The sequence below is a fragment of the Chryseobacterium sp. CFS15 genome, assembly GCF_031118795.1.
Lineage (GTDB): Bacteria > Bacteroidota > Bacteroidia > Flavobacteriales > Weeksellaceae > Chryseobacterium > Chryseobacterium indoltheticum.
This window is the reverse complement of the sequence record NZ_JAVHYL010000002.1, coordinates 1-57671: the sequence shown is the minus strand read 5'-3', so window position 1 is coordinate 57671 and position 57671 is coordinate 1. Positions and strand designations below refer to the sequence as shown.

General features: G+C 33.5%; 48 protein-coding genes and 1 pseudogene (1 of these 49 running past the window's edge). 13 read left to right on the top strand and 36 right to left on the bottom strand.

Going from position 1 to position 57671, the window contains the following annotated elements:
* Positions 1-333, bottom strand: the start of a protein-coding gene (locus OH814_RS03050) for a hypothetical protein (protein WP_308827041.1). 339 nt of this gene lie to the left of the window's left edge; the window shows 333 of its 672 coding nt (coding positions 1-333); it begins with the start codon at positions 331-333; its stop codon lies off the left edge, out of view.
* Positions 334-708: 375 nt separating this feature from the next.
* On the opposite strand from OH814_RS03050, the gene OH814_RS03045 reads away from it, so the two are divergent.
* The 11 genes and pseudogenes from OH814_RS03045 to OH814_RS03005 form a co-directional block, all read left to right on the top strand.
* Entirely contained in the window at positions 709-2349 is a 1641-nt protein-coding gene (locus OH814_RS03045) for a T9SS type A sorting domain-containing protein (protein WP_308827040.1), read from the top strand.
* Between the two features lie 6 nt (positions 2350-2355).
* Positions 2356-5175 (top strand): RHS repeat domain-containing protein, encoded by a 2820-nt coding sequence (locus OH814_RS03040; RefSeq protein WP_308827039.1) that lies wholly within the window; start codon positions 2356-2358, stop codon positions 5173-5175.
* 132 nt (positions 5176-5307) lie between these two features.
* A complete protein-coding gene (locus OH814_RS03035) occupies positions 5308-9027 on the top strand; it encodes a DUF6443 domain-containing protein (RefSeq protein WP_308827038.1) in 3720 nt (1239 codons plus the stop codon).
* 14 nt (positions 9028-9041) lie between these two features.
* Entirely contained in the window at positions 9042-9392 is a 351-nt protein-coding gene (locus OH814_RS03030) for an enoyl-CoA hydratase (protein ID WP_308827037.1), read from the top strand.
* 557 nt (positions 9393-9949) lie between these two features.
* Positions 9950-10081, top strand: coding sequence for a hypothetical protein (locus OH814_RS20600; RefSeq protein WP_374990547.1), 132 nt, complete (start codon positions 9950-9952; stop codon positions 10079-10081).
* A gap of 17 nt (positions 10082-10098) precedes the next feature.
* On the top strand, positions 10099-10986 hold the full coding sequence (locus OH814_RS20595) for a hypothetical protein (RefSeq protein ID WP_374990546.1): 888 nt from the start codon (positions 10099-10101) through the stop codon (positions 10984-10986).
* A gap of 31 nt (positions 10987-11017) precedes the next feature.
* On the top strand, positions 11018-11407 hold the full coding sequence (locus tag OH814_RS03020) for a hypothetical protein (RefSeq protein WP_308827036.1): 390 nt from the start codon (positions 11018-11020) through the stop codon (positions 11405-11407).
* 177 nt (positions 11408-11584) lie between these two features.
* On the top strand, positions 11585-11716 hold the full coding sequence (locus tag OH814_RS20590; RefSeq protein ID WP_374990545.1) for a hypothetical protein: 132 nt from the start codon (positions 11585-11587) through the stop codon (positions 11714-11716).
* Positions 11686-12606, top strand: coding sequence for a hypothetical protein (locus OH814_RS20585; protein ID WP_374990544.1), 921 nt, complete (start codon positions 11686-11688; stop codon positions 12604-12606). Before OH814_RS20590 ends, OH814_RS20585 begins: the two co-directional genes overlap by 31 nt.
* Positions 12607-12622: 16 nt before the next feature.
* On the top strand, positions 12623-13123 hold the full coding sequence (locus tag OH814_RS03010; RefSeq protein WP_308827035.1) for a hypothetical protein: 501 nt from the start codon (positions 12623-12625) through the stop codon (positions 13121-13123).
* Between the two features lie 315 nt (positions 13124-13438).
* Positions 13439-13900: pseudogene (locus OH814_RS03005) on the top strand (RHS repeat-associated core domain-containing protein); the annotation flags it as partial.
* Between the two features lie 350 nt (positions 13901-14250).
* Here OH814_RS03005 and OH814_RS03000 read toward each other — a convergent pair.
* The 7 genes from OH814_RS03000 to OH814_RS02970 all read right to left on the bottom strand — a co-directional run bounded on the left by OH814_RS03000 (position 14251) and on the right by OH814_RS02970 (position 21202).
* Positions 14251-15153 carry an LpxD N-terminal domain-containing protein gene (locus OH814_RS03000; RefSeq protein WP_308827033.1) on the bottom strand — a complete coding sequence of 301 codons (903 nt, stop codon included), beginning with the start codon at positions 15151-15153 and terminating at the stop codon, positions 14251-14253.
* A 290-nt stretch (positions 15154-15443) separates the two neighbouring features.
* Positions 15444-16007, bottom strand: coding sequence for an elongation factor P (gene efp / locus OH814_RS02995; RefSeq protein ID WP_066678330.1), 564 nt, complete (start codon positions 16005-16007; stop codon positions 15444-15446).
* Between the two features lie 15 nt (positions 16008-16022).
* Positions 16023-16691: a hypothetical protein gene (locus tag OH814_RS02990; protein ID WP_308827032.1), complete on the bottom strand. Its 669-nt coding sequence runs from the start codon at positions 16689-16691 to the stop codon at positions 16023-16025.
* A gap of 6 nt (positions 16692-16697) precedes the next feature.
* The gene (lpxA, locus tag OH814_RS02985) at positions 16698-17486 is read right to left on the bottom strand and encodes an acyl-ACP--UDP-N-acetylglucosamine O-acyltransferase (protein WP_076562082.1); all 789 of its coding nucleotides are present in this window, start codon (positions 17484-17486) and stop codon (positions 16698-16700) included.
* A complete protein-coding gene (locus OH814_RS02980; protein ID WP_076562083.1) occupies positions 17487-18884 on the bottom strand; it encodes a bifunctional UDP-3-O-[3-hydroxymyristoyl] N-acetylglucosamine deacetylase/3-hydroxyacyl-ACP dehydratase in 1398 nt (465 codons plus the stop codon). It abuts the gene before it with no gap.
* On the bottom strand, positions 18877-19908 hold the full coding sequence (lpxD, locus tag OH814_RS02975) for a UDP-3-O-(3-hydroxymyristoyl)glucosamine N-acyltransferase (protein WP_076562084.1): 1032 nt from the start codon (positions 19906-19908) through the stop codon (positions 18877-18879). The genes OH814_RS02980 and lpxD overlap by 8 nt, the downstream gene beginning before the upstream one ends.
* A gap of 88 nt (positions 19909-19996) precedes the next feature.
* Entirely contained in the window at positions 19997-21202 is a 1206-nt protein-coding gene (locus OH814_RS02970) for an HD domain-containing protein (RefSeq protein ID WP_123887151.1), read from the bottom strand.
* A gap of 245 nt (positions 21203-21447) precedes the next feature.
* On the opposite strand from OH814_RS02970, the gene OH814_RS02965 reads away from it, so the two are divergent.
* Complete coding sequence (locus OH814_RS02965; protein ID WP_076562086.1) at positions 21448-22992, top strand: bifunctional response regulator/alkaline phosphatase family protein; 1545 nt, start codon at positions 21448-21450, stop codon at positions 22990-22992.
* 93 nt (positions 22993-23085) lie between these two features.
* Here the strand turns inward: OH814_RS02965 and OH814_RS02960 are convergent, their stop codons facing one another.
* Together OH814_RS02960 and OH814_RS02955 are read right to left on the bottom strand one after the other, a co-directional pair.
* Positions 23086-24333 carry a LamG-like jellyroll fold domain-containing protein gene (locus tag OH814_RS02960; RefSeq protein WP_308827031.1) on the bottom strand — a complete coding sequence of 416 codons (1248 nt, stop codon included), beginning with the start codon at positions 24331-24333 and terminating at the stop codon, positions 23086-23088.
* 96 nt (positions 24334-24429) lie between these two features.
* Positions 24430-28308 (bottom strand): ATP-binding protein, encoded by a 3879-nt coding sequence (locus tag OH814_RS02955; protein WP_308827030.1) that lies wholly within the window; start codon positions 28306-28308, stop codon positions 24430-24432.
* Between the two features lie 154 nt (positions 28309-28462).
* Between OH814_RS02955 and OH814_RS02950 the strand changes: the two genes are divergently transcribed.
* Positions 28463-29227 (top strand): exodeoxyribonuclease III, encoded by a 765-nt coding sequence (locus OH814_RS02950; RefSeq protein WP_308827029.1) that lies wholly within the window; start codon positions 28463-28465, stop codon positions 29225-29227.
* A gap of 52 nt (positions 29228-29279) precedes the next feature.
* Here the strand turns inward: OH814_RS02950 and OH814_RS02945 are convergent, their stop codons facing one another.
* The 26 genes from OH814_RS02945 to OH814_RS02820 form a co-directional block, all read right to left on the bottom strand.
* Complete coding sequence (locus OH814_RS02945; protein WP_076562090.1) at positions 29280-29651, bottom strand: septal ring lytic transglycosylase RlpA family protein; 372 nt, start codon at positions 29649-29651, stop codon at positions 29280-29282.
* A gap of 514 nt (positions 29652-30165) precedes the next feature.
* Complete coding sequence (gene rimO / locus OH814_RS02940; RefSeq protein WP_076562091.1) at positions 30166-31467, bottom strand: 30S ribosomal protein S12 methylthiotransferase RimO; 1302 nt, start codon at positions 31465-31467, stop codon at positions 30166-30168.
* Positions 31468-31536: 69 nt separating this feature from the next.
* Positions 31537-32745 (bottom strand): sodium:proton antiporter, encoded by a 1209-nt coding sequence (locus tag OH814_RS02935; RefSeq protein WP_308827028.1) that lies wholly within the window; start codon positions 32743-32745, stop codon positions 31537-31539.
* A gap of 39 nt (positions 32746-32784) precedes the next feature.
* Positions 32785-33339, bottom strand: a complete 555-nt coding sequence (gene rfbC, locus OH814_RS02930; RefSeq protein ID WP_308827027.1) for a dTDP-4-dehydrorhamnose 3,5-epimerase — start codon at positions 33337-33339, stop codon at positions 32785-32787.
* 20 nt (positions 33340-33359) lie between these two features.
* A complete protein-coding gene (locus OH814_RS02925) occupies positions 33360-34349 on the bottom strand; it encodes a sugar transferase (protein ID WP_308827026.1) in 990 nt (329 codons plus the stop codon).
* A gap of 597 nt (positions 34350-34946) precedes the next feature.
* On the bottom strand, positions 34947-36002 hold the full coding sequence (locus OH814_RS02920) for a glycosyltransferase (RefSeq protein WP_308827025.1): 1056 nt from the start codon (positions 36000-36002) through the stop codon (positions 34947-34949).
* Between the two features lie 33 nt (positions 36003-36035).
* Positions 36036-36848, bottom strand: a complete 813-nt coding sequence (locus tag OH814_RS02915) for a glycosyltransferase family 2 protein (RefSeq protein ID WP_308827024.1) — start codon at positions 36846-36848, stop codon at positions 36036-36038.
* Positions 36849-36899: 51 nt separating this feature from the next.
* Entirely contained in the window at positions 36900-38042 is a 1143-nt protein-coding gene (locus OH814_RS02910) for a glycosyltransferase family 4 protein (protein ID WP_308827023.1), read from the bottom strand.
* Between the two features lie 17 nt (positions 38043-38059).
* Positions 38060-39280 (bottom strand): EpsG family protein, encoded by a 1221-nt coding sequence (locus OH814_RS02905; protein WP_308827022.1) that lies wholly within the window; start codon positions 39278-39280, stop codon positions 38060-38062.
* Between the two features lie 68 nt (positions 39281-39348).
* Positions 39349-40248 (bottom strand): glycosyltransferase family 2 protein, encoded by a 900-nt coding sequence (locus tag OH814_RS02900; protein WP_308827021.1) that lies wholly within the window; start codon positions 40246-40248, stop codon positions 39349-39351.
* A complete protein-coding gene (locus OH814_RS02895; RefSeq protein ID WP_308827020.1) occupies positions 40245-41381 on the bottom strand; it encodes an NAD-dependent epimerase/dehydratase family protein in 1137 nt (378 codons plus the stop codon). The genes OH814_RS02900 and OH814_RS02895 overlap by 4 nt, the downstream gene beginning before the upstream one ends.
* Positions 41378-41974: an acyltransferase gene (locus OH814_RS02890; protein ID WP_308827019.1), complete on the bottom strand. Its 597-nt coding sequence runs from the start codon at positions 41972-41974 to the stop codon at positions 41378-41380. The genes OH814_RS02895 and OH814_RS02890 overlap by 4 nt, the downstream gene beginning before the upstream one ends.
* A complete protein-coding gene (locus tag OH814_RS02885) occupies positions 41971-42651 on the bottom strand; it encodes a CatB-related O-acetyltransferase (protein ID WP_308827018.1) in 681 nt (226 codons plus the stop codon). Before OH814_RS02885 ends, OH814_RS02890 begins: the two co-directional genes overlap by 4 nt.
* 3 nt (positions 42652-42654) lie before the next feature.
* Positions 42655-44142 (bottom strand): oligosaccharide flippase family protein, encoded by a 1488-nt coding sequence (locus tag OH814_RS02880; RefSeq protein ID WP_308827017.1) that lies wholly within the window; start codon positions 44140-44142, stop codon positions 42655-42657.
* Between the two features lie 44 nt (positions 44143-44186).
* The gene (locus OH814_RS02875) at positions 44187-46535 is read right to left on the bottom strand and encodes a polysaccharide biosynthesis tyrosine autokinase (RefSeq protein ID WP_308827016.1); all 2349 of its coding nucleotides are present in this window, start codon (positions 46533-46535) and stop codon (positions 44187-44189) included.
* Positions 46536-46742: 207 nt separating this feature from the next.
* Positions 46743-47381: a DUF3575 domain-containing protein gene (locus OH814_RS02870; RefSeq protein WP_308827015.1), complete on the bottom strand. Its 639-nt coding sequence runs from the start codon at positions 47379-47381 to the stop codon at positions 46743-46745.
* Between the two features lie 17 nt (positions 47382-47398).
* Complete coding sequence (locus OH814_RS02865) at positions 47399-47968, bottom strand: sugar transferase (RefSeq protein WP_374990543.1); 570 nt, start codon at positions 47966-47968, stop codon at positions 47399-47401.
* A gap of 221 nt (positions 47969-48189) precedes the next feature.
* Positions 48190-49323 (bottom strand): aminotransferase class I/II-fold pyridoxal phosphate-dependent enzyme, encoded by a 1134-nt coding sequence (locus tag OH814_RS02860; protein ID WP_308827014.1) that lies wholly within the window; start codon positions 49321-49323, stop codon positions 48190-48192.
* A gap of 706 nt (positions 49324-50029) precedes the next feature.
* Positions 50030-50707: a hypothetical protein gene (locus tag OH814_RS02855; protein ID WP_308827013.1), complete on the bottom strand. Its 678-nt coding sequence runs from the start codon at positions 50705-50707 to the stop codon at positions 50030-50032.
* A 359-nt stretch (positions 50708-51066) separates the two neighbouring features.
* A complete protein-coding gene (locus tag OH814_RS02850; RefSeq protein WP_308827012.1) occupies positions 51067-51708 on the bottom strand; it encodes an acetyltransferase in 642 nt (213 codons plus the stop codon).
* 9 nt (positions 51709-51717) lie between these two features.
* Positions 51718-52323 carry a sugar transferase gene (locus OH814_RS02845; protein ID WP_308827011.1) on the bottom strand — a complete coding sequence of 202 codons (606 nt, stop codon included), beginning with the start codon at positions 52321-52323 and terminating at the stop codon, positions 51718-51720.
* Positions 52316-53407: a glycosyltransferase family 4 protein gene (locus OH814_RS02840; protein ID WP_308827375.1), complete on the bottom strand. Its 1092-nt coding sequence runs from the start codon at positions 53405-53407 to the stop codon at positions 52316-52318. Before OH814_RS02840 ends, OH814_RS02845 begins: the two co-directional genes overlap by 8 nt.
* Before the next feature lie 263 nt (positions 53408-53670).
* The gene (locus tag OH814_RS02835; protein WP_308827010.1) at positions 53671-54816 is read right to left on the bottom strand and encodes a glycosyltransferase; all 1146 of its coding nucleotides are present in this window, start codon (positions 54814-54816) and stop codon (positions 53671-53673) included.
* A gap of 6 nt (positions 54817-54822) precedes the next feature.
* Entirely contained in the window at positions 54823-55995 is a 1173-nt protein-coding gene (gene wecB, locus OH814_RS02830) for a non-hydrolyzing UDP-N-acetylglucosamine 2-epimerase (protein ID WP_308827009.1), read from the bottom strand.
* 41 nt (positions 55996-56036) lie between these two features.
* Entirely contained in the window at positions 56037-56900 is an 864-nt protein-coding gene (gene rfbA / locus OH814_RS02825) for a glucose-1-phosphate thymidylyltransferase RfbA (RefSeq protein ID WP_308827008.1), read from the bottom strand.
* 10 nt (positions 56901-56910) lie between these two features.
* On the bottom strand, positions 56911-57671 hold a 761-nt coding region (locus OH814_RS02820), incomplete at its 5' end, for a GDP-mannose 4,6-dehydratase (protein WP_308827007.1).

Here is a 57671-nt window from a genome sequence, read left to right as displayed (position 1 = left end):
TTCTACACCAGTCAATCCGTTAATTTTAGATTTACTCGTGGTAAGCTGTTTGCTCAACGGGCTGTCTTTATCATCAAAATAATCAGCAGCTGTATTGGCATACGCCACCGTAAGATTAATCATTAATGATCTTGCATCTGCTTTTAAACCTGTATTTGCTGTAGTATCGATCGTTTGAATTGCCACTAAACTGTCGAGATGATCAACAATAGTATTCAGTTCTGAAATTCTTACTGTCACAGGATTATTACCTGCGTATTTTGCCTGTTCAGCAGAAAAGAATTGTCGTAGAGTTTTGGCCATGTTCAGCCTGTTGGATTGTTTTGTCGTCATTGTGTTTTTATTTAAGAATAAGAACAAATTTAGAAAATATTTCGACATATTCAATATTAAACAATAATAATTAATAAATACACAAACATTCTACTTGATTGTTATTAAATTTATTAGAAACAGAAATTAATTATTAAGCTTCGAAAGTCTCATCTTTTCTGTATTGTCCAATTGTGGAATGGAGATCAATACATAAATAAACCTAAATTTTTCAGTGCTTCATGATATAAAATAACACGTCATTTTTTGTCGCAACAATGATTTTCTTTTGCAGCATAAAATCATATACTTACAAGACTTGTATCAAACAGTTGTAACATGTGTTAAAAAAAGTTAAATTCGCAAAAAAATAATAACCATTAAAAAACGCAAATCATGAAAAAACTCTACATGAGTGCATTACTGCTAAGCAGTACCGCTATTCTAAATGCTCAGGAGGTGATATGGCAGAAAGATATTAAATCTTCTACTCAGGATTTTCTTTCTCAGGTTACCACGACAGTTGATCAGCAATATCTAATCACAGGGAGCAGTATTCAGGCAGCAGGTAAAACTGCAGTGTCATCTGTAGCTTCAAAGCAGAATAACGGCTACGATTTTCATCTCGTAAAACTCAATCAACAGGGAGAAGAAGTCTGGGAGAAATATTTCTCAGGACAAAACCACGATTTTTTATCAGCAACAATTGCTACGCAGGAAGGAGGTTTTCTTTTGGCGGGAACTTCGCATTCCGGACTGGGTCTAGACAAAAAAGATGCTTCTAAAGGTGGATCTGATATCTGGCTGATCAGAATTAATGAATTCGGAGATGAATTGTGGCAGAAAACTCTGGGAACTTCTCAGGATGAAGAGGCAAGATCTGTGATTCAGACCGCAGACTTTGGTTTTATGGTGGCAGGAAATGTTCAGAATTCAGCCAACGGATTCGGCTCTAAAGATGTGACCGTAACAAGGCTCGATAAAAATGGAAAAGTTCTTTCCGAATTAATATTAGGTGGAAGAGGTTTGGATGAAGTGGAAAAGATGATCCCGACTCCAGACGGAGGAGCGTTGTTAGGAGTTTATTCGCGGAGTAGTGCTTTTGTAGGAAGCGGGAGGATGGAAGCAGGAAGTTCAACTATCAACTATCAACCAAAAACTACCAACAATTTCGGTGAAGGCGATTACTGGGTAATCAAACTTACCAAAGACAACAAAGTAGAATGGGAAAAGAATTTCGGGGGTAAAGGTGATGATCATTTGAGAACAATGGTTTTTACTTCTTCGGGATATATTATTGGTGGAGAATCAAGGTCGGAAAGATCGGGAAACAAAACTGTGGGAATTGAAGAAGGAACTGATGTTTGGCTGATTTCTTTAAACACAAAAGGAGATGAACAGTGGCAGAAATCTTACAATTTTAAGAATCGAGATATCCTGATGGGAATGAATGTGATTAATAAGAGTCAGGATAAAAGAGAAAAGAACCAAGACCTGACCAAAGGAATATTGTTGGGTGGTTACACGCAGGCAGAAGGAAAAATTGAAGCTGATGATGAAACATTCTGGATGCTTTATATCGACAATAATGGAAACGAGCAGTGGCGAAAACATGTAAAAGGAGAATCAAGGAAGAAAGAGGAAAGGCTTTCTGATCTGAAGATGAATAAGGATGGTTCTATTGTTTTAGCGGGAACAAGCGCTGAAGAACTAGGAAAAGAGAACTGGAAGATTGTAAAGCTGGGAGATTCGCAAATTGATCAGTTAATAGAAAAGCAGAATATTAAGATTTATCCTAATCCGGTATCGGATTATGCTTACGTTGAAATCGGATTTGACTCTTCGACAGGCTCAGATCAAGGCTTTAAGGAAGCGGATATTATTATTTACGATATGGGAGGAAGACAGCTTCAGAGTTTGAAAACCAAGAATAAGGTAACTAAAATTAATACGCAGAATTTGATTCAGGGGGCGTATTTGGTCGTTGTGAAAACGGATACTGAGAAGACTGCTAATGCTAAATTGATTAAAAAATAAACTTACATGAAGAAAAATAAATATATTAAAATAATACTGCTGTTGCTATTTTGCATCTATGGAAAAGAAAGTATTTATGCGCAGTCAAGCGTGGGCGACTATGTAACAACCCCAATTGCTTCGCCTTCTATGGCATCTATGTCAAAATATTCTGATGCTCCCGTTTCTGTACAGACAGGTCAGCCATCTATACAGATTCCTTTGCTCGAACTGCCAGGGAATGCAGGAAATTTCAGCTATCCATTGGGATTGAGTTATAATAGCCTTACCAAAGATAATGATCGCGTATCAGATGTGGGCGCCGGATGGTCTTTTAGTGCAGGCGGAGTGATTTACAAAAAAGTAATGGGTGATCTTGCCGATGAGTCTTATAATAATGCATCAGCTCCAAATTATATCAAAAACGAGTTTGATGATATTTATTATTACAATCTTCCCGGCTATTCCGGAAAATTTACCATTAAAAGGGATATTGTCAACAATACTTTTTCACTGCTGAAAACTACAGCAGATAACATGAAGATCAGCTATGAAAGAGATAACACTATTACCGCAACGCTTAAGATTAAAAATTTCACCCTTACAGACGATCAGGGATATCAATATTTCTTCAACACAGTAAATGTGCATCGGTATAAATTTGCCGATGAGTTTTTCGGTGCAGAATACAATTCAGCGTATATGCTGACAGAAATTAAGAATCCTTCAGGGGTGTCACTAATCAGTTTTACTTATGAGAAAAAGGATAAATACTCAGTAAATATTCGCCTGTATGAAATGTATCGTCTCAAAAGTCTTAAAAGCAGAAAAGGTGAAATAATTTTAAACCATATTTACGATGAAGCACTTGAAAAATCTGTTAATGATCCTTATAATTTACAGAGCCTAACTCTAAAAAATCCTTCAGGGGAAACCATTTCTAGCTATGTCTTCAATTCTGAAATATCTGCTTTACCTGCAGAAGTTCTTAAGAGAAGAAGAATATTAAACTACATCGAAAAAAGAGATAAAAACGGAAATAAAACAGAACGTACAAGCTTTGTGTATAACGGAGTATCACACTTAGAAAAAATAATATCTCCTCAGGGAGCATTTACCCAATATGAATATGAACAAGGGGAACTTTTTTTTGATTTTAATGATCCGGCATATCTTTCCAGTATAGAGGAAAGTACAGAATATAATGATAAAATCCAATATATGGAAAGTATTATTAATAATACTGTAAATACACAACAATCAAATGATTTTAATTTCACTATACCTGGAAATTTCGCCAAGAAAAAAAGATATGTATTATATTTAAATATCCAGAAAAAATCGAGTTGGGTACGTCCTCCTTTTCCCGATGATACTCTGCCGGGTACTCCAAAGCCACCTATACCACCACAAAATCTAAAATTTGTTTTGAAAAAAGGGTCTGAGATTATTCGAGATAATATTACTGATTACACTGGATCATATGTTTTTGCATTGTATCCCGGAAACTATACATTAACTGCTGTTTATGATCCCTATGTCAGTGGTACAGGAACATACTCTGTAAGCGAAACCAAATTCCTTCCGCAGCCCTACAGAAATGCAATAAAAGGTGGAAATTCAAGACTGAAATATATTAAATCTTATGCCGGAATCAACGATACAACACCTCAAAGAACCGTAGAGTATCATTACGATGCTTTTGATAAGGTCAACAGTGCCAGTGGATATGTATTTGAAAACGAAGAAGGAGGAAATGACACCTACATTTTATATAAAAATGTAAAAGTCTCTGAAGCTGGTCTTGGCTCTACACGCTATACCTTCGAAAATCCAGATGATTATCCCAAACAGCAAACGGGAGGAACTTCGTGGGAATCTTCGTATTTCTGGCCTTACTACAATATAACCAAACAGGGGCTGATGAAAAAAAAGGAAATCTATGATGAGCAAAATATACTTTTGAACTCAGAGACATATACCTACGAGCTTGATCATTATTTCAATGAAGAATATGATTTCAGCATATCAAGCAAGATTAAATCTAAAACGGCTTATATCAAAAAAACAGGGTCAGTAAGCAAAGCTTTCTATCCGGGAGGAGGAACTCTGGAAGCAGCTTCAGAAACACTTATCGGAATCTCTAATCTTAAGCCTTATTATGTGAAAAATACGGCAGACGGAGATGTTTCTGAGCGATTTCTTACTTACGTAACCACACAACCTGAGTATGCACACTTAGTAACTGCTAATATTACCGGGATTCCGGTCATTACAGAAGAAAAAAAGAATGGGAAAATCATTTCAAAAACAGTTACAAAATACGACAACCTATCACTTCTGCCGACCTCGGTTTATTCTGCCAATATTGCGGACGGCAGCATGAGGGCAACTGTAAAAATGGATGTTTATGATCACCGTGGCAATCCGGTACAAATATCTTCTGAAGCAGGAAAACCGGTGGCATTTATCTTTGGATACGATAAGACCCAGGTCATTGCCAAAATTGAAGGTGCAACATATAATGATGCAATAAACAACTCTCTGGTGACTGCTGCCGTCAATGCTTCGAACTTTGACAACGTTGACCCTGCCACGGAAAACAATCTTATCAATGCATTGGATAACCTTCGGAAAGATAGCTCAATGGCTAATTATCAGATCACCACATATACCTACAATCCTTTACAAGGACTCACAACCATGACTTCAGCAAACGGACAGCGTGAGATTTATGAGTATGATGATGCAGGAAGGCTGAAAACAATAAAAAAAGCTGAAAAAGATGTCGCCGGAAATACCGTTGTTAAAAAGCTCAAAGAATACCAGTATCACTACAAAAATTAAATCGGATAACAAAAACAGCGGATTGATCAACAGCGAGCAGGATCTCTGTTCACATCCGGCATCAATGCTTAGGTTTCACCAAGAACTAAGCATCCGGCAATTTGTTATCAACCTATGTTAAAACATACCAACATGAAAAAGATTTTAAGCATATTCGGGCTATGGGTTGCAGCGGCAGTTTCTGCACAGGGCAACCTTACCGCCACAGAAAATTATATTTACAGCAAAACATGCCTCAATGGAGACTGTACCAAGGTTTCGGAAAATGTTCAATATTTCGACAGTTTCGGAAGACCTTTTCAGGCAGTCAGCATCAAAGCATCACCTACAGGAAAAGATATGGTGCAGCATATCCCTTATGACAGCCACGGAAGAACCGTAGACAGCTGGTATCCTGTACCGATGAGTACCCTAAACGGCGCCGTTCAGGATACAGCAGCCGTAAAAACCAACGCCGTAACGGTCTATGGAGATAACCGCCCTTTTTCTCATTCGGTGCTCGAAAATTCTCCGCTCTCAAGAGTGCTGGGGAATATAGCACCGGGACAAGACTGGCAAAGCCATCCCTCGACGGTACAGTATAATACCAATACAACAGGAGAAGTTAAAAAATATACAGTGATCAGTTCGTGGCTGGAAGGCAGAACAGAAGCTGTACCTTCTGAGAACGGAACGTATGCAGGAGGCATCCTTATCAAAAATACCGTAACCGATGAAGATCAAAATACCTCGGTGCAATACAAAAACAAGGAAGGGCAGGTTGTGCTGACCAGAAAAGGCGTGGGAACAGCATTGGTTACGGATACCTATTACGTTTACAATGAATACAGCCAGCTCGTCTATGTAATCCCACCGATGGCTGTCAATACGGTACTTTCTGAAACGGTACTCGACAACTTATGTTATCAGTACCGCTACGATGGCTGGAATCGTATGGTAGAAAAAAAGCTACCCGGAAAAGGATGGGAATATATCGTGTACGATAAACAAAACAGACCTGTACTCTCACAGGATGCAGTATTAAGAACCACAAATAACAGCTTTGGAACCCGCGGATGGATGTTTACTAAATATGATCAGTACGGAAGAGCTGTATATACCGGTTTTTTTGCCAATACTGCAACACGCCAGACTATGCAGAATGCACTGGATAATATGAGTGCCAATGCCGGAAATAATGAAAAAAGAAGTACAACTCCTATCATACAGAACGGAACAGAAATCTATTACACCAAAGAAGCTTTCCCTACGGGAAGTATGACTATTCTCAGCGTCAATTATTATGATACCTACCCGCCTCTTCCGGCTGACGTAAACATTCCTGATTACATCATCAATCAGGATCAGAAAGTATTGAACAACGCGGCCGGAGCTGTAGTCACTACACAGGGGATGGCAACTGCTTCTTACGTAAAAAACATCGAAGATAACGGCTGGACAAAAACTTTTCTTTGGTATGACAATCAGGCAAGACCTGTCGGTAGCCACAGTATCAACCATTTGGGAGGGTATAGCAAAACATTATCTGAGATCGATTTTGGTGGTCTTCTAAAACGCAGCATTGTGCAACATAAAAGACTTTCTGCTGATCCCGAAAAATTGATTACGCAAACTTTTGACTACGATAACCAGGGCAGATTACTGGTGCAGAAACATCAGATCGATGCTCAGCCTGAAGAAATTCTGACAAGAAATGAATACAATGAGCTCTCGCAGCTGAAGACCAAAAAAGTAGGCGGAACTGCCATCAATCTGCCACTGCAGACTGTAGACTACAGCTATAACATGCGGGGATGGCTCACTGCAGTGAATGATCCCGATAATCTGGGAACTGACCTTTTTGCCTATAGGGTAAAATACAATACGGTAGAAGGTCTGCAGACCCCCAATACCGATTATCCGGGGCTTATGGTAAAGCCTAAATACAATGGCAGCATTGTAGAGGTAGACTGGAAAACATCCACGCAGGAAAACGAGCCTCTCAAACGATACGGATATTCGTATGATACGCTCAACAGGCTTTCAGCAGGCTTTTATCAGAAAGCAGGAAATGAAACCGGGAAAGAATATTTCGAAATAGCAGATTATGATCTGAATGGAAATATGATGCACCTGAAAAGATCTGAAGGCATGCTTGCAGGAGCTTCAATAGCTACCGTTATCGACAATCTGAAGTATGATTACACAGGAAACAGGCTGATCAAAGTGACTGACGAACAACAAAACCCTTCGGGATACCCGTTCTTAACTGTTCCTAATACCATCACCTATGATGATAACGGTAATATGAAAACCCATATGGATAAAGGGATTTCATCAATTCAGTATAATTATTTAAATTTACCGAAGCAGATTACCGAAAATGCACAGGTGACCAATTATGTTTACCGTGCAGACGGAACAAAAGTAAAGAAGCTCTTTGGAGATATAGAAACCAATTATCTGGATGGTTTTCAGTATAAATCTACTAAGCCATCAGAAGGATCATCCGATGGTGGGCTTGTAGTTATAGATCCTAATGAAGTGGCAGTAATGAAACTAAGGATCATCCCTACTTCGGAAGGATATTTTGATGTGTTAACGAATCAATATATATACAATTATACTGATCATTTAGGAAACGTAAGGTTAAGTTATAGCGATTCCAATAAGGATGGGATTATACAGCCGAGACAATATTTTTCTCAGCAATGTGATGAACCTTGGAATCCCTTTTTTCCGCCTAATTGTATAAGCATTTGGAAACCTGGGGAAATAGTTGAAGTTAATAATTACTATCCTTTTGGGTTAATGCATAATTATACCACAACTACGCAGAATGCCTACCAATACAAGTATAACGGGAAGGAGCTGCAGGAGAACGGAATGTATGATTATGGCGCAAGAATGTATATGCCCGATATTGGTAGATGGGGTATTGTAGATCCATTGGCAGAAGTTATGAGAAGGTATTCACCTTATAATTATGCTTTTGATAATCCTATTAATTTTATAGATCCGGATGGAAATGCACCTTACAACCCGAAGGATTTTTATGGCAGTAATTCTGCTTTTAGTGATGATTTTGACCCCAATACAACCATTTACGGAAATGGCTCTTTTGGTGGATATAAATATTACGAAATGGGTTTTATGTATGATGGAGGTGGCAGCAACGGAACTAGAGATCCCAAATCTAGTTTTTGGCAAAAAGTTGGAAACTTCTTTAGTGGTATTTTTGGTGGTAAGAAGAAAGAATCAGCAGCGGCAGCATTAGGAACAGCCGGGGTAATTAGTACGCCTATCCAGGTAGGACCTCTAATTTCCGATGGTGTAGTAGCAGAAACAGTTGCTGGCTTAGAAGCTACACTTGCAGCAGTAACATCGACTACAGTGTTGACGGTAGGAGCCGTTTTTAGTCCTATTATGGTGGGAGCACCTACTACAAAATGGACAATAGATATACCTAAGGATATACCAATAACAATAACGGGTGAACCTCAAAAAACTATAACTTTATATAGAGGTATTTCATCAAAAGCTAAAGGTTCAATGTACTTTGAAGCAATGCAAGGTATTGCTATACCAAACGGCTTTAGACAAGTTGCGACAACATGGGGTCCACACCGTGATATGGAATTACATTCTGGAGGAGATAATTATTCTATTTGGACTAGTTGGAGTAGTAGTAAAAGTGTTGCAAGAGATTTCGCAACAGGTAATGCATTTTATGAAAATGGAGTCCATGGTATTATATTGTCTAAAACATTTAGAGTTGGACAAGCTGTTCCAAACCCCTTTAGCTTAGGAGAAGCAGAATGGCTTGTTCCTGGAGTTACTTTTGGAGCAAAAGTTCAATATGTTTCACCTTAATAAAAAAATAGATTATGCCAATAACAAAAGATATCTTTAAATTAATCAAAAATGAAAGAAAATTTTTGGACAATATTGAAGATTATGATATTAAGATTAGTGAGAGTAATAATTTTGAAAAAGAAAATTTAATTGGAATATACAAAATTAGAAGATATACCGCAACTAAAAATCAGAATCAAAAATTAGCGCAGAAAATTGATAATTTAATTTTAGGATTAGAAAATTATTCTGAAAATAAATTAAGATTTGTAAGCATTTTAAATGAAAAATATTACGGAGTGTTTTATTTAAGTACACTTTATGATAAAATAATTGGATATTTAGAAAGTGAAGTTGATGATAATGGAAATATTATAATTTAAATTACCGGTAATGTTTCAAATATGTTGATTGCCTCTTAATTATATATTAAAGAAATGAAATAAAAAACAATTCAAAAAACGAGTAATCTAAATGGTTGCTCGTTTTATTTTTATAGGTAAAAAGTATAAATATGAAGGTAGATGATTATTCTTATTCTAAATGTGACGACGCAATAATTTATTTAGTATAATTATTTAAATTTACCGAAGCAAATCACCGAAAATGCGCAGGTGACCAATTATGTTTACCGTGCAGACGGAACAAAAGTAAAGAAGCTTTGGAGATATAGAAACCAATTATCTGAAACTCGGAATCATCCCTACTTCGGAAGGATATTTTGATGTGTTGACGAATCAGTATATACAATTTTACTGATCATTTAGGAAATGTTAGGTTAAGCTACAGTGATACCAATAAAGATGGTTTCATTCAGCCGAGACAATATTTTTCTCAGCAATGTGATGAACCTTGGAATCCCTTTTTTCCGCCTAATTGTATAAGCATTTGGAAACCTGGGGAAATAGTTGAAGTTAATAATTACTATCCTTTTGGGTTAATGCATAATTATACAGCAACTACTCAGAATGCTTACCAATATAAATACAATGGCAAGGAACTTCAGGAAACTGGTCAATATGATTATGGTGCAAGATTCTACATGCCTGATATTGGAAGTGGGGTGTTGTAGATCCATTAGCGGAAGATATGAGAAGACATTCACCTTATAATTATGCTTTTGATAATCCTATCAACTTCATAGATCCAGATGGAAATGCTCCTTACAACCCGAAGGATTTTTATGGCAGCAATTCTGCTTTCAGTAATGATTTTGACCCCAATACAACCATTTACGGAAATGGCTCTTTTGGTGGTTATAAATATTACGAAATGGGGTTTAATTATAATGGTGCTGGAGGTAATGGTGGCGGTTACACTTTTACAGGAAATGCTGCCGGTTCGATGTACAATTATTTTCTAAATGGTGGAAGTGTAAGTGGAATATCATTTAAAAATGGATATGTAAAATGGTGGGAAGGAGACGCTAGCGAAAGCGGTTACAGAATAGGTGATGAAATGTACGGCCAAGGAAATGTAGGAATAATGCGTAGCGTGAAAGTTACAGGGGACGATTATTATCTGGATTATTGGGGGTTGCTAAATAATGCAAGTACGACGCAATCTTACGCAACAAATGGAATCGGACTTACTTTGGGAACCACTGCTAATATTTCTAATAATTTAGTGAGCTCAGGTAAGATGATAAAAACATCCAATATTTTTAAAACTTATAACTTATATAGGAGCAATGGATATTTGAATGGTAACAAATATATTTCTGGCAGAAAGTTTATGAACAATGTCAAAGGAATAAACGCACTAAATAATTCCAAAGTAGTAAAAGGAATTGGACAATTAGGATTATTTATTTCATTTGAACAATTCAGAGAAACTCATCATCCGGGTTATATTTCCAGAGGAATTGTTAGTTTTGGAGCAGGTTTTGTGCCTTATTCGGGACCAGCAGCTTCTTTGTTGATTGATAATAGCAATGTAAATTACTGGAATATCTGGACGTGGGGTGATCCAGAATAAAGAATTGATTTTATTAAATCCTTAAATAATTATGAAAAACAAACTAAAGAATGCTTATTTCTATGCCTATTATGAATGTTATTTACAAACACATTACTATTATAAAGAACATAAAAATAAAAATTTTTATTCAAGTATGACTCTTTCGGGAGTTCTAGCTTTTTTATTGATTTTTCCAGGAGTTATTTTTTTTGGAAATAAATTTGAAATTGGAAAATGGATGTATCTTATATTAATAGGAATTGCATATGGTCATATATATTTTGATTCTTGGTTAATAGGCGATTATGATTTAACAGATAAAATCAATACTTTTTATGATGATAAAAAAGCTGTAAAAGAATCCAGAAGAATTGTCTTGGGATTTGTTTTCTTGTGTATTTTGTTTTGGGTTTTTGTACTAAAATATGATTATGACTAATAATGGAGTTGCTATCTTTTTTTAGGACAGAAACTTTATACTTCTTATACTCCTAAATTGAGGTAATATTTATAGAATTAGGGTATTGAGATTTCAATACCCTAATTCTATAAATAAGTTTCATAAAGAAACAGCGCAGAAGTTCTTGAAGAAAACAATTACTATCCTTTTGGGTTGATGCATAATTATACAGCAACTACTCAGAATGCTAAACAATATAAGTACAATGACAAGGAACTCCAAGAAACAGGAATGTACGATTATGGTGCAAGATCTACGTGCCGATTATTGGAAGATGGGGCGTTGTAGATCCTATGGCAGAAGTTATGAGAAGGTATTCACCATATAATTATGCATTCGATAACCCGGTTAATTTTATAGATCCGGATGGAAACGCTCCTTACAACCCGAAGGATTTTTATGGCAGCAATTCTGCTTTCAATGATGATTTTGACCCCAATACAACCATTTATGGGAATGGATCTTTTGGTGGTTATAAATATTACGAAATGGGTTTTATGTATGATGGAAGTGGTGGAAATGGAGCAGACACATATAAAGGACAGGAAGCTTATGATGTATTGCAGAATTTTTTAAATGGTGGAGAAAACTCATTGAGTCCTTGGATGCAAAATTATTTGAATAGTACTAAACTTATCGGTGAAGATCCTGTAAATTTTTTCGGAAAGTCTGATGAGTATATATTTCATAATCTTTTTAAAGAAGTTAGTAAGAAATTTAATTTTACGAACAATGATGGTGTTTTTAGAGTTTTTGGTCATGGAAATGTTGGCTACATGTTTAATGGGAATAAAACCATTGTAACTGCTGAGCAATTTGATTTACATATGAATAGCAAGAACAGTAATTGGAAAAATGTAGATAAGCTGTCTCATAGTACTTTAATATTATATACCTGCTTATCAGCAAGTGAATTAAATGGGGAAATTTCTATGGCAAGAAAAATTTCTCAAAAACATCCAAATACTACAGTTATAGGTTTTGACGGATATATTAGTGTTGGATGGGATTTAATAACAGGGAAAAATACTATTAAAGGTATAAATAATGCTCTTGATTCCCTAGATGATTTAGGAACAGCTGTATATTATAAAAATGGAAAAGAGATAAATAGAACTTATTATCATCAATTTAAACTATTACAAAATAAAGCATATCCTACTTCAGGAGGATTTTAAATTTAAATAATTATTTATGAAAAAAACGTTATTAATACTATGCTCTACAGCTATTTTACTTTCATGTTTTAAAAAAAATGATGATGAAATAACAACAACAACAACTCCAATGGATACAATTGTAAAAGACTCTAATCCTTATATGGAAAATTATCAAAATAGAAAAAGAATAAAAAAATTATTAGATAATGCAATTATTAATGGGGACACAATATCTTATCAAGAAGCATATAAAGATTTTATTATTTCTGAGCACTCTCAAGAATTTTTATATTATTCAATAAAAATGGCAAAAAGAAATAATTATACTAGAGCTTATTTTGATACTTATACCATTTTAAATATATTAGATAAAAGGAATGGATATCTATCACAATCCGATAAAAATGAAGCACTATTTTATTTATTAAAAGCATATGAAAAAGGAGATATAAATGCAAAGTATAAATTAGATGAGTTATATACAAAAAAGAATAAAAAAATTCCTTTATCAAGCTCTGTTTTAAATAATAAGTAGATTGTGGAATTATTGTTGTTTTTTTAAGGCAAAAACTTTATACTTCTTATAATTTTAAATTGAAGTAATCTTTGAAAAATTAGGATATTGAATCTTCAATATCCTAATTTAAATTTACCGAACCAGATTAACCAGAATGCACAGCTAGCCCAAAATGTTTACCGTGCAGACGGAACAAAAGTAAAGAAGCTCTTTGGAGATATAGAAACCAATTATCTGGATGGTTTTCAGTATAAATCTACTAAGCCATCAGAAGGATCCCCTTGGAGGAGACTTTGTAGTTATCCTAATGAGGTTGCAGTAATGAAACTGAGGATTATTCCTACTTCGGAAGGTTATTTTGATGTGTTGACGAATCAGTATATATACAATTATAAAGATCATTTAGGAAATGTTAGGTTAAGCTACAGTGATACCAATAAAGATGGTTTCGTTCAGCCGAGACAATATTTTTCTCAGCAATGTGATGAACCTTGGAATCCCTTTTTTCCGCCTAATTGTATAAGCATTTGGAAACCTGGGGAAATAGTAGAAGTTAATAATTACTATCCTTTTGGGTTAATGCATAATTATACAGCAACTACGCAGAATGCTTACCAATATAAATACAACGGCAAGGAATTGCAAGAAACGGGAATGTATGATTATGGAGCAAGAATGTATATGCCGGATATTGGTAGATGGGGCGTTGTAGATCCTATGGCAGAGGATATGAGAAGATACTCTCCCAATAATTACGCCTTCGACAACCCTGTTAATTTTATCGATAGGGATGGAAACGCTACTTAAACCCGAAGGATTTTTATGGCAGCAATTCTGCTTTCAATGATGATTTTGACATCAATACAAACATTTATGGAAATGGCTCTTTTGGCGGATATAAATATTACGAAATGGGTTTTATGTATGATGGTGCTGGTGGTAATGGAGCAGACACATATAAAGGACAGGAAGCTTATAATGTATTGCAGAATTTTTTAAATGGTGGAGAAAGCTACCCCGCTACCGATTTTATCGTGTGGCATATAAACAAAACCCTCGCAAAATGCGAGGGTTTTTCTTTATCTAATGTTCTCTTTTGTATACGAAAACAGAACTGAAGCGCAGCAATATTTTTAAATTTACCTTTATTCCATATTTCTCAACTTCACCTCTTTCTTCAGATAGGTTTTAAAATCTTCGGCAAACATTCCGATATAAGTTCCTTTTTTAAGATCTCTGTTGACCCCTGTTTTGCCTAAAATTACAGATCCGCTTTCAATGGTATTTCCGGAAGCAATACCAGCCTGCCCCCACAAAGTGACTTCATCACCAATGATACAGCATCCTGCAATGCCAACCTGAGATGCAATGAGGCATCTTTTACCAATCACGGTATCATGACCAATCTGAATTTGATTATCTAGAACTGAACCTTCACCAATGATCGTAGAATCTGTCACTCCCCTATCGATGGTACAACCGTTGCCTATTTCTACATTGTTTTCGATAATTACATTTCCTACAGAGATTAGGCGGTCGAAATTCCCGTTGAGTTTTCTGTAATAAAATGCATCACCACCCACAACAGTGTTGGATTGAATAACAACATTATCGCCAATCACCGTTCTGTCGCCAATCACAACGTTTGGAAAAATCAAAGTATTTTTTCCGATAGTAATATTGTTTCCTAAAACTGCTGAAGGATGAATTTTTGTACCCTCGCCAATTTCAACATCATGAAGGGTTTCTGTAAAATTGTAAATTCTTGTAAAATGGGTATTGATCTTATTAAAATCCCTGAAGGGATCATCCGAAATCAAAAGCGCCTTGCCTTCCGGGCAGTCTACTTCTTTATCTATTAAGATAATGGTTGCTGCAGAATTTAAAGCTTTATCGTAATATTTGGGGTGGTTCACGAATACAATTTCACCAGATTTTACTCTGTGAATTTCATTTGTTCCCAAAACTTCGAAATCTCCGGAGCCAATAAATTTTGCTCCGATGAGATCTGCAATGGTTTTAAGTTGTTGTGGCTGATGAAACGTCATATTTTTAAATGATGTTTTAATTTTCAACCGTGTCAAGGTTTGAAACCTTGACACGGTTTTTGATCTTTTAATTTCGTCAAAATCTGATGTTCTGACAAATTTTATTTTTCTGTCTACATTGCAGCCCGACCTGAGTGGAGCTCTTTTTGCCGAAGCGAAGCGGAGGCAAAAAAGCGGGAACGGAGGGCGGAAAAAGCTGCCATAAAAGATAAAAAAGGCTCTTGAACATCGCCAAAAAGCTTTTATAATAAGAAAGCTGAAAACTTCACGCTTCCAGCTTTCTGCAATATTTATTTTACTCTTTCTAAGTAAGAACCATCTTCTGTGCTTACTTTGATTTTGTCACCCGGCTCGATAAACAAAGGAACCATTACTCGAGCTCCTGTTTCAACGATTGCGTTTTTCAGGGCATTGGTAGCGGTATTTCCTTTCACTCCCGGATCAGCTTCTATAACTTCCAAATAAACTGATTGTGGAAGCTCGGCAGAAAGCGGAGTTTCGTCAGCTTCTTTCAAGATGATCGTCACTTCTTCACCTGCTTTCATCAAGTTTGAGTTTTCAATCATTTCTTTGTTTAAATATAACTGAGAGAAATCTTCGTTATTCATAAAGTGGAAACCATTCTCGTCATCATAAAGATATTGGAATTTTCTCGTGATTACCTTTACCTCATCAATTTTGTGCCCTGCAGAGAAAGTGTTATCAAGAACTTTTCCGTTGGTTACTGATTTCATTTTTGTTCTTACGAAAGCAGGACCTTTCCCTGGTTTTACGTGAAGAAACTCAATAATTTTGAAAATATCATTGCTGAATTCGATGCAAAGACCTTTTCTGATATCGTTACTTGTTGCCATTAATTTTTATGTATGTTATTTATTATTTTCGTCGTTCACCAAAGCTATAATATCTTCTAAATAGTATTGATCATTCTTCAATTTAGAAATAACTTCAGGATCATTATTTGTAATCTTTAAAATTTTCTTTGTATCAACAATATGTCCAAAGCTTACATCTCTGTCATCACTTGTATTGTTTGATTTATCAATATCTATTAAAAGTACCTTATAGGAATTTCCTTTTTTATCTTTCCAAGAAAATTTTGGCTTCGTATTGAATATAACTTCTGTCAAAACGCCTCCAGAATTCGTATTATTATAGGAGATTGCTTTTTTGTCTTTAATTTCATCTAAATACAACAAAATGAATTTTTTTCCGATAATATCAACTTTACAAAAAGTATCATAGGAGAAAATATAAGCTGCATAGGTCATATTAAAATATAATTTATCATTATATTTCATAAGCCAAGCCCTATTCTCTTTCCTCGCTTTTTTATCTGTATCTGTAAATCTAAAAGATGAAATCTGAACATAGTTTTCATTTTGGCTTTTGATTTCGGCATAAACATCAGACTTTGATAAATTTCTGCTTTTGTAATCCGTAAAACCATAATAGAATTCTACATCTTTTAATTTTTCATTCTGAGCAAAAACAAATGCTGATAAAGCTGTAAAAACCAAAACTAAAGCTTTCATCATCTTAAATTATTCTTTACCGGTTCCGTATCCTTTTACGATACCTCTTGGTGAGTTTTGGATAAACTGAAGAATTTCGTCTCTTTCAGCAGTAGGAAGCATCTCTTTTTCGATGTGTGAAACGGCTTGAGAAACATTCATTTTCATCTGGAAAATAGCTCTGTAAATTTTTTGAATTTCGAAGATTTTCTCATTTGTAAATCCTCTTCTTCGTAACCCTACAGAATTGATCCCCGCATATGACATCGGTTCTCTTGCTACTTTTACATAAGGCGGAATATCTTTTCTCACCAAAGTACCACCCGAAATCATTACATGTTTGCCGATTTTACCAAACTGATGCACGGCAGATAAGCCTCCCATTACCGTGTAATCGCCAATCTCAACATGTCCTGCAATACCGCAACCGTTTACGATGATTACATGATCGCCAATTACACAGTCGTGTGCAATGTGAGATGTTGCCATAATCAGACAGTTGGCTCCAATTTTTGTAAAACCTAAAGCTTTGGTACCTCTGTTAACCGTTACACATTCTCTGATTGTTGTATCATCTCCAATGATGGTCTGTGTATCTTCACCGTCGAATTTTAGATCCTGAGGAATTGCAGAAATTACAGTTCCGGGGAAAATTCTACAGTTTTTACCGATTCTGGCGCCATCCATAATGGTTACGTTTGAGCCAATCCAGGTTCCCTCTCCTATCTCAACATCACCAGCAATGGTAGTGAATGGTTCTACTACAACATTTTTGCTGATTTTTGCACGCTTATCAACGGCCGCTAATTGATGAATCATTTAATCAATTTTATTTTTTGCAACTTGAGCCATCAATTCTGCTTCTACTGCTACAGTATCACCAACATATCCGTATCCCTGCATGTGAACAATACCTCTTCTGATTGGCTCTATTAACTCAATTTTGAAAATCATTGTATCACCGGGAACAACTTTTCTTTTGAATTTTACCTTATCTATTTTGATGAAGTATGTAGAGTAATTTTCAGGATCCGGAACGCTTGCCAAAACCAGGATTCCTCCTGTTTGTGCTAAAGCTTCCACTTGTAAAACTCCAGGCATTACTGGCTCTTTAGGGAAATGCCCAACGAAGAAAGGTTCATTCATTGTTACATTTTTCAATCCCACCACATGAGAATCAGAAAGCTCAAGAATTTTATCGATCAATAAAAATGGAGGTCTGTGAGGCATCAACTTCATGATTCCATTGATGTCGAAGACAGGCTCTTTCGTTAAATCAAATTCAGGAACATTTTTCTTTTTCTGTAATTTCCACTGGCGGTTTAGCTTTTTCGCAAATTGAGTATTTACAAAATGTCCTGGTTTATTGGCAATAACTTTTCCTTTAATCTTCACACCTGTTAAAGCTAAATCACCAATTACATCTAATAATTTGTGTCTTGCTGCTTCGTTTGGATAGTTTAAAGTTAAATTATCTAAAATACCATTAGGTCTAATTGATACGTGATCTTTACCAAACGCTTTCTTCAGCTTTTCAGTAGTTTCAGGAGTCAAATCCTTATCAACATATACAATCGCGTTAGAAATATCTCCACCTTTGATCAAACCATGATCTAAAAGCATTTCTAATTCGTGCAAAAAGCTGAACGTTCTTGCAGAAGAAATTTCTTCTTTAAATTCTGAAATATTTTTAAGGGTAGCATTCTGAGTTCCTAAAACTTTAGTTCCAAAATCTACCATTGTCGTCACCTCATAAGTATCTGAAGGGATAATTGTAATTTCTGAACCGGTTGCAGGGTCGCTGTAGCTCAATACTTCTTTTACAACAAGATATTCTCTTGCCACAGTTTGCTCTACGATACCTACACTTTCGATTGCTTCAACAAAAAACTTTGAAGAGCCGTCTAAAATAGGAGGTTCTGAAGCATCCATTTCTAAAACCGCATTGTCGATATCACAACCAACCAAAGCAGCCAAAAGATGCTCACAAGTATTGATTTTAACGCCCAATTTTTCCAAAGTAGTTCCTCTCTCTGTAGCAACCACGTAATTTACGTCTGCTTCTACATGAGGTCGCCCTTCAAGATCTGTTCGTACGAAAACAAAACCTGTATTTTCTTTTGCAGGTTTAATGGTTAATTTTACTTCTTTACCAGTATGAAGACCTATTCCAGAAAGAGTAACCTCTTCCTGAAGGGTTTTTTGCATATCACTCATTAGTATGATCTTTTGAGTTATTCTCAAGATTATTTATTCTTTTTGCAAGTTCAGGAAGGTTCCTGAAATGCACGTAGCTTCGAAGATAGTCATTATAACTGATCGCAGGGGAACCATAAACGGTATCTTTATCATTAACGCTGGAATTCACTCCACTTTGCGCCTGAATTTTCACCTGGCTTCCTATTTTTATATGACCAACGATGCCCACCTGACCGCCAATCTGGTTCCAGTCTCCAATAGTGGTAGAACCGGCAATTCCCGCTTGTGCAGCAATTACATTGTTTGCACCAATCTTTACGTTGTGTGCAATCTGAATCAGATTATCTATTTTTGTACCTTTTCCGATAGTGGTAGAGCCTATTGTAGCTCTGTCGATACTGCAGTTAGAACCGATTTCCACATTATCTTCAATAATAACATTTCCTAACTGAGGAATTTTTTGGAAACCTTCCGGAGTCGGCTGAAAACCAAATCCGTCACCACCAATTACGGTATTGGAATGTATTACACAGTTATCACCAATAATGCAGTAATCATAGATTCTTGCACCACTATCTATCTTACAGTTTTTACCGACTTTCACCCCTTTACCAATATAGACTTGCGGAAATATCTGTGAACCTTCACCGATTTTTGCCTTTTCTGAAACATAAGTAAAAGCACCGATATACACTTTATCTCCTATTACAGCAGTGTCGTGAATGGAAGAACCGTCTTCTACCCCTTCTTTTTTGCCTTGCATTTCCTGATACAGATTCATTAAAACCTGAAAAGAAAGATAAGCATCTTTTACAGCTATAATTGTAGGATTATATTGATCTTTGTTGATAAGGGTCTCGGTAACAATAAGAACCGAACATTGCGAAGTCTCTAAGTGATGCGCAAAACGATCTTGCGCAACAAAAGAAAGATGGCCGGATTCTCCGCTCTCAATCGGTGAAACTCCGGTAATAAGTGCGTTTTCGTCACCTATAATTTTTCCGTCAATAAAACTTGCAATTTGCGAAGCTGTAAATTCCATATTCTGCAAAGATAAGAAATTCTGTTATTCGCAAACATTTTTTAGTTTATGGAATATCGATTTTAATATTATTTAAGAAAATTTAGTGTCACATTCTCGGAAATGCGAGAATATATCTTTTCGTCTTGTGAACGATGAGGCCAGACAAAAGCTGATCCTCCGACTCATCCAATTTTAAGACTTTTCCGCTTTTTTGAAGAAGGTAAATCGGCTGTTTTTCTGTATCATACGGAAGCAGACTTCTTGTAATTTGATGTACCAATTCGTCACCATTATCAATTCCAAAAAAATCGTTGGTGTTTTGTATCTTTTCGTCAATAAACTTTTCGTCAAAAGGATGAGATGAGATAATTGTTTTCGGAAAATTGCGCTGAATTACGCATTTGCACCAGTAAGAAAGAACAAAATCTTCTGACTTCTGCCATAATTTCATCGCCTGAACAACATCATTATCGTCAAGCTGTGTAAAACGCTCAACATCTTCGTCGGTAGCTGCACTTTTTCCTCTGTGTAAAAAATATTTCAAATTTTCTGTGGCCGGTAAATCGACACCTTCTGAAACCAGATATTTTGCTCTTTCAAGGATTTTTACCAAAATAAATTCTGCCAACGCCGAAGTTTTGTGATAATACACCTGCCAATACATAAACATTCTTGCTGTCAGAAAATTTTCAATAGAATAAACACCTTTCGCATCGATTACCAATTCTTCCTCGCAGACATTCATCATAGAAATAATCCTTTGTGTATTGATATTCCCTTCTGAAACTCCCGTGAAAAAACTGTCTCTGTTTAAATAATCTAAACGATCAACATCCAGTTGTGAGCTGATGAGCTGATTAAAGAATTTTCTGTGGTATTTCCCCTGAAACATTTCTATCGCTGTCGATAATTGTCCGCCAAATTCATCATTCAGTCTATTCATTAATAATAATGAAAGGTTTTCGTGATGCCAGTCATCCATCAACATGCTTTCCAGGGCATGAGAAAACGGACCGTGACCAATATCGTGCATTAAGATCGCCAACATTGCCCCTTTCTCCTCTTCCTCAGATATTTTGATCCCTTTCTGCTTTAAAGTTTCCAAAGCAGTAAACATGAGATGCATCGCACCAATAGCGTGATGAAATCGTGTATGGGTTGCTCCGGGGAAAATTAAATTCAAAAGTCCGGTTTGTGAAATCCTTCTTAATCTTTGAAAATATGGATGTTCGATAACATCAAATAAGATTTCGTGAGGGATTTTTATAAAACCGTGTACAGGGTCGTTGATAATTTTAAGCTTATTCTGCATGGAAAAATTCTGAGACTATTGCAAAATTAGGTTTTTAAAGTCAATTCAAAGAAAACAGGCGATTATTATTTAGAATATAAACATTAAAATCTGTTTATAAATCGTTGTATTTATCTTATCTTCATGAAATAATTTGAGATAAAAATCTTTAACTAAGATTTAACTTTTAAGCCTCTTAATTTGTGAGGTTTTATAAAGTTTTGGTCACAGTTTTGATACATATCCCGCATAAAAAATAAACTTGTATGTCAAACAAAATATTATGGATTGATGATGAAATAGATTTACTAAAACCTCATATCGTTTTTCTGGAAAAGAAGGGTTACATCGTAACTCCTGTGAACAATGTAAATGAAGCTTTAGAACTTATTGATTCTGAAAAATTCGATTTAACCTTAATCGATGAAAATATGCCGGGAATCTCCGGTCTGGAAGCTATCCCAATGATTAAAGATAAAGATAATTCTTTGAAAATCGTGATGGTAACCAAAAGTGAGGAAGAGCACATCATGGAAGAAGCGATCGGCTCGCAGATTGCAGATTATATTTTAAAACCTGTAAACCCAAATCAGATTTTACTTTCGTTGAAAAAGAATCTTCAGGAAGATAATTTGGTAGAGCAGAAAACTATTTTGCAGTATCAGCAGGAATTCAGAAACCTTTCGATGGAACTTTCTTACCTGAGAACATATCAGGATTGGGCAGAATATTATAAAAAAATCGTGAATTGGGAACTTAAATTTGATAAAGTTGCCGATAACGAATTTGCAGACCTTCTGCAGTCGCAGAAAGAGGAAGCCAATATTCAGTTTGCCAAATTTATCGAAAACAATTACGAAGACTGGTTGAATGGTTCGGATAAGCCAATGATGAGTCACACCTTATTTAAAGATAAAATAAAGACTGAGGTTGAGAAAGACAAAGTGCTTCTTTTAATGGTCGATAATCTTAGATATGACCAATGGAAAGTAATTGAGCCTCTTTTCACTAAATATTACAATAAAGTTTCAGAAGATTATTATTACAGTATTCTTCCTACCGCCACACAATATGCGAGAAACTCTTTCTTTGCAGGTCTTTTGCCTTCAGAAATTGAAAAACGTTTCCCGGACAAATGGTTTAATGATAATGAGGAAGGAAATAAAAATGAATTTGAGCGCGACTTCCTGGAAGATCAGATGAAAAGAGTTGGTTTAAGTTCTAAATCAATGAAATATCTTAAAGTTCTGAATGCAGATTTTGAAAGAAAAATCTATGATGACTTTAATCAGCACAAAAACAATGATCTTTTGGTGATCGTTTACAACTTTATCGATATTCTTTCGCATGCAAAAACCGATAATCATATTGTTGATCAGTTGATCAGAGATGATAAAACGTTCAGATCATTAACATCGAATTGGTTTGAGAATTCATCTTTAATTAAAATTATTAAACTAGCTGCAGAAAACGGATTCAAACTGGTGATTACAACCGATCACGGAACTGTTTATGTGAAAAAGCCTAGCCGTGTTGTTGGTGACAGAGAAACCTCAACAAACATCCGATATAAAACAGGAAAAAGCTTAACGTACGACGACAAAGATGTCTGGGCAGTGAGCAATCCTGAAAAACTGTTTTTACCTAAAGGAAACCTAAGCTCTAAATATATTTTTGCCAAAAACAATACATTTTTAGCCTATCCTAAAAACTACAATCACTTTGTAAATTATTATAAAGAGACTTATCAGCACGGTGGAATTTCTTTGGAAGAATGCATCATTCCTATCAGTATTCTGGAACCTAAATAAAGTTTTAAGCATAAAAATAATAAAAGCCTCTTCATAATTTGAAGAGGCTAAAACCATTATATGGATTAGTAATAATGATTTATGAAAAAAAAACTACTTTTTAATTATTTTATAAACTCTCGCTTGTTGCTTTGAGATTACCTTCACCAAATAAACCCCTGCTTTCAACTGTGATATATTGATTTCTGCATTCGCAGAATTTGGCTGAAAATCTAATAATCTCTGACCTGCAAAATTTGTAATTTCTACTTTTTCGATTGCATTTTTGGCATTGATATTTAGAATCCCGTTGGTAGGATTTGGTGATAAAGTCAATTCAGGAATTGCTTCAACATCATGTACTCCTAAAGTTACCGACTGACAAGAAGATGTTTGTGTACAACCTGCAAGCGTAACAATTACCGCATAATTTCCTGCAACAGCAGGTGTGAAAGACTGCGTAGTCACCCCAACCGGTGCATTCCCATTGCTACAATTGATCCACTGATAAGTTGCGCCCGCTTGTGCAGCGGTTAATGTAGACCCGGAAACAGTAACTGTATTATTGATATTTACCGCTCCAAGCGTTGATGATCCTGCAATATAATTTGAAGCAGTTCCGTTTAAAGCAAAACTATTTAAAGTACCGGTATAAGAACCGACAGAACTAGCGATAGAAGTCACAGTACTATTATTTGAGTTAACCGTTCCTTCATTCATTTTAAAATAGGCCTTTAGATTTGCTGGCGGCGTACAAAATTCATAATTTTTATTAGCCTGAATTTCCGCTAGTGTAAGAGCTTTATCCCAAACACGCACTTCATCGATACTTCCATTGAAAAAGCCACCAAGACTTGGGACAATCCTTCTACCAATAATCATATTGGTAAGTGCCACAGTATTTGTTGTTGTACTAATATTTCCTTCGGTGTCTAAATTACCATCTACATACAATTTATATTTATTGGTAGATAAGCTGTTATCATAGGTTACGGCAATGTGATGCCAGTTTCCGTCATTAAGAGTAACTGTACCGTTTACTCCGCCGCCTTTGTTTTCAATCCTTAACTTATACAATCCGCTCACGTTATTAATTCTTACCGTAAATCTTCCTCCGTTTACATTATCGGATCCCCAAGTTGCTACCAGATTTTCTCCAGCAGTAGTTGTGGGTAATTTTATCCACGCTTCTACTGTACGGGGTGCATTTCCTAAAACGCCGGGATAAGTGGTTTGGATAAAATCATCAGTTCCGTCAAAATTAAGAGCATTTTGTTGGGCATTAAGTCCCGAAGCCGATCCTAATAAGACAGTAAATAATGTTGCAAATTTTAATTTGCTCGTAAGTAGATTTTTATGCATACTGAAATAATTTTGTTTTGCTAAAGTACATCTCGTGGAAAAAGCAGAAAAGCACTCTCGTTGCAAAAACTATCAATTTCGTTGCAAACGTCTGTTTCAGTGGTATGTATTGGGTGTTTTACCGAAATACTCTTTAAAACATTTGGTAAAATAAGACGGACTATTAAATCCTGTCATGTAAGCGACTTCAGAAATACTGTAATTTTGCTTTAATAATTCTGCAGCTTTCTTAAGCCTGTAAATTTTAATGATTTCTCCTGTCGGAATATTAAACATCATTTTTACTTTACGGTGAAGGCTCGTTCTGCTCATCGATAATTCGGAAGCTAATTCGTCTACGCTAAAATCACTATTATCTAAATTTTCGGCTATGATTTCATAAATTCTGTTGAGAAATTCTTTGTGCAGATTATTTGTAGAATCAGGTTGCTTTGTTTCGGATTCTGCAATATTTATTTGAGGCTGCAAAAGCTGTTTCTGAAAATATTCATATTGACGATTTTGTAAATTGAGCAGATTTTCTATTCTCAATTTCAACTCTTCTACGCTGAACGGTTTTACAACATAATCGTTGGCTCCGTAAGAAAGACCCTCAAGCCTACTTTCGGCATCAGCTTTTGCGGTGAGCATAATAATAGGAATGTGATTGATGGTAACATCAGATTTTAGGGCTTTGCAAAACTCAAAACCATCCATTTCGCTCATTGCAACATCACTTACAATAAGATTGGGCATTTTTTCCAGAGTAATTTCTAATGCTTTCTTTCCGTTTTCTGCAGTTAAAACATGATATGACCCAGCTAAACTTCCTGCAATAAACTGCGCCAATTCTTCGTGATCTTCCACAATAAGAATCGTCGCTTTTTCTTCTGAATTTTCTTGATGCTCTGCTTTTTCAGCTAAATGATTTTTTTGAGCCTCAAAAGGAAGCCAAACCGAAAATGTAGTTCCGGAAGGATTTTGCGTAGAACTTGTCATATTAATTGTTCCGTGATGCAGATCTACCAGTTCTTTCACAAGCGAAAGCCCCAAACCATTTCCCTGCAATTGATCCTGATTAGAACCTTTAAAATATCTTTCAAAAATCTCTGTCTGTTCATCTTCCGGAATTCCCGCCCCGGAATCGATAACCTGAATAGATAAACCATTGATCTCTTTATCTACTTTCACCGTAATTGTATCGGAATTTTCACAAAACTTAATGGAATTCGAAATCAAATTATATAAAATCCGGTCTAAAGTGTTGATTGAAAACAAAAATTCGGCTTTATCCGGAGATTCTAAACTGAGTGCAATTCCTTTTTCGGAAGCCGTTTCCAAAAAGGCATTTACAATATTAGAAATAACAGGAACTACATCTCCCCATACAAAATGAGGCTTCAAAACTCCTGCTTCAAGCTTTGCCACGTCAATCAACTGATCTGTAAGCTGTATAAGGCTGTTTGTATTTTTCTTTATCGTTCCAAACAATATCTCTTTCTCGTTTTGAGATTCTACAGATTTCAACTGTTCTGCCGGACCCACGATAAGAGACAGCGGAGTTCGGAATTCGTGAGCAATATTGGCGAAAAATTTCGTTTTTATTTTATCTAGCCTACGCAACTCGTGCGCTTCTTTCTGTTTTAGCTTTATTGAGTTTTTAATGATCTCCTGATTGATTTTGAATCTTATCAGCCAAAAAATTCCTCCAATCAATAGTATCACATACAATGTTATTGCCCACCACGTTTTCCACCAAGGCGGCGTCACTTTTATGGTCAAAGATTTGATGAGCTTACTCCAGTTTCCGGTTGTGTTGGTTGCATTGACCTGAAAAATATAATTTCCGGGAGGAAGTTTTGTGAAAACGGCTTCTGCATTGTTTCCTGCAAAAATCCATTCATCCTGATATCCTTTCAACCGATAACGATACCGAATTTGTTTTGAGTCATCATACTGAAGCGCTGCAAAATTTATAGAAACCGTATTTTCAAAATAATCTACAGAAAGTTCTTCAATTTGATTTAAAGGATTCAGATTTCTATCTGTAAGATCGATATTCTCATTATTGAGAGCAATTTGGGTAATAACAGTCGGAGGTGAAAAATGATCACTTTTAATATCTTCCGGACTGAAAACCACTCCGCTTTTTGCACCGCCAAATGCCATTTTTCCGTTGGGAAGCATTAATTGATGAAACCTGTTGAACTCAATATTTTCCAATCCGTGAGAACGTGTAAAAGTTCTTACTTTATATGTTGTAGGATCAAATTTCAAAAGACCTTTATTGGTTCCCATCCAAAGGTTTCCAGATTTATCCGGAAGAATCGAATAGATAACATTATCCGGAAAACCATCTTTTCCTGAAAAGATTTTACCCTTATTGTTTTTTTTACTGTACTGGATTAGTCCATCATTACTTCCAATCCACAAAATATCATCATTTTTCGGATCAGGAATGAGAGAAATTAAATGATTAACGGGAAGACTTTTTGTGTTGTTTTTAATATGATAGATTTTTTTGGTATCAAGATTCACTTTCAATATCCCGTGAGATTCCGTTATAACCCAAAGTATTTTCGTTTTAAAGTCAAAATAAATATTTGCCGTTTTTATATTAGCATTAAAATTCTTTAAAGAAAATAAAAATTTCCATCTTGACTGCTGAAACAGATAAATATTGTTCAGCTCATCAATCACAATCGGCGATTCATCATACAGACTTATTCCTTTTATCGGAGCAAAAGGTTCGCCTTTTATCTTTGGTAATTCGGGTAAACGTAAAATTTTCTTCTGTAGATGATCGTAATAAGAAACAATACGGTTTAGCGCAATCCAGTTTCTATTTGGAGTTGTCACAGATCTTAGAAAATAGGAAGCCGGTAAAATACCGTTCAGCTCTGGCCAATTGAAAAAATCATTAAGGGAAACGCCATAATAGTTTTTCAACAGATCTGTCGCAAAATCTTTTTCAAAAGAAAAGGATCGAAAATTGAGTTTTGGATCTACTGTATAAATTCCTTCGGCATCGCCGCCAATCCACAGCAACCCGGAATTATCTACAAGAAAAGCTTGCGGCGGTCTGTTCTGTTCTAAGCTGACAACTGCAATTTTGCTAAAACCTAAAGCCTTATCGTAGTGATAAATAGCATTGTCTGCAACAAAATACTCTTTACCCTGAATATTTGTACTCAACAATTTAATAGTATAAATAGAAGAAAATGGCAGCTTTTCATTTCTAAATGTTTTTTTAACAGGATCAAAAAAGTAAAACCTGTCTTTATCTGCCCACATCAATTCTCCATTTTTCGACTGATGAAACAGTACTGCCTCGATATTATTCTGATACAGCTTATCTGTAAACATCTTATAAGGAATATGAATGTCTGTAAAGCTGTTCTTTTTTCTGTCAAAAAACTTTAGGTTTTTCTGTGTTAATACCCAAATATTTTTGTTTCTATCTTCGAGAATGTTGTAAATAATCTCATCAGAATTAAAATTCAGATTTCTGCGGCTCAGAATTTTCTTTTGAATATCAAAACTGAAGAGTTCATTTTTTATGGTTTTAAACCACAAATAACCGTCTTGTGTTACCAACCATGATTTCCGATGAATATCAATGTTATTTTTTTCTAAAAATGTTGTATTGATAATATGTGTTATTTTACCCGAACTTGTATCGAAGTAATCGATTCCTGCAGTTTCGTACTTTATCCAAAGACCATTTTGTCTGCCTTTTCTTAAATAATCTATGGTATTTGAAGCCAGAGAATTATTGGTATTAAAATGATGCTGAAAGGTTTTAAAATTTTGTCCGTCATATCGGGAAAGTCCGTTCCGGGTTCCGATCCATACGAAACCTTCTTCGTCTTGTTCCAAAGCAGAAACAAAAGATTGCGGAAGACCATCATCTACCGACAAATGTCTTATATTTTGAGAAAAAAATAGTTGTAGACCGAAAAGATATAAAGATATAGAGAGTAAAAATTTAATCATAAATAGATTTCGTCTTTGGATCTGCAATATACTATTTTGAAAAATGCAATTCAAATAATGGAAAATCATTTTTTTCACAGCTGAATATCAATATTTTTAGTTCTCTGCATCATTAAAACTCCAAATAATTTAGCTTTTTTAATACTTTTGAATTATGAAATTAATCACATACAACGTTAACGGAATAAGAGCTGCTTTCACAAAAGATTTTTTAGGATGGCTGAAAACAGCCGATCCGGATATTATCTGCATTCAGGAAAGTAAAGCGGGAAATGATCAGATTGATATTGAAAGTCTTGAAAAAGCGGGCTATCACAGTTCTTGGCATTCTGCACAGAGAAAAGGATACAGCGGGGTCGGAATTGCGTCTAAAATAAAACCGAATCATGTAGAATATGGTTGCGGAATTGAGAGCTATGATAATGAAGGGAGAATCATCCGTGCAGATTTTGATGAGTTCTCTGTGATTTCTGTTTATGTTCCTTCAGCTTCTAATATTGAAAGGCTGGAATTTAAGATGCAGTTTTGCCACGACTTTTTAGAATATATTAAAAATTTAAAAAAAGAAATTCCGAATCTTATTATTTCCGGAGATTTTAACATCTGTCATCAGGCAATCGACATTCACAATCCTGTAGGTTTAAAAAACACTTCAGGCTTTTTACCGATGGAAAGAGAATGGATGACCAATTTTATTGAAGAATGCGAATTGATTGACAGTTTCAGGTTTTTTAACAGTGAACCCGACAATTATACGTGGTGGAGTTACCGTCAAAATGCAAGAGCCAATAACAAAGGGTGGCGACTGGATTATAACTTTGCTTCCTATTCTTTAAAAGACAAACTCAGCAGAGCCGTTATTCTGAAAGAAGCGGTACATTCTGATCATTGCCCCGCCTTGATTGAGTTTAACCTCTAAAAACATAAAAGCCAGCTAAAAATTTAGCTGGCTTTCTAATTTAAATCATAAATTAATCGACAATTTCATATTCCACCGGAATGGTACCGCGATCGGTATTTCCGATTTCATCGAACGCTGCTCTAGACATATCTAAAGCTCTTGATGAATGGAAAGGCCCTCTATCATTAATCGTTACAATCACCTCTTTTCCATTGTTCAGATTGGTAACCTTAACTTCGGTTCCAAAAGGAAGCGTTCTGTGCGCTGCAGTAAGTTTTGAATTATCAAAAACCTCACCGCTTGCTGTTTTTCTACCGTTAAATTTATCGTGGTAGTACGATGCATAACTTGTTTTCTTCGCATCTACAGTATTATTCGTAAATGAATAAATACCTAGTGTTGAAATCATCATTATGATTACGAGAATGAATCTTTTCATCATTTTGAACTTTTACTTGTTTGACGAGGCAAAAGTATATGTAAACTTATTACCTGCCTATTTTAAAAGTTAACAAACGTTAAAGAAAACATAAATAAAATATAATTATTACCGTAAGTTCCTATAAATAGGGATTTTAGACCTAGGTGTTAAAAAACGTTAAAAAAAAGACCTAAAAGTTAATTTAATTAACTAATTGCTGCATAATTCAGTATTCACAAAAACACAACTATTTGAACACCAATATATTACTAAAAATAAACAATTCCAAAAACGGCTGTAATTTATTAAAGTAATCCTCTACACATCATTAAATCATAAAACACAATGCAAAAATTAAAAAACAATAAAATCGTGTTTATTCTAGCTTTGAAGGTGCTTTTAACAGGAATATTTTCAGCAGGAAAAGAATTTGAACATTATATTATTAAAAAATTTAACTAAAAATTAAAATTAAATTTTCATTAAAATAAAAACCAATGAAAAATCATTGGTTTTTACTTTTTTATCTTTAAACTTAAACAAGTTCTCCGTACAAATCAAACTCTTCTGCGGAGGTAATTTTTACATTCGCAAAATCTCCGATGGAAATATAGGTGTTTTCGGCAGAAACCAAAACAGTATTATCTACATCCGGAGAATCGTATTCTGTACGACCCACAAAATAATTACCTTCTTTTCTGTCGAAGACGCATTTATAAACCTCACCGATTCTCTTTTGATTTTTATCCCAAGAGATCTGCGACTGCAGCTCCATGATCTCTTCTACTCTAGCTTCTTTTACTTCCTGCGGGATATCATCTTCCAAAACGTAGGCTCCAGTATTTTCTTCGTGTGAATAAGTGAAACATCCCAATCTATCGAATTTCTGTTCTCTTACCCATTCTTTCAGCTCCTGGAATCTTTCTTCTGTTTCACCAGGATAACCGACAATTAAAGTAGTTCTTATCGCCATATCTGGCACTTTTTCTCTGAACTTATCTAATAATGCATTTGTTTTTTCGTGCGTTGTACCACGTTTCATAGATTTCAACAAATCAGAATTAATATGCTGAAGCGGAATATCTATATAGTTACAAACTTTCGGTTCTTCACGGATAATATCTAAAACATCTTCCGGGAAACCACTTGGAAATGCATAATGAAGACGAATCCATTCGATGCCTTCTACTTTTACCAACTCTTTCAATAGTTCACCTAAAGCTCTCTTTTTATAAATATCTAAACCGTAATAGGTCAAATCCTGAGCAATCAAAATCAACTCCTTCACCCCTACTTTCGCCAATTTCTGAGCTTCTTTCACCAATTTCTCAATCGGTGTAGAAACGTGACCACCTCTCATCAAAGGAATGGCACAGAACGAGCAAGGTCTGTCGCAACCTTCAGAAATTTTAAGGTAAGCGTAATGCTTTGGTGTGGTGGTTAATCTTTCACCAACCAATTCGTGTTTATAGTCTGCGCCCAAATGTTTCAGTAAAATAGGAAGATCTCTCGTTCCGAAATACTGGTCAACATCAGGAATTTCTTTTATTAAATCTGGTTTATATCTTTCTGAAAGACATCCAGTAACGAAGACTTTCTCAACTTCACCTCTGTTTTTTGCCTCAACAAAATCTAGAATAGTATTGATGGATTCTTCTTTTGCATTATCGATAAAACCGCAGGTATTGATGACTACGATATCCCCTCTATCTTCGTGCACAACTTCTTTTCCGTTGGCTTTCAGCTGGCTCATCAGCACTTCCGAATCGTAAACATTTTTGGAACATCCAAGCGTTACGATATTAATTTTCTTTTTACCTACAGATTTGGTTCTCATAAATTGATGAATAAATTTCAGGCTGCAAATTTAGTGATAAAAAAAAGAACCATAATCGGTTCTTATATTTTATATTTTGGGATGCTCATCAGCAAGCTGTTCTTCTACCTTTTTGATTTCTTTGTTGCTAAATAAAACTCCGATCATCATGATAAGCGTTGAGATAATAATAACCTGAACGATCACCGACTGATTGATAAACGGAATTCTCTGTTCGGGAGCAATGGCCAAAAACAACAAAATGGTAATCAAGCCTCGTGGTGCAATCAAAAGCAAGGGAGACATCTCCATTTTTGCTAATTTCAACATGATATATCGTATCAGATACACAAAGAAAAGTATAGAAACGGACCAAACCAAAGATTCGGGGTTTATAATATCCTCCGTTTGGATAACGAAGCCAAAAACTAAAAAGAATATAGATCTTACGATAAATGTAGCTTCCACAACAACGTCTTTAAAATGCTTCACTTCACGGTTCATTTTTGTTAATCTGAAACTTTTTAAAATCTTTAAATGCTTCATTTCGTCGATATTCCCAAGTACTAACCCGAAAAACAAGATGAAAATAAGCGCAGGAAGATGATATATTTTTGAGATTTCATAAATTAAAATCGTTAAAATAATGATCGGTCCATATTTTATATGATGATCTATTTTGCCTAGTAAAAATGCTAAAATAAGCGATGCGACAACCGAAATAATTAACATTAAAAAAAACTGCCAAGTAAAAACCATTACACTTGACAGTGTAATTGCAGTTCCAAAAGTGGCAAAATTAAAAAATATAACCCCTAATATATCCGACAAGCTGCTTTCATATATTACAAATTCTCTCTTGGATGCCGATAAATTTATAGAACTCGGTATTGCAATCGCACTTGAAATAATGCAAAAAGGAATGATATTCTCTAAGGATTGTTTGAATGGGAAGCCCCATTCTAAATGCACATAAGTAGCAAAACCAATCCCGATAATGAGTACTGGAATAAGAGCAACTATAATTGTTTTATTAATCAGGGATTTTTTGGAACGGTTGAGCTCTAATTCTAAAGAGCCGTCTAACACAATCAAAATTAATCCTATAGTCCCCAAAATTGGGAGCAAACTGTTGAGATTGGGAATTATAAAATCAAAAAGTCCGCTGATCTGATTAAGAAACCATCCGGTCAGTAACAATAGAATTACAGACGGAACCTTCGAAAACCTTGTGGTAATATCAAAAAAATAGGATACCAGCAACAGTACACTAATACCAATAATTATCATTTCCGCCATACTACAAATATATAGTAAACGATTCGTAAAAAAATTATTTTAGTTAGTTAAAAACTGTTTTTCTTTAAAATTTGGGGCGTTTAGATCTTTTTCGGATAGAATTACTTCTTCTTCATTCAGTTTCCAATCTATCTTAAGATCCTCATCATTATATTTTACGCTAGATTCTGAATCTCTATTGTAAAAGTTATCACATTTATATGCGAAAACAGCCGTTTCGCTTATCACAGAAAAACCATGCCCAAAACCTCTTGGCACATAAAGCTGTAATTTATTTTCAGGAGTAAGTTCTACACCAAACCATTTTCCAAAAGTTGGAGAATCTTCTCTAAGGTCAACTGCAACATCCCAAACTTTTCCTTCCAAGCAAGAAACTAGTTTTGCTTGAGCATGTTCTCCTTTTTGTAAATGTAAGCCTCTCAAAACTCCATAAGCTGATTTTGAAATATTATCTTGTACAAAATGACCATTCATTCCAGTTAGTTCTTCAAATTTTTTCTCATTAAATTTTTCAAAAAAGTAACCTCTCTCGTCTTCGAAGATTGAAGGTTCTATAATATAGCAGTCTTTTAAAGGGGTCGTTTTTATTTTCATTTTAATTATTATTAGAATAATTAATTACTATTTAGAGTAAATACAATTTTTATTGTTTTTAAAATTATCAATATATCAAAGAAAGTTGATGAATTTTTAATATAATATAAATCATATTCTAGTTTCTCAAGATTATCTTTAGGTGTTGCTGTCGGTAAATTGACTTGTGCCCATCCTGTAACACCTGGCTTTACTAAATGTCGAAGATCAAACATTGCGTTTTCCTCATTTGAAGCTTTAACAAAGTGTGGACGTTCTGGTCTTGGACCAATGAGACTCATGTCTCCTACCAGTATATTCCATAACTGAGGTAATTCATCAATTTTAGTTAACCTCAGAAATTTACCTACTCCATTTATTCGTAAATCATTCTTAGTTGTAAAATCACCACTATGTTTCGAAACCATCGTTCTAATTTTATATATGGTAAAATGTTTTGAATTTTTCCCGACACGTTCTTGAGAAAAAAGTACACTTCCATGAGAAGTAAATTTCACTAAAATAAACCCAAAAATTATGAGCGGAACGACGATTGGAAGTAGTATAACACTAACAAGAATGTCAATAAATCTTTTTAAATTAAATTTCTTTTGTTTCTGACCAATTGTAAAAATATCATCAACAAGATATTCATTACTTTTTAATCTTATTAATGGAATTCTTCTATTAACATGTTCATAAAATTCATGCGCATCATAAACAGCAATACCCTTATTTCTAGCTGCTACAATTTCATTTGCTATATCTTTGTGTAAATGGGTAATATTTGATGTTTCTAAAACTATACATTTGATACTAAACTTTTCAAGATATTCTGTCAGTGTAATCCTTGATTGATTTGAGTCATATAAAATTGCTTTATACTTTTTGCGGAATTTTTTATCACTAAAAAGTTTTATTGAAATATCACTAACATTAATAAAAAGGCATACCTTAACATAACCAGTCATCTTAAAGACCTGTTTATTTTCTTTCATCGTTACAAAGGCTTTTGTCAAACTTTTTTCCACTCTTTTTATCAATTGGCATTACAATATATATTATCTCTCCGATTAAATCATTTTATTAAAAGATTTGATTCATTAAGAATAACATTACATCTTTTGTTAATTCCCTGTAGAATTCTTATTATTATTGGAATTCTAACGTATAGAATTTGACATTTTGATTTGTGCTTTTTAATAGCGGTAAATTTATTATTTTTATATTAAATAATAACATTTTTATACAATAATTGAAGAGAATAAAAAAGATATAGTTAAAATATTATTTATTTGTATTTACATTATAAGTATAGATTTTTCATTATAATATAACTATTCTTATTGCTATTTTTCATATTTTGTGAAATATTATTAAAGTTTCCCATCTCGATGATTATTTTCTAAACATAAAGTTTTAATATATTATTTGAAATGATTTCATTCAATCTTAATATTACAAAATATTTTCCTCAATAAATTCACATTGTAATTAACTAAATATGTTACATAACTTACATTTTACCATATAGATCTTTTGGAAGAGAAGTTTATTAATATCCATCATTTCATGGTAGTCTAACGATAAACTCTAAATCTTTTTATTATAAATTCATTTTTTTTGTCTTATAATTTGTATATATGTGTGTAGTTATCCACCATTTTTTCTACGGTTAAATTTTCCTGGAATATGTCAGACGATTTTTTAGAGAATTTCAGAGAAATTTCATCATTCTCTAAAATATAATTTATTTTTTCTGCAAAAAAATCTTCATCGTTATTGAGTACATAACCATTCTGATTATTTAATACAATTTCAGAAATGCCTCCTACGTTAGAAGCTATAATAGGTTTTGAATAACACAACGCTTCTATAAGTGACATAGGAAGTCCTTCGTAATCTGATATAAGAAGCGCTAAATCAGAATATCGATAGTATTGATGAGCATCTTTTTTTTCCCCTAACATCATCACATTTTGGGGAATTGGAGATATCTTTTCTTTATTACCTATCCATATAAACTGATAGTCAAAGTCCGAAAGTTCGTCAGCTATTTTACAAAACAAGTCAAATCTTTTAGGTAAGGCCAAACGAGAAATTGAGAGAATTATCTTTTTACCTGTTTCAATCTTTATTTTAGCTAAAATATTTTCGGGGTTCAAATCTGTATCTATTGATGCAAAATCTTTTATTCCATTTGGAACCAAATATACATTATCCTTGATGTTTTCATTCATCAGATTCTTAACATCATATTCGCTTACTCCTACTATTGCTTTACATCTTTTTTTTAGGGCTTTTTCTATTGGCAAAAACTTTCTATATTTTAATCTTATCGAGTCAAAACCATGGATTGTGTATACTATTTTCTTTGGAGGGAATACCAACCTTCCTAAAATTCCAATTTTGGATGAATGAAGATGAATAACATCTGGTTTAATTGATAAATATATTTTTTTTAATTTAAATAAGGCAATAAAATCTTTAACAACAGAAACTTCTCTTACAATTTCTGTTACTTTTATTTTTGAAATTCTACCGTCTAATGCATCCCACATTGGTCCTTCTTCACCTGCAACAACAAATATTTCATGATCTACACACATAGAATTCGCAAGATTGATAACCACCGATTGTGCTCCTCCCAATTCAGAACGGGTTATTATATGTAAGATTTTCATCAGTTTCGAATTTTTATACTTTTTGAATTTATTTTAAATGTAAAAGCTATAGTTTTTTTTCTTAAACTGTAATTTATTTCTTCTTTGCAGAAGGATATATTCTACTCCTAAAAAATTAAAAAACATATATATAATACTTGCTAAAAAATATTTAATTGAAAAGATCCAATGTTTTATCGAAAATTTATTTTTTCGTAGCATATATAATACTCCTGGAAAGCCTTTAAAATATTTTTTGTAGTATTGATTACCAATTTCTCTATAAAACAACAATGGTTCTGAAGTGGCCATAAATATATACTTATTACCTGTCCTCAACCAAAGTTCTGAATCTTCGATTCGTAAAGCTGATACATCATAAAGGTTATTTGCAAACCACTCAGTTTTTGCAATAATACTGGGATGAATAAATGTTGTTACCGCAATAAGCTCATCGTCTGAAAAATCCATTCTTTGCCCTACTACATTGTTGTCATCATCAATTGAGTATGCATTTGCCCCTAAAACATCTATATTTGGATTATCGTTTAAAATTCTGAGTTGTTTTTCTAATCTTTGAGGGTGCATTATATCATCTGCATCCATTCTGGCCAAATATTTGGTTTCTGTAAGACCCGGTATTTGGTTGAGACGATTACCTAGATTCATATTTTTACCATCAGAGATTACTTTCACTCTCTTATCAACGAGATGTCTTTGTGCAATCTCTAAAGAAGAATCTGTAGAACCGTCATCAATTAACATTAAAGTGAAGTCTGTAAATGTTTGACACAATACAGAAATAATAGCTAGCTCTAGATATTTTTCAGCATTGTAAAAAGGTATGGCAATAGTTACTTCTGGCATCAGGTATTAAAAAGTATAGGTATAAAACTTGTATTAAAGGTAATCAAATAATTATCGTATATTCTCCATTGCATTAATAAATAGTTCTGCTGAAGCATCCCAACTTTTCTCACCATAAAAATAAGTCTTTTCAATGTTTTTAGACATCTCATGTAGCAAATCTCTATCGTTGTATAATTTTAATAAAGCATTAACTATCGCTTCAGAGCTTTTGGGTTCTATGATAAGACCCATTTTTTGATCTCCTATCATTTCAGGCAAACCTCCAACATTGCTAGCTATCACAGGTTTCTTGAATGCAAATGCAGACATTACAACTCCACTTTGCGTTGCATCAGTATAAGGACAAACAACTACTGAAGATTGAAAAATCAAATTTGCTAAATCTTCCGGATAAAGATATTTATTCATAAAAGTTATTTCTGGATATTGCTTATAACTTTCTATATCAAAATCAAAGTCACCGCTGCCTGCAATTGTAAGGCTAATGTCGGAGAGATTTTGAGTGGCTAAGATTTGAACAAATGCTTCCAACAGATATTTAATTCCTTTGTACGGTGATATTCTTCCAAAAAATAATATATTAAATCCAGAAGAAATAAGCTTTTTGTCTGTTTTATGGTAGTTTAAAAAATTATAGACACTTAAAAAGGAAGTGTGAATATTATTTGGATCAAAATCATGATATTTTATAAAATCTTTTTTTTGATTTTGATTTAAAAGAATTTTGTTTTCAATAAGACTAAAATGCATTTTTCTTAAATATCGGTCAATAACAATATTCTCTCCAGAATGCAAAAAAGGATCATGTACAATCATCAATATTTTTTTCCTAAATGACAAAGTAGAGACAAAATAGGTGAGCATAGAATTGTCTAAAATGATAACATCAGGATTTATTTTTTTTAAAAGTTGATTAATTTTGTGAGAGATATAAAGTTTTTTCAGAATATTTAAATTTCGAGTTCCTTTGATGACATATGTTTTATCCAAAGATATAAAGTCACGGAAACGCTTCAATTCTTCTACTTCTGTACCTATTGTAATAGTTTTGTTTAATTTACCCTTATCGATGAAGTTGCTGATTTCATATAAAGCTTCTATGAAGAAATAAACATCACATTTTTTGCGCAGTGCATTAATAAGAGAAGCATTTGCATCCAAAGCGAAAACAGATAAGAAGGCAACTTTCATTGTAGTTATTTGATTAATTATTTTTTTGGACCAAGTATCTTATCTATATGTTTATTTATAATATAGTATGCTCTCGTAATAGTAGGTTTATCCCACAAAATATTTTCATATTTTCTGATGATATTATTATTTGAATTAATCATTTTATAAGTACCAAACAAGAATAGTATAAATGTAAATACTAATTTAAACATTCGCTCAAGAATCGTGTATACATATGGATATAATATCCAGTAAGACATTACAAAAAGAGTTGTCATTCTATCAATTAATATGGCATATTCTGATAAAAATAGGTAAGTGACAGTAAAAATAAAGAACAGATTAAAAAAAATATTGAGCATTTTTTCGTCTTTTATCTGTTTACCGATTTTATTATAAGAGTAATAAAACAATATGAATGTAAAAAACTTCTCTATAAATCCCATAGTAATTCCATAGCCTGTACTGTACATACTATCTTCCGAATAGCCTTCAGCCATTAACGAGTATACTCCCCCAAAAAAGTTGCCTATGGCAATAACAATTGGAGTAATAAATTTTATTTGCCCCAGATATAGCACATTCCCGAGAATAAAAGCACCCCAAACCAATTGTGGTGGAAATTTCTTATGTAAAAAAAAATACAGGGGAAAGTAAAAAATCGCAGAAGAGTGAAAAAGAAGACCTATACCATTACATATAAAGTATTTAACGGGGTTTCTATCTTTTATAAATTGTAAGGAGTAGATAAAAAGAAATATTGCTTTAGAATTTCTAAGTAGATTAAACTCAATAATAAGTCCTGAAAATATCAGAAACATTATAAACCCTAATACATATTGAGGAGAATACTTCTTAAAAAAATAGTTTAGAAATAATACATCAATCAGAGCCGATACAATTTGAAGGAAAAAATAGTCTTCCCAAATACTTTTAAGAAGAATTATTAGCGTCTTAAACCCAGGCTCTATTTTCAAAAGATAATCTTTATTAACGCCTGAAAAAAATCTAAGTACACCTTTGGGATCTGCAAGTGTAGGAGCATCTTCATAAACCGGATAATACACAACAAAATCTGTATCTAAATATCCCCGAAATCCAAAAAAAATAAAGAAAACCAGCATACATAAGTATCTGACAGTTTTTATATTTCCATCATTTTTTCTAATTTTATTTTCCCATAAGAAAAGGAAAAAAAATATAAAAAAGAGGAAAACATATGGTGGTGAATAATTATAGCTAAATGTAGGCTCCATTAATTATTCTTTTTTCTATTTTGATTCTTTAAAAACATATCATAAATCATTAACATGTATCAATTATATCATATTGGCTTATTATTAATGTATAAATTTAAACCTTCTTTATAGCCATTTAACGCAATTTTCCATTGTCTTGTGGGATATCTGAAAAATAATATGATGAGAATATATAAAAAATTATAAATTAACACATATCCGGCGTATAAAGGTCTATAGTTCTTTAGTGCAAAATAAACTAAGTTTCTCCATAAAAATTTAATCGAAAAGTCGCTCATTTTGCCCGTAGATGTAGATTCATTATGATAAATTTTAGAATTTGAAACATACCACAATTCTTTACCATACTCTTTCAATGCTCGATATACAAAATCTGTATCGTCATAATAGACAAAATAATTTTCGTCCATCAACCCAACTTCAGCAAACACTTCTTTTTTGATGAGCATAAAACATGTTGGTGCATAATCAACTTTTTGGTCAATATTAAATTGTCCTTTATCTTCCTGCTCTTGTCCAAAATGTAGAGTAAGCCCGCTTTTTTTGATAAAACCTCCTCCGGCAGCCCAAATTTTGTTTGTGCCATAAATATAAATTTTTGGCACCACCATATTTGCGTTGTTTTTGTCTAAACCAATTAATAATCTATTAATTGAATCATCTTCAAGTGCAATATCATTGTTTGATAAAAGTACTAACTCACAATCATCAGCTAAAGCTTTTCTAATCCCGATATTATTACCTTTGGCTACTCCATAATTTGCCTCATTTTTGATAATTATGGTTCTAAACTGATAATAACTTGCTAATTTTTCACTTAATTCTAAGGACCCATCTGGCGACAAATTATCAATGACATATAATATAAAGTTTTTATAGGTCTGTTTATTTAATGTTTCAAAAAACTCTTCAAGTACAGACTCACTATTATATAAAACAGTTACAATGCCTATTTTTCTATTCATTTGTACAAGCCCTTATTTTTCATTTCTTCAATAGATTGTTCGTATCTATCTTCAGGAATTTCCTGATCATTTACCCAATTTGTGAATGCTTTAATCCCTTTTTCAAAATACCATTGAGGTTCAAAACCTAATTCTGTTTTTATTTTGCTAATATCTGCAAAATTATGTCTTATATCTCCAAGTCTATAGTTTCCTGAAATTTGTATCGGAATTTTACGCTCGTAATATTTAGCCAAAGTATTGGCAACAGTGATAACATCAGTTGCAATACCTGTCCCAACATTATAAACCTCCCCATTAGCATTGTCATTTTGTAATCCCAATATGGTTGCTTCTACAACATCATCTATAAATACAAAATCACGAGTCTCTTTACCATCTTCAAATATATTAATAGGGTTTCCGTTCTTTATTCTTGTAGAAAAAATAGATAATATCCCTGTATATGGGTTTAATAAAGATTGTCCCGGTCCATAAACATTTTGGTATCTGTAAGCAACAGCTCCAATATTTAAAGACTTACAAACCGTTAAAACCAATTGCTCCTGATTCTGCTTTGTGATACCATACACTGAGGTAGGATGTATTTTACTGTCTTCAGTAGTAGGTAATATAGAAGTTACTTCATTACATATAGGGCATTTACATGAGAAATCACCTTTTGCCATTTCGCTATCATTCCTTTCTGTTGGATAAACGATTCCGTGTGTAGTACATTCATATTTACCTTCACCATAAATGGCGCGGGAAGAAGCCACAATCACTTTTTTAATCTGATGCTCATTATTGGCTAAAATATCTAGCATTAGACCAGTTCCACCAATATTAACATCTATATATTTCTGAATTTCGTACATTGACTGACCTGTCCCCGTCTCAGCTGCCAAATGAATAATTGCATCTTGGTCTTTTATAGCGTTACTCCAGTCTTTTTTTGAAGTAACGGTACCTTTTATAAACGTCACTTTACCAATAATCTGATTATAAAGTGCAGAGGTTTTCTCAGGATTATCACCATGAATTTGGGTTGACAAATTATCTAAAACAGTAACATTTATACCTTTATCTATTAAACTAAGAGCAATATTGGATCCAATAAAGCCTGCTCCTCCGGTTATCAATACATTTTTCATATTTCAATAAAATTCCCTTTGTCATCGGTTTTAAACCAATCTTGTTTCTCAACCGAATAACGTTTTATAATTTTTGCTGGTGCACCTACTGCAATGCAATAATCTGGAATATCTTTTGTTACCACAGAATTTGCTCCAACAATACTATTTTTACCTATACTTGCTCCGGAAATGCAGACATTCTCCCCTATCCAGGCTCCTTCTTTTATTACTACATCATTTAGTTGAACAATAGGCTGTTCAATTATTGGACGTTCAATATCTTTAAATCCGTGCTGATTATCAGAAATATAAACTCTGTCGGCAATTAAGACAGAGTTTTCAATAGTAATACTTTTTGTACAATATATATGAGCTGAATTTCCGATGTAAGTATTATCTCCTAAGATTAATTTACATTCATGAAATCCTGTTAATGGATTAGCCGCTAACCATGCAAATTTACCCACCGAAACATTTTTTCCTATAAAAATATTTTGTGGCATCTCAATACGTATCACATGATTAATATGGGATTGATAGCCAAAAGCTCCAAATCTCAATTTATTAAGAGGATAACGTACTAATATGTAATATAACTTAGATAGTATCATTTCGCAATTGAATTTTGTAAAATAAACTTTTTTATATCCATAAGATATTCTGTATTTGCCTGTATCCATTCATCACTTCTATTCCACCACTCAAAGTTTAATAAAAAATCAATTTCTTCTTCTGTAAACCTTTGTTTAACCAATTTACCAGGTATACCAACAACAATAGAATAAGGATCAACATTAGAAGTGATTACAGAGTTAGCACCAATGATTGCTCCGTTTCCAATAGTAACTCCGTCTAAAATAATAGCATTTGCGCCAATCCAAACATCATTTCCTATTGTAATTTGCTTGTTATATTCATAATGATTTTTTCTACAAAAATTTTTCAACAAATTTGAAGGATTTGAATAGACCGATGGATGTGTACTAACAAATGTATGTGTTGGATGTTTTCCTGGTCCAGTTCTTACATTTGGACCTATGGAACAAAATTTACCAATTTGAGTCTCACTAATTACAGATCTGTCAGAAATATATGAGAAATCTGCAATTGAAGAATTAATAATTGTAACGTTTGTAGCAATCATATTAAATCTTCCAAAATCAACATTAATCAATTTTGATTGATAACCAATTCTTAGTCCCTCATATTTTGACTGATAACTATATTTAGTTTTTAGCCATCTCAAATATTCGGAGATTGGGTTTTGAAGAAGAGATTTATCAAACATTTCTTAGTATTTTTTAATAGTTGATTTTAACTGTTTGACGTTATCATTTTTAATAATTATTGGTAAAAATAATAATAGAGATAAGAGTACAATTCCTATTCTCAAGATGATATTCTCTGAAGAAAGTAATTGATATGAAATTATATTAAGCACAACTATGATCAAACTTACAATAAATAAGCTAATTTCAGATCTTTTGAAAATATCCGCAAATTTTATATCTATTGAACGATTATAATTTATTATTAAAATAAGTGAACCAAGTGAAAGGGCGATTCCCCAAGCCAAAATTATTCCGTAACCACCTATTAATTCTCCTAAAACAATTCCTAAACCAAGGTTTACAATTGCCATTCCGACATGTACCATTACTAAAATATTTAGTCTTCCTTCTCCCAATGAACTGAAATATGCAGGACCACACATTATGTTAATAAATGTCATTACGGTTAAAACAAATATAGAGAAAATGAAATCATCATTAAAATCTCCTATCCATATTAAAGATATATATGGTGCTACAATTATTAAAATTGTAGAGAGTGGCAGACTAATCAATATTAAAATATGATTCATTTTCACATAAAAACTTTGTAAGAAAGAAGCTTCACCTGATTTTGTTTTTTCTGCTATTATAGGTATTACTACCTGATTTGCGTTGGTTAATAATGCTCTGAATTGATTTACTGCCTTAGTTGCCATTTCATAATGCCCTAGAAGCCCTAACCCTCCATATTTTGTTAAAAGAAATTTTGTAGCCGGCTCATACAATAATTGGCTTATAGATACTAACTGAAATTTGTATCCGTAGCTAAATAATTCTTTAAATGATTGTAAACTCCATTTCCAATATTTTAATTGATTATTAGGGTTTATTTTAACTGTGAAAACTAATGCTGTAAGAAAAATAAATATTGACTGTAATAACTGAGATATAGCTACACCTTTTAGATGATATTCAGGTGTCAAAATAATTGTTCCCCCAAACATTATAATTCCAGAAATAATGTAGATAAAGTTCCGTATATAGTTTTTTTGATAACCTTCCAATACAGATGTAAAAACTCCTCCAATAGCATTAATGCATAAAGAAGCTAATGAAAATGGGAGTATTTCTAAAGCTATTCTTAAAAATTTTAAATCAATAGCATATTTCAACAAAAATTCAGCAAAAAATAAGATTATCAGACTTATACATCCAAATAGTATAGACATTGACACAATTGAGGTAAATATCAGTTTCCCAAGTTTCGTCTTATCTTGTTCTAAAAGATATTCCGCAACAAACTTCACCAGCCCTGAGGTTAAACCTAAATTAGCCAAATTTGCAATAGAGGAGAATGATAGAATAAGTGACCAAATTCCTAATTGCTCAACTCCTAATTCTTCCAGTAAATATTTATATAAAAAAAAGTACAGACATGCTGTAAATACAACTTGTAAAACAGCTGATAAAGCATTTATTGTGAGTTTTTTTGAAGAAAAATCCATTTATTTTAAGAGTAAAAATCATTTAAAAATTCCCTTGAATCATATTAAAAAAATTTTTGCCACCATTTCTTTTCTTCTGCATTATAGCCGTATCCGTATTTATTTCCGTACCCTAAGTTTGATTCATTTACCCCATTCAAGACAATACCAACATTATTCAGTTTTTTGTCTTTGATAGAATGATTCAAGAATTCAAAATAATCTTTTTCAGTCACTTCAGATCTTGTCACATATACAATGGCATCACTTTTATCAGCAATTAAAAAAGAATCTGTAACAAGTAAAAGTGGAGCGGTATCTAATACAATATACTTGTATTTATTAAGATTTTTCACTAAAACCAAAAGCTCATCTAACCTACCATTTTCTAAAAGGTCTGTAGGATTTGGAGGAATAGATCCCGAATATATAAAATCACAATTATCATTGTAACCACTCGGATGGATTATTTCATTAACGGAATTTTCATCTCCGCTCAAAAACTCAGTAAGACCTCGTGCTGATTTCATAGAAGGATTATAACGCTGTAACTGAGGGTTTCTAACATCTGCACCAATCACTAAAACTTTATTACGTGAAGAGGCCAGAATAATAGATAGATTTGTAGATACAAATGTTTTACCTTCACCTTTTACAGATGATGTTACCATGATAATCTGAGCACCTTCTTTAGATTGGACTAAGAACTTCAGATTGGTTACGAATATCCTGAATGCTTCTGCAATTGGAGAAACATCATTAAAGCTAACCAAAGCGCTATGCTTATTTTTAAGCTTCGGAATTTCAGCAATTACAGGAAGCTTTGTAAGTTTAGCAATATCTGATCTTGTAATTACTGTGCTTTGAAGCATATTTTTCAGATAGATAATTGAAAAAGGTATCAATGCTCCGATTAAAAGAAAAACACCAAGAATCACCATTTTTTTAGGGGAAACTGGTTTTTTAAAAACAAATGCTTTATCGATAACTCTCGCTTTTTCTGAAGTAATCTCCATACTGATTGCAGCTTCTTCTCTTTTTTGTAAAAGTAATAGATAAAGACTTTCTTTTATTTGCTGTTGCCTTTCAATACTTCTAAATAACTTCTCCTGACTTGGGATTTTACCAATCATATTTTCAGAGTTACCTAGCTGTGATTCTACTCGTCTTTTAGCCAATGCTAATGTTGTTTCATTTTTTTGCAAAGTTTCAGACAAGGATGATCTCATATCATCTATTTGTGCATTAATGTTCTTAACCAGGGGATTGTCTGGTGTAGCTTGTTCCAAATATCTATTTCTCTGGAGAACAAGATTATTGTATTCCTGAATTGATTTCACAGAAGTCTCATCAAGCAAACCGATATTAAATGGTAATAAATCCCCGGCATTTTTTTTCTTCAAAGTACTCTGAAGAATATTATTAAGTTCCAACTGCGTTTCAAATTCTAATATTTGGGCTTTACTTTGTTCTTTCATTTGCAGATTGATACGAGCTTCTGTCGGCAAATCTACTATATTATTAGATGATTTATATCCTTCTTTCTTAGTCTCTACGTCACCCAATTCTCTCGAAATAAGAACAATTCTTTTATCAATAAAATCTTTTGTTTTTTTAGATTCTATATTTTTATCATTTATTGCGTAAATATTATATTGCCTAATTAATCTGTTTAAGAAATCTTTTGCTCTGTCTTTATTTTCAAAATCTACTGCCAATGTTATAATAGTTCCGTCTTTATCTAATAAATCTACAATTAAAGAACTTTGATAATCGATAACCGTATTATCAAAAGTTGAATAATAAAAAGAAATATCTGACATATCAACTTTATAAGGTGCTTTATAAGTAGGATTTTTGCTGATCATTATAATGGCAAAAGGTAGACTCGTAGTCTTATCGAAAGAAGTTGTAATATCTTTTTCAAATTCATCTGATGATAATATAATATTATTTCCTTTGCTAGAAATTGATATTGGCTTTTTGGGTAATTCTACATTCTCTTTTTCTTGAATGACACGAACAATATATGGATTAGATTCCCCATACAATTCAACTTTCTTTAACCCATTTTTAGCATAAAAAGTAGTTTGGAAATTAAGCTCTTTTAAGACATCTTCCACAATTGTTTTAGATTCAAAAACTCCCACCTCATTTTCTATACTACTGGTTCCCATCCCATTAAGACCACCTAAACTTTGAAGAACACCAATATCGCCAGATGCTGCAGACATTTTTTTTGCATCTTTGATGAGAACAGAAGTTTGCGCTTTATAAACTGGAGATTTTGATTTTATATAAAAAATTGCCAATAAACCCATAAGAAAAACCATCCCTACGAAATATTTCCAGTTTTTTAAATATGGATTGATAAGTTCTTTAAAATTAATTTCTTTATTTTTTTTGCTATCCATGCTTTTGGATTATATTGAGAATTAGGATTGTTTTTTATTTATTTTATTATAAACTTTGCAAATATATCTATATTTTATAAATACACGGCAGTGAATATGTCATTTTATATAAACTTGCTAATTATCATTTATCATAATTAGATACATATTATAATTAATCTATTTTCTTCTGTAATAATTGCAAATTATTAAAAAAAGAGCTAAAATTTACTTCAATTTATAAGTTAGCATTACCCCACCTCTTGTCGGAATCACTTCTCCACTTTTATTCCAACCTTCTGCACCGTCGTAGCGTACATTATTATCTTTAAAATAGCCTTTGTATAATGATTGCGTTGCTCCTATTCCTGCATAAATATCTAATCCCCACTGATCATTAATACTATAATGGTAACCGCCACTAATCCCGATAATAAAAGCTAACCCTTTTTGATAACGCTCTGTCACGCGGACATTTCCATTTGACAAGAGCTCAGGGTTACCATTAGCATCATACACTACAGTAGATCTTAAGTAATTCCACTTCTGGATATTGAAAGCAGCGATAGAACCGTAAGCTCCAATATACCATTTTTTCATCACTTCATCAAAATAATAGCGCCCTTCCAGCGTTCCCATATAGAACTGCATATTTTTACCGTAAAGTGATTTCCAAGGGGATATAAAACCCTCCGCCTGTATAGAAAACTTTTTATTTAGTGGCTTTTCTATAGCAACATTTAACATTGTTAATGGAACAAACGCTGCATTTAGCTTAATCTCGGTTTGTTGTCCCTTTATTTTTATCAATAAAAAAACAAAAGCTATCAAAAGAGTTTTTGACAAGAATTTTTCTGTGAACTTCATAATTATTTTCAGCATCATTATCTTAAAACAGAGAAAGTTTTAAGTAAAATATACATATCATTTTTAAAAGAAAGAGTATGGTAATAATTAAGATTCATTTTCACTTTTTCAGGAAAAAGAATCCTGTCATTATACAGTAACGGATCTTTCTGTTGTTTTAAAATTTCTTCTTCGTTTCTATATTTAATTCCGGCTTCACTTGTTAATCCGGGCTTTAGTTCTAAAATTAATCGTTCTTCTCCCTGAAGAACATCATAATATCCTGCAATATCCGGTCTAGGGCCAACCAGTGACATATCTCCCTTAAGGATATTAAACAGCTGTGGTAGTTCATCCAGTTTGGTTTTTCTCATCCATCGTCCAATAGAGGATTTTGTAAATGTTTTAGTATGATACGTTCTGAACTTGTAAATAATAAATGTTTTTCCAAATCTTCCAATTCTTTGCTGCATAAAAATACCCGGAAACCCCGTATCAAATGATGCGATTATCATTAAAATAAAAAAAACAGGCAGCAAACTAACAATGCCGATAAAACCAAGAGTAAAATCCATTATTGCTTTCCACCAGGGATATTTCTTTTTCACTTAATCAAATTGGGCTGTAAATATAATGAAAGAAGTTGATTTTTTATAAATGAGAATTTTAAAACAGGGTTATAAGTGGATTCTATGGGGTAAGAATTCCTCACAAAAATATTATAAACCATTGATAAACATTACACTGCTTATTTCCGGGAGAAATAAAGCAGTGTAATTTTACTAAAGTATTAATTTTATTTAATTTTGAAAAGCGCCATTTCTGATCGTTAAGAGAAAAACTTTCTGATTATCTTTTCGATTCGTTCTCTATCAGCATCAGAAAGATTCGATCCTGAAGGCAGGCATAGACCATTATCAAATAATTTTTCAGATACATCTGTTCCATAATAAGGAGCTTCAGCAAATATCGGCTGCAGATGCATAGGTTTCCAAAGTGGTCTTGATTCTATATTATCCTCAAGAAAAGCCAATCTTAAATCTTCACGATTTTTTCCAGCTATTTTTTCATCAATTATAATTGCTGACAACCAATGGTTGGAGTAATAATCTTCAGTCGGCTCTGAAAAAACGGTTACGCCTTCAATATCTTTAAAAACATCAACATAAAAATCGTGCATTTTTCTGCGTGCATTTACTCTGTCGTTTAGAACTTCCATTTGTCCGCGGCCGATACCAGCCACAATATTGCTCATTCGATAATTATATCCAATATGTGAATGTTGATAGTGAGGAGCATTATCTCTGGCCTGAGTCGAAAGAAAAACAGCCTTATCTTTATCTTCCTGACTGTGACAAACCAATGCCCCGCCGCCGGAAGTGGTAATGATTTTATTTCCGTTAAAAGACAAAATACCGAAGCGGCCGAACGTTCCGCAAGCTTTTCCTTTATAAGTGGAGCCTAATGCTTCTGCTGCATCTTCAATTAAGGGAATTTCATATTTTTTAGCAATAGCAGTGATCTCATCCATTTTTGCAGGCATTCCGTACAAATGAACAACAATAATAGCCTTTGGCTTTTTGCCTTTTGTAATTCTATCTTGAATTGCCTCCTCCAAAGCTATTGGACACATATTCCAGGTATCTTTTTCTGAGTCTATGAAAACGGGAATTGCACCGCAGTAAGCGATTGGGTTAGCAGAAGCTGAAAATGTCATCGATTGGCAGATTACCTCATCACCATGTTCAACGCCACATTCAATTAATGCCAAATGAAGTGCTGCTGTTCCAGCAGAAAGAGCTCCTACTTTTACATCAGCATTTAAAAAACTCTCAATATCTTTTTCGAAGCCATCAACATTTGGTCCTAATGGTGCTACCCAATTGGCATCAAAGGCTTCATTAACATATTTTTGTTCGTTACCTCCCATGTGTGGGGAAGAGAGCCATATTTTACTTTGCATACTATTCCGTTTTTATTACCCCCAAATTTAATTCTAATTGCAGAATAATCGGTAATTCTTCTTTAAATAAATTTGTAATTTTTAATTGTCAATTACCGGTTGTCAATGTTAAAAAGAAATTTACCTGCCCTACCTGCAAGCTTATCTGTATACTTAACAAAAACATCTAATTATTGCGTAAATGCATCTGCCCTACTCTCAAACTTATCGGTATCATTCTCAACAAAAACCGTTTGCCTTGTCAACTTGTCTGTCAGCTGTGCAAATACATCTGCCTGAGTCGCAAACTAGTCTATACCCTTGACAAAATCATCTGTCTATTGAATAAAGACATCCGCCCTCATCGCAAATGTATCTGTACATTTATCAACACAAGATACCCGCTTTATCAATTGATCTCTTAGTTATGCAAATGCATCTGTCTTAGTCGCAAAAATATCTTTACCCTTTGCAATGCTATCTCTCTGTTATACATAGTAAAATAACCAAATTACGATAGGTTCTAACCTATTAACTTCGGTTTACCAATAAAGTACTTACTTACTAGCACTCACTCCAAGGCTGAATGACTAATTTCATTACCACGTCAGTTCGCTTAATTTCATTTGCTTACAATACAATACCTCGGCTGAAACCGAGGTATTGTATTGCAGAATTCGTACTGATAGATATCAATGATCTTATCAGATTATGTTTTAGGTTTATCTTATAACTGTTCAGGAGGAAGGTCATTTTTGTGACGGGTACCAAGGTCTGAAATTTTTCTTGATATTTTATATTTTCCGTATAGTGACAAATTCAGTACATCATATTTTTTCATAAGCCTGTCAATTTTTGTAATACATTGTTTCAGCTTCTTAAACTCTTCATCAAGTTCGCGAGTGGCATTTTGTGTTGTATCTATGGTGAGACCGGCATCATAGGCTTTGGCGTCAAAATTTGTGATCGCATTCTGCCACTCCTGCAGTTCTGCAGCAGTAACGTAATCTGGGCTAAGGCTTACCTTATTATCTGCCACCAGCTTGTACAACTTATCGCAATAGATTTTTGCCTCTACGCCGCTCAGACGCTGTATTTTAGATTTATTGGTAGTGAGCTGTTTACTAAGAGGGCTGTCTTTCCCGTCAAAAAAATCTGCTGCGGTATTGGCGTAAGCTACAGTAAGATTGATCATCAATGCTTTAGCATTGGTCTTGAGAGAAGTATTTGCTGTAGTATCGATGTTCTGAACTCCTGCTATTACATCAATATTTTCAATGAAAGTATTGAGCTCTGATACTCTGGTGATAAGAGGATTATTTTCTGCATATGCTGCCTGCTCAACAGAAAAAAGTTGTTTTAATGTTTTGGCCATCTCCAGCCGATTGGTTTGTTTTGTCGTCATTGTGTTTTTATTTAAATTATATCAAATATATGATTTTATCACATACAAACAGTAATTGAACTAATAAAAACACAATGATCTCAAAACAATATTACATTATGTTAAAAACAAAAATCTAAGGAAAACTGCTAAAAATATTAACATCACTATATCTTACATCCGATTCAATTAAAGCTAAGGAAGTCCTATTACTTCTACTTTATTATTTGAAAAAGAGTTCAAAATATTTTGAAACCGCCTGTAAAAGAACCTATTTAATTATGCTATTAATTTACCTCAAATATTTCTTTAACATATTCTTGTTCTTACCTATCATGCGTAAGGAGGATAATCACATTTTTGAATTGTTTATAATTTTATTAGTGAAATTTAATAGGCTTAGCGGGTATTCCTACTGCCGTACAATTTGCAGGTAAACTTTTTGACACTACCGCTCCAGCTCCAACAATTGTGTTTTCACCAATATCTAATAAATTAATAATCTTCGCTCCTGTGCCAACATATACTCCTTGCTCAATTTTAACTTCGCCAGAGATATTTACAGATGGCATAAAAGAGCAATAATCTCCAATTACAGTATCATGTCCTACTGTACACATTAAATTCAAAATTATAAAATCTTTAATTTCAATATTGCATGTAATGATTGTTCCTTCACAAATAATACATCCTTTACCGATTGTTACAAACTCATTGGTAATTGAGGCTTTAGGATGAATGATACTAGGAAAATCAATATGAGAGTTATTGATCGTAGAAATTACTTTTTTCTTTATTCTGGGATCGGCAATGCATACAACAATTGATAAATCTTCATCATATTTATTAATATCACTAATTCCCCCTAAAACATCATAATTATTAACTAGCAACCCCTTTTCAATTCCATCATCAAAGAAACCTATAAAATTGTATGTGGGATTTACTTTATTAATTGCATCAATAATTGTTTTTACTTCCCTCCCAAAACCACCAGCACCTAAAATTGCTATTTTTTTCATATTATATTTTTAATTATTTCCATTAAATGCTTCCATTGTTGCTTGTCCATTTTGTGAAATCCCTTCACTTTTGAACACTTTCTTAAATGTGGTAAAGAAAACTTTCATATCTGTAAATAATGAAACATGATCTACATACCAAACGTCTAATTCAAACTTTTTTGTCCATGAAATGGCATTTCTTCCGTTTACCTGTGCCCAACCTGTAATCCCAGGACGAACATTGTGTCTGCGCTTTTGATCATCATTATATAAAGGTAAATATTGTGGTAGCAAGGGTCTTGGACCAACTAGAGACATATCTCCTTTTAAAACATTAATGAGCTGTGGTATTTCATCTAAAGAAGTTTTGCGCACAAAAGCACCAATTGGCGTTAATCTTTCGGCATCAGATAAAAGATCTCCGTTTGCATCTTTTTTATCGTTCATTGTTTTAAACTTGATGATGCTGAAAATCTTCTCATTTAAACCAGGTCGAGCTTGAAAGAAGAACGGTTTTCCATTATTTGCAAGATATAAACCTATGGTTACAATAATGAAGATGGGGCTTAAAAGCAATAAGCCTATGGAGGCAAATGTAAAATCAAAAAGTCTTTTAAATATAAATTTATACATTAAGTTTCCTTTCTTTAAGTAATTGTGTATATTCTTCTAACAGAGCTTGCCAAACAACAGCTTGCTCATATCGAGATTGTATCATTGAGCGAGAATTTTCTTTTAGCTTAAAATAAAATTCTTTATCCTCTATCATTTTTAGCATTGCTGATTTTATAGCTTCGGAATCTTTAACAGGAATTATCGTTCCGTTTTCTCCTTCTATAATTATTTCGTTGCAACCGTTAATATTAGAAACGATACTCGGCAAACCCATTGCTCCAGCCTGCATAACTACATTTGGAAACCCCTCACGGTAACTAGGGAAAACTAAGCAGTCTGAAATAGTAAAGTAAGGACGTACATCTTTTTGGAAACCAACACTGATGATATTGGGATTTGTTTCGATTTCTTTCACGGTTTCTGAGAGTAAAGGATCTAAATCGCTTTCTAAATGCCCAACTAATAATAGTTTTGATTTAGGAATTGTGAGCTGTGAAAAAGCTTCTATTAATTCGTTGATTCCTTTATCACCTACCAAACGTCCAACAAATACAAAAACAAAATCATCTTGTTGAATGTTTAGTTTCATATTTAGTTGTGCTTGATTTTCTTGCGAAAAATATTGACTAGAAAAGAACTTAGTGTCAATTCCATTTGAAGACCCTTCTCCAATTACTTTTAATTTATCTATTGAAGTATAATTATTTTGTAATATAAAGTCGTATAATCCTTTTGAATTGGGATAAACCTTAGTTGCAGATGAATATGTTAATTTCTCAACAAAATCTAAGACTTTTCGTTTATTTCCAACAGCCTCCATCAATGGAAGACCAGCAATCGTGTGTAATCGAATAGGAACTCCTGCCAATTTTGCAGCTAACATTCCTATTATTCCAGCTTTTGGGGTATGGGTATGCACAATTTGAGGTTGCTCTTGCTTTATAAATTTGTACATTTTCCAAAGTGAATTTATGTCTTGCAACGGAGTAATTTTGCGTGACATATGAATTGGAATAACTTTTATTCCTTCGTCATCGTGTACTTCGTTTAATTCTTTTCCTTGTGAAGAAATACCTATAACTTCAAAACCTTTTTCTGACATGAAGCGATGCTGTCCTTTTAAAAGGATTTTTAAAGATGTTGGAACGGTTGTAATACGAATAAGTTTATTTTTCAATTTATTTCAAAATTATTAAATTATATTAATCTATTTTTTTAATTAATCCTATAGAATCTCTGTTCAAAATTTCTTTGTGTATATGACCTTTAGGATAAACTTAGCCTTGTTTCAGATTTGTAAGTTCATATTAACATTATAGATTGAACTTGAAATTTAGAAAGAAAGAGTATAATAGTGGGTATATTCTATTTCAGAATATTTTCAAAATCATTGTAATACAATCTGTAATCAAAAGGGTTTTTTTCTAAAATATTACTTTTTAAATTGTGTATTTTATTCTTATCTAAATCAAGTATTTTCTTAAATTTCTCGGAAAGACTTTCATTAGTCTCACCTACAAAATAACCATTGACATCCTCTTTAAGATAAACATGTAAATCACTTGTATTATTCGTTAAAATAGGGATTCCGCAAGTAATTGCCTCAACAAATTTAGTAGGAAATCCTGCCATATTTACTCGGTTTTTTTCACGAAAAAACAAAACAAAATCACTTTTCTTCACTTCTTTAAGTGTCTCTATATGAGAAAGTCTTCCATAAAATTTTATTGAATTATCTAACTCTTTCAAATCATAGTATTTTAGATAAGTACTTTTTGTCATTCCTACTATTTTAAAAATAAAATGATAATTGTGTTTGTTTTTCAATTCCAATAGAATTTCTATTACTTTTACTAATCTGTCTTTTTCTCCACCAAGCTGACCAGCGTAAACGAATGTAATAGGTTGATTATTTTCTTGACTAACATTATTTACTTCTTTCCATTTATTTTCTTCTACATCTACTAAAGGTGGAACTAAAATCGTATTTGTATTTTTATAATAATTTTCTAAATATGTACTAATACATATTACACCATCCAATTTAAAATTTATCCTTTCCATACGAAACCATGTATCAAAATCTTTAACGATTTTTTTTATGAAATTCCCTGAAGATTTCCCGTACCATTCAGTACAATCCGCATAAATTTTAATATCATTCTTTCTCAAAAAAGGAAGTAATCGATAGGTGCTGTAAGAAGGATAGTTGTATAATATTATACAATCGATATTATATTTTTTTACATATTTTTTGATTTGAGATATATCAGTTATATATTTAAACCAATTAACCATCCCTTTTGGATAAGGAGAAGAAAACATATGAATATTTTCTTCTCCTGAATCTTCAGTAACTAAAGATTCAGAATTTACATCTAAATCATCCGTTTGGCCTACCAGATATACTTTCGAGCCTAAATCTCTTAGTATTTTTGCATTAGACAAAACTCGATGGGCAGCTGCATTTTTATCTGGGAGCTTAAAACCTCCAATGTATAGTATATTCATTCTATCCTAGATTTCCTCAGACCAAACTGTTCTTTTAATATAATCAGTATAGGAAATAATAATTCGGACTACTTTCTCTGAAACATTCGGCATTGAATAATCAGAAACCGGGCGGAAATTGGGTGTTGGGGATTGGGGATTAGAAATTAGGATATTTCTATCTCCTACCACTTGGGTTTCTAATTGTACTAATCCCTGTAAGATACGTTCAGGAGATAAGCCCACCATCATTACGCTTGCTTCTTCCATTGCTTCAGGTCTTTCGTGCGCCTGGCGGATGTTTAAGGCTCTGAAATTTAAAATTGATGACTCTTCAGAAATGGTTCCTGAATCTGAAAGTACGGCATATGCTCTTTTCTGCAAAGCATTATAGTCATGGAAACCCAATGGTTTTAAAAACTGAATTTCTGGACGCATCTCAATCTGCATCTTATCAATCATGTTTTGGGTACGGGGATGCGTAGAAACAATAATTGGGTATTGATATTTTTCTGCAATTGCATTTAAAGAAGCCATCAATCCTCTGAAGTTTTTCTCAGAATTGATATTTTCTTCTCTGTGTGATGATACCACAAAAAATTTGCCTTCTTCTAAGCTTAATTTTTCAAGAACATTTGAAGCGTCAATTTGTGGTAGGTAATGATTCAGAACTTCAAACATTGGAGACCCTGTCTTGATAATTCTATCCGCAGGTAATCCTTCTCTTAAAAGATATTCTCTTGCAATATCAGAATACGTTAAATTGATATCTGAGGTATGATCTACTATTTTACGGTTCGTTTCTTCAGGAACCCTTTGGTCAAAACATCTGTTTCCTGCCTCCATGTGGAAAATAGGAATATGTCTTTTCTTCGCCGGAATCGCACACAAACATGAATTAGTATCTCCTAAAACCAAAAACGCATCGGGTTTTAGCTCTTCCAATAAGGGATCTATTTTAATTAAAATATTTCCCACCGTTTCTGTGGCTGTCTTTCCTGCTGCTTCTAAGAAATAATCCGGTTTACGAAGTCCTAAATCTTCAAAAAAGATCTGATTTAATTCGTAGTCGTAGTTTTGTCCGGTATGAACGATGATATGTTCTACTGCTTCAGAAGCGTCTAAAGCATCTAAAACTCTTGATAATCTAATAATTTCGGGACGGGTTCCTACAACCGTCATTACTTTTAGTTTTTTCATTATATATTTTTTACTTTCAACTTGATGTATCAAGCGTTAAATTATATTTTAATCAGCTTTTTCAGGTATTCACCGTATCCGCTTTTACCATATTTTGTGGCTGTTTCCAGAAGTTTTTCTTCGTTGATGAATCCGTTTCTGAAAGCAATTTCTTCAATACATCCAATTTTGAAACCTTGTCTTTTTTCGATAACGCTTACAAATTCTGAAGCATCATTTAGAGAATCAAAAGTTCCGGTATCAAGCCATGCTGTGCCTCTGTCTAAAACACCGACTTCCAGTTTTCCTTTACTTAGATAAACATTGTTTACATCGGTAATTTCTAACTCGCCTCTTGGGGAAGGCTGAATGTTTTTGGCAATTTCTACAACTTCGTTATCATAAAAATATAATCCAGGAACTGCATAGTTTGATTTTGGTTTTAAGGGCTTCTCTTCGATAGAAACGGCTTTAAAGTCATTGTCAAATTCTACTACACCATATCTTTCGGGATCTGAGACATGATACGCGAAAACGACGCCTCCATCAGGATTTGTTTTGTTTTTCAGCAAAGTTCCCATTTCTGAACCGTAAAAAATATTGTCTCCTAAAACCAAAGCCACAGAATCTTCACCAACAAATTGATCTCCAAGAATAAAAGCCTGTGCAAGACCATCCGGACTTGGTTGTACTACATATTCGATATTACAGCCAATTTGTGAACCATCACCCAAAAGCTTGATAAATCCTGCTTGATCATGAGGAGTTGTGATAATCAGAATATCCTTAATCCCAGCTAAAAGCAACGTAGAAAGAGGATAATAAATCATCGGTTTATCGTAAACAGGCATCAATTGCTTGCTTACGGCAATGGTAAGAGGGTAAAGTCGTGTTCCGGAACCTCCGGCTAAAATAATACCTTTCATCTTGTATGTTTTAATTATACTGCTTTTCGTAATATTTCTGGTAATCTCCGCTGGTTACGTTTTCCAGCCATTCTTTGTTTTCCAAAAACCAGTCGATTGTTTTTCCTAATCCTTGTTCGAAAGTTACAGAAGGTTTCCAGCCCAGCTCATTGCTCAGTTTTGTAGCATCAATTGCATAGCGTTTGTCGTGACCTGGTCTGTCTTTTACATAAGTGATCAGTTTTTCAGAATGACCAGCCGGATTTCCAAGCTTTTCATCCATTTGTTTGATTAATTCTTTAACCAAATCGATATTCTGCCATTCGTTGAAACCTCCGATATTGTAAGTTTCTCCTGTTTTAGCATCATTAAAAATCTGATGAATTGCTTTTGCATGATCGATTACGAATAGCCAGTCTCTTGTATATTTTCCGTCACCGTAAATTGGTAACGGTTTTTCATTAATAATATTCGAAATACAAAGCGGAATTAATTTCTCGGGAAAATGATTCGGACCGTAATTGTTTGAACAGTTGGAAACAATAAATGGCATTCCATAGGTGTTTCCATACGCTCTTACTAAATGGTCTGAAGCTGCTTTTGAAGCCGAATATGGAGATTGCGGATCGTAAGAAGTGGTTTCTAAAAAGAATCCTGTTTCGCCTAAACTTCCGTAAACTTCATCAGTAGAAACATGATAGAAAAGATTTGTTCTTTTTTCATTGGGGAATCTTCCGTGAGTGTGATCTGGGTTTAAAGTCCAGAATTCTTTGCAAAGATTCAAAAGATTGG

What these genes read in the sequence shown, in the direction of transcription:
- OH814_RS02935 (WP_308827028.1), bottom strand. Translation starts at nt 32,745, where the DNA reads ATGGCGGAAATGATAATTATTGGTATTAGTGTACTGTTGCTGGTATCC.
- wecB (WP_308827009.1), bottom strand. Translation starts at nt 55,995, where the DNA reads ATGAAAAAACTAAAAGTAATGACGGTTGTAGGAACCCGTCCCGAAATT.
- OH814_RS02960 (WP_308827031.1), bottom strand. Translation starts at nt 24,333, where the DNA reads ATGCATAAAAATCTACTTACGAGCAAATTAAAATTTGCAACATTATTT.
- OH814_RS03045 (WP_308827040.1), top strand. Translation starts at nt 709, where the DNA reads ATGAAAAAACTCTACATGAGTGCATTACTGCTAAGCAGTACCGCTATT.
- OH814_RS20590 (WP_374990545.1), top strand. Translation starts at nt 11,585, where the DNA reads ATGCATAATTATACAGCAACTACTCAGAATGCTAAACAATATAAGTAC.
- lpxD (WP_076562084.1), bottom strand. Translation starts at nt 19,908, where the DNA reads ATGGAATTTACAGCTTCGCAAATTGCAAGTTTTATTGACGGAAAAATT.
- OH814_RS02970 (WP_123887151.1), bottom strand. Translation starts at nt 21,202, where the DNA reads ATGCAGAATAAGCTTAAAATTATCAACGACCCTGTACACGGTTTTATA.
- OH814_RS02890 (WP_308827019.1), bottom strand. Translation starts at nt 41,974, where the DNA reads ATGATACTATCTAAGTTATATTACATATTAGTACGTTATCCTCTTAAT.
- OH814_RS02900 (WP_308827021.1), bottom strand. Translation starts at nt 40,248, where the DNA reads ATGAATAGAAAAATAGGCATTGTAACTGTTTTATATAATAGTGAGTCT.
- efp (WP_066678330.1), bottom strand. Translation starts at nt 16,007, where the DNA reads ATGGCAACAAGTAACGATATCAGAAAAGGTCTTTGCATCGAATTCAGC.
- OH814_RS03040 (WP_308827039.1), top strand. Translation starts at nt 2,356, where the DNA reads ATGAAGAAAAATAAATATATTAAAATAATACTGCTGTTGCTATTTTGC.
- OH814_RS02835 (WP_308827010.1), bottom strand. Translation starts at nt 54,816, where the DNA reads ATGAATATACTATACATTGGAGGTTTTAAGCTCCCAGATAAAAATGCA.
- OH814_RS02945 (WP_076562090.1), bottom strand. Translation starts at nt 29,651, where the DNA reads ATGATGAAAAGATTCATTCTCGTAATCATAATGATGATTTCAACACTA.
- rfbC (WP_308827027.1), bottom strand. Translation starts at nt 33,339, where the DNA reads ATGAAAATAAAAACGACCCCTTTAAAAGACTGCTATATTATAGAACCT.
- OH814_RS02840 (WP_308827375.1), bottom strand. Translation starts at nt 53,407, where the DNA reads ATGTCAGAAAAAGGTTTTGAAGTTATAGGTATTTCTTCACAAGGAAAA.
- OH814_RS03020 (WP_308827036.1), top strand. Translation starts at nt 11,018, where the DNA reads ATGAAAAACAAACTAAAGAATGCTTATTTCTATGCCTATTATGAATGT.
- OH814_RS20600 (WP_374990547.1), top strand. Translation starts at nt 9,950, where the DNA reads ATGCATAATTATACAGCAACTACTCAGAATGCTTACCAATATAAATAC.
- OH814_RS02905 (WP_308827022.1), bottom strand. Translation starts at nt 39,280, where the DNA reads ATGGAGCCTACATTTAGCTATAATTATTCACCACCATATGTTTTCCTC.
- OH814_RS03035 (WP_308827038.1), top strand. Translation starts at nt 5,308, where the DNA reads ATGAAAAAGATTTTAAGCATATTCGGGCTATGGGTTGCAGCGGCAGTT.
- OH814_RS02920 (WP_308827025.1), bottom strand. Translation starts at nt 36,002, where the DNA reads ATGAAAATCTTACATATAATAACCCGTTCTGAATTGGGAGGAGCACAA.
- OH814_RS02990 (WP_308827032.1), bottom strand. Translation starts at nt 16,691, where the DNA reads ATGATGAAAGCTTTAGTTTTGGTTTTTACAGCTTTATCAGCATTTGTT.
- OH814_RS02980 (WP_076562083.1), bottom strand. Translation starts at nt 18,884, where the DNA reads ATGAGTGATATGCAAAAAACCCTTCAGGAAGAGGTTACTCTTTCTGGA.
- OH814_RS02950 (WP_308827029.1), top strand. Translation starts at nt 28,463, where the DNA reads ATGAAATTAATCACATACAACGTTAACGGAATAAGAGCTGCTTTCACA.
- OH814_RS02875 (WP_308827016.1), bottom strand. Translation starts at nt 46,535, where the DNA reads ATGGATAGCAAAAAAAATAAAGAAATTAATTTTAAAGAACTTATCAAT.
- OH814_RS02860 (WP_308827014.1), bottom strand. Translation starts at nt 49,323, where the DNA reads ATGCAAAGTAAAATATGGCTCTCTTCCCCACACATGGGAGGTAACGAA.
- OH814_RS02850 (WP_308827012.1), bottom strand. Translation starts at nt 51,708, where the DNA reads ATGAAAAAAATAGCAATTTTAGGTGCTGGTGGTTTTGGGAGGGAAGTA.
- OH814_RS03030 (WP_308827037.1), top strand. Translation starts at nt 9,042, where the DNA reads ATGCCAATAACAAAAGATATCTTTAAATTAATCAAAAATGAAAGAAAA.
- OH814_RS02870 (WP_308827015.1), bottom strand. Translation starts at nt 47,381, where the DNA reads ATGAAGTTCACAGAAAAATTCTTGTCAAAAACTCTTTTGATAGCTTTT.
- OH814_RS02915 (WP_308827024.1), bottom strand. Translation starts at nt 36,848, where the DNA reads ATGCCAGAAGTAACTATTGCCATACCTTTTTACAATGCTGAAAAATAT.
- OH814_RS02965 (WP_076562086.1), top strand. Translation starts at nt 21,448, where the DNA reads ATGTCAAACAAAATATTATGGATTGATGATGAAATAGATTTACTAAAA.
- OH814_RS20595 (WP_374990546.1), top strand. Translation starts at nt 10,099, where the DNA reads ATGAGAAGACATTCACCTTATAATTATGCTTTTGATAATCCTATCAAC.
- OH814_RS02885 (WP_308827018.1), bottom strand. Translation starts at nt 42,651, where the DNA reads ATGTTTGATAAATCTCTTCTTCAAAACCCAATCTCCGAATATTTGAGA.
- OH814_RS02895 (WP_308827020.1), bottom strand. Translation starts at nt 41,381, where the DNA reads ATGAAAAATGTATTGATAACCGGAGGAGCAGGCTTTATTGGATCCAAT.
- OH814_RS02955 (WP_308827030.1), bottom strand. Translation starts at nt 28,308, where the DNA reads ATGATTAAATTTTTACTCTCTATATCTTTATATCTTTTCGGTCTACAA.
- OH814_RS02855 (WP_308827013.1), bottom strand. Translation starts at nt 50,707, where the DNA reads ATGACGACAAAACAAACCAATCGGCTGGAGATGGCCAAAACATTAAAA.
- OH814_RS03010 (WP_308827035.1), top strand. Translation starts at nt 12,623, where the DNA reads ATGAAAAAAACGTTATTAATACTATGCTCTACAGCTATTTTACTTTCA.
- OH814_RS02880 (WP_308827017.1), bottom strand. Translation starts at nt 44,142, where the DNA reads ATGGATTTTTCTTCAAAAAAACTCACAATAAATGCTTTATCAGCTGTT.
- OH814_RS02910 (WP_308827023.1), bottom strand. Translation starts at nt 38,042, where the DNA reads ATGAAAGTTGCCTTCTTATCTGTTTTCGCTTTGGATGCAAATGCTTCT.
- rimO (WP_076562091.1), bottom strand. Translation starts at nt 31,467, where the DNA reads ATGAGAACCAAATCTGTAGGTAAAAAGAAAATTAATATCGTAACGCTT.
- OH814_RS03000 (WP_308827033.1), bottom strand. Translation starts at nt 15,153, where the DNA reads ATGACGTTTCATCAGCCACAACAACTTAAAACCATTGCAGATCTCATC.
- lpxA (WP_076562082.1), bottom strand. Translation starts at nt 17,486, where the DNA reads ATGATTCATCAATTAGCGGCCGTTGATAAGCGTGCAAAAATCAGCAAA.
- OH814_RS02845 (WP_308827011.1), bottom strand. Translation starts at nt 52,323, where the DNA reads ATGTATAAATTTATATTTAAAAGACTTTTTGATTTTACATTTGCCTCC.
- rfbA (WP_308827008.1), bottom strand. Translation starts at nt 56,900, where the DNA reads ATGAAAGGTATTATTTTAGCCGGAGGTTCCGGAACACGACTTTACCCT.